Below are 56,446 nucleotides of genomic sequence, written 5' to 3'. Positions count from 1 at the left end.
GCGGTCGAGCCCGCCAGCATCAGCAGGCTCGCGAGCACGAGCGTGTAGGCGTCGAGGGTCCACTGCAGCTCGGACAGGCTCGCCTTGAGGTCACGGTGGATCGCCGGCAGGGCGACGTTGACGATCGAGGTGTCGAGGGCGACCAGCAGCAGGCTGAGACAGCAGATCGCGAGGATCGCCAGGCGCCGGCGCCGGCTCGGCGCACCCGTCGGATCCGGGATGCGTGAGTCCAGCACGGTCACATCTGTCAATGTACTCAGCAGCTTCGCCACGGCCCCGGCCGTCCGAGCTCCTCCCCAATGTCCGCCCTCGAGCGCAGATTCCGGCCCCGAGCGGGCAAGCACGCCGACGGCGGCCACGAGCTCGGGGTGATCGGCGGGCTGTCCGCCCTGTCCCTCGACGCGCTCTCCTCGGTCGCCTACGGCCCCGACGCGATGGTCGCCCAGCTGCTCGCCGGCGGGGTCGCCGCCCTCACGTGGACGCTGCCGATCGCGCTCGTGATCACCGGGATGCTCATCCTCCTGGTGATCTCCTACTCGCAGGTGATCGCCGCCTTCCCCGACGGCGGCGGGGCCTATGCGGTCTCCAAGGCGGAGATCGGCAGCTGGGCGTCCCTGCTCGCCGCCGCCTCCCTCGTCGTCGACTACACCCTGACGGTCGCGGTCTCCCTCGCGGCTGGGGCCGCCGCACTCGGGTCGGCGTTCCCCGCCCTGTCACACCACCTGCTGCTCATCTGCCTCGTCGCGCTCGTCACGTTGACGGCGCTCAACTGGTTCGGAATCGCCGAATCGGCGAAGGCGCTGATGCCCTTCACCGCCGTGTTCGTGCTGAGCACGCTCGCGATCGTCGTCGTCGGCCCGTTCCACAGCCATCCGGCGGCGGTGATCGGCACCCGCGAGCACTTCCCGGTCGTCGAGGCACTCGGGGTCGTGCTCATCCTCAAGGCGTTCGCCGCCGGCTGCTCGGCGCTCACCGGGGTCGAGGCGATCGCCAACGGGACGCCGGCATTCCGCGCGCCGAGGGTGCGGACCGCCCAGCGCACCGAGCTCCTGCTCGGCCTCCTGCTCGGGGTGATGCTCGTCGGGCTGTGCGCCCTGATCAAGCTCCATCACGTCAGTGAGCGCTCCGGGGTGACGATCCTCGCCCAACTCGCCGCCGGTGCGTTCGGCAAGGGCATCCTCTTCTACGTCTCGAACCTGTCGGTCGCCGCCGTGCTCGGGCTGGCCGCCAACACGTCCTTCGGCGGCCTGCCGGTCGTGATGTCGCTGCTCGCCCGCGACCACCGCCTCCCACACATGTTCTACCTGCGCGGTGAGCGACCGGTGTTCCGACACGGGATCGCCGCCCTCGCGATCGCCGCCGCGCTGCTGCTGACGCTGACGGGTGCGAACGTCAACGCGCTCATTCCGATGTATGCGATCGGGGTGTTCATCGGCTTCACCCTCTCCCAGTTCGGGCTCGTCCGCCGCTGGCGCGCCCAACGGCCCGCCCGCTGGCGGCTGCGGATCGCCCTCAACGGGACCGGGATGATGATGAGCGGACTCGCCGCCGTGATCTTCGTCTTCTCCAAGTTCACCGAGGGCGCCTGGGTGCTCGTGATCGTGATCCCCGGTCTCATCTTCACCTTCCACCGGATCGAGCGCTACTACGCCGAGGTCGGACGGGAGCTGCGCCTCGGTTTCACCCCGCCTCGCCCCGTGCGCCGGGAGTCGGTGGTGATCGTTCCGACCACGACGGTGAGCCTGCTCACCGAGCGGGCACTCAGCGCCGCGCTGTCACTCGGCGAGACGGTCATCGCCGTCGCCGTCGCCGGGAATGAGGAGGAGCGCCGCCACCTGCTGAGTGCCTGGGACGAGTGGGATTCCGCTGTGCCTCTCGAGGTGCTCATCGACAAGCACCGCTCGCTGCTGCGCCCGGTCTATCGCTACGTCCGTCAAACCGAGCAGGACAGTCCGGACACGACGATCACCGTGCTGATTCCGGAGATCCTGCCGCGCAAGCGCCGGCACGAGATCCTCCACAACCAGCGGGGACGCCTGCTCGCGGCGGTGCTGCGCGCGCGGACGGATGTTGTCATCGCCACCCTCGGGCTGCACCTGCACGACTGAAGGTGGCGATCCCGACTCCCCGGGACCACTCCGGCCGACTCAGAGCCCGGGCGGGAAGGTGAAGCGGACGTGCGGGGGGACGTAGGGGCCGACCTCGATGACGATCTCCGCGTGCTCACGCAACGCCGGCGGGTGGCTGACCCGCCGGCCGTCGAGGTAGTAGCGGACCGGGCCGCGGAAGGAGGCCATCCGGGTGGCGGTGAGCGGCTCACCCCAGGCCCGGAACAGATCAGCGAGGGTCGCTCCGGGGCGGAAGTGGACGACCCCGGTCGGGTCGGTCGTCACCGCGTTGCCGACACAGCGGCCGCGGATACCGACGCCGGCGGCGATCAGCACGACCCGGTTGGCGCCGAACAGCTCGAGATGGGCCTCCTCACGTCCGGGCCGGGGCGCGCAGACGCCGGTCGGACGGCCCCGCACCGGCGGGTGAAAGCGCACCCCGGCGCCGATCGGTCGCATCTCGGCGAGCAGACGCGCGGGAATGTGGATCGCCGCGGGAGCGCTCAGTGACGCCCGGCGTGGTGCGGGCGGGTCCGTCCCGCCACACCCGGTGAGCAGCAGGCCGGCGGCCAACCCGAGTGCGGCGACCCGACCAGGCCGGCGCCGGACACCGGGGCCGGTCATTCCACCAACGGCCGGCGCATCGCGAGAAGCACGAGGCCGAGGCTGCCGCCGAGCAGCAGGACGGTGGCGGCCCGGTCGATCCAGGCGGGGAGGATCAGCTGGGCGTCCCAGTGGGTGAGCACGGGGAGGAAGGTGAGCCCGGCCCACAGCGCGATGAACCCGACGATGAACGGGATCGCCGCGGGGAACCGGCCGCGGATGGACCACGCCACGCCGGTGCCGATCCCGGCGAGGGCGGCGACGAACTCGATGATCTGGACGACGCTGACGTTCGGGCGGCCGTGCAGGAGCCGGGCGACGGCGACGATCGCGAGCGCCCCGAGCAGACCGTGGGTGAGCCAGCGGACGACCCGGCGGTCGAGCCCGTCGGACCGCACCCGCCAGGCGGCGATCACGCAGAGGAGGATCACCGCCACCGGCCAGAACCAGACGACCGTCGGGGCGGGTCGCACGTACAGGCCGCCGGAGATGGCGGTGTGGACCCCGTCGGCGATCACGCCGATGCTCCAGGGACCCGCATAGCGGGTGCCTGGAGGGAGGCTCTGGTGCGCGAAGGCCTGCAGGCGACCGTCGCGCCACATCCAGCTGTGCCCCCCGCTCACCTTGAACCAGTGGGGCGGCGTAGCGGCGGTGATGTCCTTGGGCGGGATCGCCTCGACGGGGACCTGGGAGATGTAGTAGAGCAGCGAGTTGTGGTTCTCGAACACGCCGTCGGGACCGAAGCGCAGCCACGGCGCACCGAGCTGATCGAGGATCGTCACCCGGTGCCCGGGGGCGACGGACACCCACAGCTGCAGGTAGCCGTCGACGACCTTGGCGACGACACCGGGCGGGGTGTGGAGCACCCGGGCGGCGAAGTTCGTCGCGATCGGGTCGACCGGGCCGTCGGCGAGGGCGGCGGCCGGCGCGCCCAGGCCGAGGACAAGGCTCACCGCCATAATGAGAAGCGCCGTGCGTCGGATCATCGCCGTCATTCTTGCGCTCCTCGCGCTGACAGGGCTGGCCGCCGGGTTTGCCCCGGCCGCCCTCGCCGACGGTGACCCGGCCAGTGACGTGCTCGTCTTCGACCCCGTCTTCAACCCGCCCGACTCCGGGGCGAGCCCCCAGCAGGCCGCCCAGCTCGCCGCGACGACGCAGGCGATCACGCGGGCGGGACTGCCGATTCGGGTCGCGCTGATCGCCTCCGCGGCGGACCTCGGCACGGTCACCGAGCTGTGGAAGCAGCCGGCGCAGTACGCCTACTACCTCGGTCGGGAGCTGTCGCTGCAGTTCCACGGCGCCGTCCTCGTCGTGATGCCGCAGGGATACGGTCTCTACGTCCCCGCCACGACCCCCTCCGCGGCGGATCAGAAGGCCCTCGGCGGCCTCAACGCCCCCGGTGGGGACCTTGCCGGTGGCGCCCAGTACGTGCTCGGCCGTCTCGCAGCTGACAACGGCCTGCACGTCAACGTCGGGGCCGTCCGTGTCCACGCCGCCGCGGGCGGCTCCGGGAGCCCGCTGCCGCTGATCGGCCTGCTCGTCGGGGCGGTGATCCTCGCGGGCGTCTGGACGGCGAGTCTGCGCGCCCGACCGCTGCGGGCGCGGGTGGCCGCATGAGACGCCTCGGGCTCACCGTCGTCTGTCTGCTCGTGCTGCTCGCCGGTGCCCTGCCGTCCCTCGCCCGGGCCGACGGCGACCCCGGCTCGGACGTGCTCGTCTACCAGAACCTGTTCGCGGGCGCCGACGACAACCTCTCCACCGCCCAGGAGCTCGCCCTCGGCCGGCTGCTCAACGCGACGACAGCCCTGCACGCCCCGGTCCGCGTGGCGATCATCGGCCACGCCGCCGACCTCGGCACCGTCACCGCGCTGTGGGGCCAGCCGGCCGCCTATGCCCGCTACCTCGGGACCGAGCTCGAGCTCGCCTACAGCGGCCGGCTTGTCGTCGTGATGCCCCAGGGGATCGGCTTCTTCTGGTACCGGCACGTCACCGGCGCGAGCATCACCCACATCACCACCGGACCCGGTCCGGCCGCGCTCACCGCCGCCGCGCAGACGGCGGTCCGCGAGGTCGAGGTGAGCGCCGGCGTCGCCCCGGCCGCACTCGCCCGCGCCGCTCGCTCGGCGACGCTCACCCAGCGCGCGACCGCAGCCGCCGCGACCGCTCCGAGCGGCCTTCTCGCCCGCAGCTCGGCGGCGTCCGCCGCGGGCAGCGAGCCCACAGCCGCTGCCCGCGCCCGCACGGTCAGCCCGTGGGTGATCGCCGTCGGCCTGCTCGTGATCCTCGGGGCGGTGTTCTGGGCGCCGGCCCTGTGGCGACGCCGTCGCGGCCTCGCCCGCGGACGGGCGCTGCTGTCTCGCGGCGGGATCGCCGTTCCCGGGCTCGCGCTCGGGCTCGGTGCTCTTGGCGCCCTCGTGGTGCTCGCCGTCGTCGTGCACTCCAGCGGCGCCCAGGCTGACGGCCCGAGCGCGCTGGCGACCAACCCGTTCCTGACGACCGGAACCTCTCTCGGCGACCGTCCGGCCCCCAACTTCAGGCTCACCGACGAGACCGGGCAGAGCGTCAGCCTCCGCCAGTACCGGGGCAAGGTCGTCCTGCTCTCCTTCACCGACGACGAGTGCCAGACGATCTGTCCGCTCACCACCCAGGCGATGGTCGACGCGAAGCGCTCGCTCGGGCCGGCGGGCAAGGACGTGCAACTGCTCGGCGTCAACGCGAACTGGCGCTCGACCCAGATCCAGGACGTCGCCGCCTACACCCAGCTGCACGGGCTGATCGGCCAGTGGCACTTCCTCACCGGCCGCCTCGCCCAGCTTCAACGGGTGTGGGACGCCTACGGGGTCGGCGGGGACATCAACGCGAGGTCGAACCTGATCGACCACACCCCCGCGCTGTTCGTGATCGACCCCCAGGGCCGGCTCCGCCAGGCCTACCTCACCTACTCCTCCTACGCGGCGATCGGCCAGTTCGGCCAGGAGCTCGCCCAGGAGGCCTCGCGGCTGCTGCCCGGCCACCCGCCCGTCAGCACCCACTTCTCCTACGCCCCGATCCGCGGGATCGCCCCGAACACCCCGGCGACCCTGCCCCGTTACGGCGGCGGCACGGTCCGGGTCGGAACCGGCGGGCCGCACCTGTACCTGTTCTTTGCCAGCTGGGATCAGCAGTCGACCCCGATCCGGGCGGAGATGGAGTCCCTCAACGCCTACGCGCGCCTCGCCCGCCGCCGCGGGCTGCCGCCGATCACCGCCGTCGACGAGGCGAGCGTCGAACCTGGCCCCCAGGCGCTGAGGAGCTTCCTCGCCGGGATGCACCTCGATTATCCGGTGGCGATCGACACGACCGGACGGCTCGCCGACGGGTACGGGGTGACCGGAGAACCGTGGTTCGTGCTCGCCGTCCCCGGCGCCCACGACACGACCACGGACCCGACGGCGACGACGCCGTGGACCCAGGAGATCTACACACAGGGCTGGCCGACGCTGAAGACGCTCGCGAGCACGATCCCCGCGGCGCTGAAGCCGGCGGCGGGGGCGCCGACCGCCACCGGGGTCGCCCGCGCTCTCACGGGATCCCCGCCCGCCCTCGCCGCACTGCACCGCCAGGCGAGCGACATCCTCACCGGCGGCGGCGCGGCGCTCGTCGCCCGGCTGCGGGCGCTGCGCGGACACCCCGTCGTCGTCAACGTGTGGGCCTCCACCTGCGCCCCCTGCCAGCAGGAGTTCCCTTGGTTTGCCACCGAATCGGCGCGGTACGGGAAGCACGTCGCCTTCCTCGGGGTCGACTACGACGACGCGAGCCAGGCCGCCGCGCTGGGCTTCCTCGCCCGCCACCACGTCTCCTACCCGAGCTATGCGATCTCCTCCGGGTCGGTTCCGGCGGCGCTGCTCCCCGGCGGCGTCGAGGGAACCCCGACGACGATCTTCTTCAACGCGGCCGGCCAGCGGACCTACATCCAGATCGGCGAGTACTCCTCCGAGCAGCAGCTCGCCGCCCAGATCTCCGGGTACGCGACCGGCTGAGCGGCTCGGCGCGGTGACGGCCATCCATGGCCGGCGGGCGGTCGCGCCGGCCGGCCGTGGTGGGCTCAGAGCAGCTTGACGATCGCCACGACGCCGACGATCACGATCAGCCAGCGCAGCACCGTGGGGGAGAGACGCTGGCCAAAGCGGGCGCCGAACATGCCGCCGAGCAGGGAGCCGGCGGCGATCAGGCCCGCGACGGCCCAGTTGACATGGGCGACGAAGACGAAGATGACCCCGGCGACACAGTTGACCGTGCCGGCGAGGACGACCTTGGCGGCGTTGAGGCGCTGGAGCTCGTCGTCGACGGTGAGGCCGAGGATCGCCAGCAGCAGGATCCCCTGGGCGGCGCCGAAGTAGCCGCCGTAGACGCCCGAGCAGGCGACGCCGAGGCGCGCCGACGCGCTGGCGCCGGTACGCGGCGCCCCCCGGTCGGTGGCGAGCCAGCGGCTGATCGGCCGCTGGGCGACGATGAGCAGAAGCGCGACGGCGATGAAGACGGGCACGATCGCCGCAAAGGCGCTCGGCGGAAGGCTGAGGAGGAGGACGGCGCCAATGATCCCGCCGAGCGTGGAGGCGACCGCGAGGGGCAGCACCCGGGCGCGCTGGCCGGCGAGCAGCCGTCGGTAGCCCCAGGCGCCCGACACGGTCCCGGGCACGAGCCCGATGTTGTTGGAGACGTTCGCCACGAGCGGGGCGTAGCCGAAGGCGAGCAGGGTCGGAAAGGTCAGCAGGGTGCCCGAGCCGACGACCGTGTTCACCGTCCCGGCGGCGATGCCGACGGCGAAGATCGCCGCCGCGTGAAGGACGGTCATGGGCCCTCACGCTAGAACATGCCGCCCAGGCCGCGTGCGCTCCATGCGGCCCCGGCCGAGGTGCGCTAGCGTCGCGCCCATGCCCGACCTCAGCTACGCCCCGGCGCCCGGACGGGAGCTCGGCGCCTACCTCGCCCAACCGCGGGGAGCGGGCCCGTTTCCCGGCGTCGTCGTGATCATGGACGCCCTCGGGCTCAGCGACGACATTCGCGTCCAGGCGGACCGGCTCGCCGCCGCCGGCTACCTCGCCTTCGCCCCCGACCTGTACTCGGGTCGCGGGCTGCGCTGCGTGATGGCGACCCTGTCGGCGTCCCGGTCGGGGACCGGGGAGGCCTACGCCGACATCGAGGCCGCCCGCGTCTGGCTCGCTGACCGCGCCGACTGCACGGGGAAGATCGGGATCATCGGCTTCTGCATGGGCGGCGGCTTTGCCCTGCTGTGTGCCCCGCGCTTCCCCTTTCAGGCCGCGTCGGTCAACTATGGTGAGGTGCCCGCCGATGCGGCCCAGCGGCTCGCCGGGGCCTGCCCGGTCGTCGCCAGCTACGGGGCGCGGGACCGGAGCCTGCCCGGCCGGGCGGCGCGGCTCGAGACGGCCCTGCAGGCCGTCGGAGTTCCCCACGACGTCAAGGAGTACCCCGAGGCGGGGCACAGCTTCATGAACCGGATCAGCACCGGCCCGTTCGGGCCGCTGATGCGGATGGTCGGGTTCAACTACGAGCACGCCGCCGCCGAGGACGCCTGGCGGCGGATCGACGACTTCTTCGAGGCGCACCTGCGCTGAGACGAACCGAGTGCCGCGGGCTCGCGGCTCCGGGGCGGAGCCCCACCGTCAGTCGGCGCCGCGGAGGACGACGATCTCGCCCGGCGCGGTCCGCAGCAGCCAGGCGATGTCATCGGCGTCAAAGCCGCCGGTCTCGTTGCGGTGGGCGGCGGCGACGACGATCCGGTCAAAGCGCTCGTGGGCGATCGTCTCACGCAGGGCGTGACGGACCGAGCGGCCCCGGTGAACGCGTGAGTCGACCGGAACTCCGGTGCTCGCCGCCCGGGCCTCGATCCGCTCCTGGAGGGTGAGGACCGTCTGGGACTGACGGGGCAGCGGCGCGTCGAGGCTGAGATGGAGCGGCACCCGCGCGAGGTAGACGGGAACGAGGGTGCCCGCTTCTGAACGGGTGAGCCGGAGCGCGACGTCCAAGGCGGCGGGAGCGCCGGGACCGGCGACGTAGGGGAACAGAACGCGTTCCGGACCGCGGGCGAGGGGCGCGGTCGTCTTGGCCCCGCGGGCCCGCCGGAGCCCGAACGTCAACAGCAGGGCGGCGGCGAGGATCGCCACGGCGACGATCACCATCTAGGACCTCTCCTCTCGGTCGGCGTGGCGCGCCGGGGCGGCCCGGGCGGCGACGATCTGGACGTCGACCCCGGGAAGCCGGGCGAGCAGTTGGAGTGCGAGCTCAGGAGCGAGCAGCCGCGCGAGCGAGCCGCGAGGCCGGGGAGCGCCGACGACGACGAACGTGCTCGCCCGCTCACCCACGACCCGTGCGATCACCTCGGCAACCGGTTCGCCGTACTCGACGAGCAGGTGGGCGCCGAGGACGGAGGTGAGGCTGCGCAGGGCGGCGAGCTGCTCCTCCTCGGCGGCGGTCGGCTCACGGCCGGCCACCCACAGCACGTCGAGCTCGGCTCCGATCCGCTGGGCGGTCCGCCAGGCCCGGCGGACGATCCGCTGGGCACCCGGCTGGGGGGTGATGAGGGCAAGCAGCCGGTCGGCGTGATCGGTCCGGACCCGCTTGGCCTCGACCTCCTCGGCGACCTGGCGCAGGGCGGTCTCGCGCAGCGCGGCGAGGTTCTCGATCCGGAAGAACCCGTCGAGGGCGGCCCCGATCGCGTCGGGCGGGTAGATCTTGCCGGCACGGAGGCGTTCGATCAGCGCCTCCGGGGTGAGGTCGACGAGCACGACCTCATCGGCCTCGGACAGCAGCCGGTCGGGGATCGTCTCGCGGACCCGGATGCCGGTGAGCTCGCTCACCCGGTCGTTGAGCCCCTCCAGGTGCTGGACGTTGACGGTCGAATAGACATCGACGCCCGCGGCGAGAACCTCCTCGACGTCCTCGTAGCGCTTGGCGTGCTCGACGCCGGGGGCGTTGGTGTGGGCGAGCTCGTCGATCAGGCACAGCTCCGGATCGCGCGTGAGGATGCCGACCAGGTCAAGCTCCTCGATCCGGTTGTTGCGGTAGCTGACCCCGCGGCGAGGCAGCACCTCCAACCCGACCGCCTGGGCGGCCGTGTCCGGCCGGTCGTGGGGCTCGAGGTAGCCGATCACCACGTCCCGGCCGGCCTCGGCCTCGGCCCGTCCCTCCTGGAGCATCCGGTAGGTCTTGCCGACCCCGGCGGCCATGCCGAGGAAGATCTTGTGGCGCCCGCGCCCCACGGGGGGGGCGAGTTGAGCGACCGTTGCCGTGAGATCCCGTGCCATGCCGACCTATCGCCGCGGCGGCGGCCTCAGGCACCGAGCAGGTTGTGGACGATCAGGTCGATCAGCTTGATCCCGATGAACGGGGCGATCAGGCCGCCGAGACCGTAGATGAGCAGGTTACGGCGCAGCAGGGCGGAGGCACCGATCGGTCGGAACTGGACGCCCTTCAGCGAGATCGGGATCAGCAGGGGGATCACGATGGCGTTGAAGACGATCGCTGAGATCACCGCCGAGCGCGGGTCCCCGAGCCCCATCACGTTGAGCACCGACAGCGGCCCCTTCCCGTGGCTGCCCGCGTATGCCCAGGTGGCGGCGAAGATCGCCGGCAGGATCGCGAAGTACTTGGCGACGTCATTGGCGATGCTGAAGGTCGTCAGCGCTCCGCGGGTGATCAGCAGCTGCTTGCCGACCTCGACGATCTCAATCAGCTTCGTCGGGTTGGAGTCGAGGTCGACCATGTTGCCGGCCTCCCGGGCCGCCTGGGTGCCGGTGTTCATCGCCACGCCGACGTCAGCTTGGGCGAGGGCGGGGGCGTCGTTGGTGCCATCCCCGGTCATCGCGACCATCCGGCCCTGGTTCTGCTGCTCCCGGATCAGCTCGAGCTTCTTCTCCGGGGTCGCCTCGGCGAGGAAGTCGTCGACACCCGCCTCCTCCGCGATCTTCGCGGCGGTGAGCCGGTTGTCCCCGGTGATCATGATCGTCCGGATCCCCATCGCGCGGAGCTGGTCAAAGCGCTGGCGCATCCCCTCCTTGACCGTGTCCTTGAGATAGATCACCCCCATCACCTGGGAGTCGCGGGCGACCGCCAGCGGAGTGCCGCCCTCGCGGGCGATCCGGTCCAGGGCGGGCTGGAGCTCGGCCGGCGGACGGCCGCCAGCCGCGTTGACGAAGCCGATCACCGCGTCCCCGGCGCCCTTGCGGAGCTGTTGGCCGCCGATGTCGACGCCGCTCATCCGCGTCTGGGCGGTGAACGGGACGAACGTTGCCCCGAGCGCGCTCATGTCATGCTCGCGCAGGCCGTATTGCTTGGCGAGGACCACGATCGAGCGCCCCTCCGGGGTCTCATCCGCGAGGGAGGCGAGCTGGGCGACCTCGGCGAGCTCGGCCTCGGCGACCCCCGGCATCGGGATGAACTCAGACGCGAGCCGGTTGCCGATGGTGATCGTGCCGGTCTTGTCGAGCAGCAGCACGTCGACATCACCGGAGGCCTCGACCGCCCGGCCCGACAGGGCGAGCACGTTGCGGCGCACGAGACGGTCCATGCCGGCGATGCCGATCGCCGACAGCAGCGCGCCGATCGTCGTCGGGATGAGGGCGACGAGCAGCGAGATGAGCGTCGTGTCCGAGATCGCGGTGCCGGCGAACAGCCCGAAGGGCCGCAGGGTCACGACGACGATCATGAACACGAGCGTGAGCCCGGCGAGCAGGATGCCGAGGGCGATCTCATTCGGGGTCTTGCGCCGGGCCGCACCCTCGACGAGGGCGATCATCCGGTCGAGGAAGGACTGCCCCGGCTCCTGGGTGATCTCGACGACGATCCGGTCCGACAGGACCCGGGTGCCGCCGGTGACCGCCGAGCGGTCCCCGCCGGACTCGCGGATCACCGGGGCGGACTCACCGGTGATCGCCGACTCGTCGACGGAGGCGATGCCCTCCACGACGGTGCCGTCGCCGGGGATCAGCTCCCCGGCGAGGACGACGACCCGGTCCCCGCGGGTGAGCGCATCGGCCCGCTTGGTCGTTCCGTCGAGCATCGTCGCGACGGTGTCCTGGCGCATCGACCGCAGCGTGTCGGCCTGGGCGCGGCCGCGACCCTCCGCGAACGCCTCCGCGAGGTTGGCAAAGACGACGGTCAGCCACAGCCAGACGGCGATCGTGAACGTGTACCAGGCGGGGTCGTGGCCGGCGAGGGCGTGGCCTCCGGCGAGCTGGATCACCCATGTGACGGTGGTGATCGCCGCGCCGAGCTCGACGACGAACATCACCGGGTTGCGGACCTGGACGCGCGGATCGAGCTTGAGCAGCGAGTCGATCAGGGCCCGTCGGGCGATGTCGCCTCTGAACACGGAGATGGCCTGGCGGGAGCCGCCCGTGGTCGTCGGGCCGGGTGGGGGAGGGGGTGCGGTGACGGTGCCCATCTACTTGATCATCCGATCGATCGCGAGGTTGAGTTCGAGGACGTTGACGGTCGGTTCACCGAGAATCCCGAGGCCACGCGCGCCCGTGTTGGCGGCGATCAGCGCCCGGACGCGGGCGAGCGGGAGATGGTCGACGGCGGCGACGCGGTATGCCTGGAGGGCCGCGTTGGCCGGTGAGATGTCGGGGTCGACGCCGGAGGCGGACGTGTCGGCGGCGTCGACGGGGACCTTCGCGGCGGTGAGACCGCCGGGAACGTAGCGCCCGTTGAGCGCGATGTAGGCAGCGATGTTCGCGCGGATTGCCTGCAGCGTAATCGTCGAGTTCGGCCCGTAGTTGGCAAAGGTCGTCGCCGCATCGTTGTCGGCCGGCGTCGTTCCGGACGGGCGGGTCTGGAAGAACCGCGGGTCCGGGGTGGTCTCCGGAACGCCGGCGGCGAGCACGGGGCGGCCGTGGCGCAGGACCGGGTCGGCGAAGTTCTGGCCGATCAGGTTCGAGCCGACAAGATGGCCGCGGTAGTGGACAAGCTGGCCGTTCGCGTTGGCGGAGAAGGCAGCCTGGCCGACGCCGAACACGACGAGTGGGACGAGGATGCCGCAGAGCACCGTGAAGACGAGCATCGCCCGCAGCGCGGTGAGGAGGTCATGGGGGACGGTTCGCATCTCTGAGCAACGCTCCTAGGGGTAGAGGTGGCCGGTGAGGCCCTGGACGACGGGGCCGAGCAGGAGGGCCGGGAAGAAGGTGAGGGCCCCGACCACGGTGATCACGCCGATCAGCAGCACGACGAACGTGCCGTTGTCGGTTCGCATCGTGCCCAGGCCGGTAGGGGCGACCCGCTTGGCGGCGAGCGATCCCGCGATCGCGAGGACGAACAGGATCGGGATGTAGCGGGCGGCGAGCATCGTGAAGCCCCCGAGGTAGTCGGCCAGGCCGATCCCGTGGGCTCCGAGATTGCCGGCGCGCGGCTGCACGAGCCCGCTGTAGCCGGCGAACGCCGAACCGTTGTTGTTGGCCTGGGACAGGTAGGCGTAGAAGGTCTCGGAGAAGCCCTGCGGTCCGTGGCCGGTGACGGCGGTGTCAATCGACACTCGTCCAGCCCGGGAGGAGACGGCCAGCGCTGTGGAGACGAGGGCGGCCAGCGGTGTGACGAGCAGGCCGATCACCACGAGCTTGATCTCCCGCGCCTCGATCTTCTTGCCGATGTACTCGGGCGTGCGTCCGACCATCAGGCCGCCGATGAACACGGCGAGGAGGACGTAGAGGAGGATCGAGTACAGACCGGTGCCCACGCCGCCGAAGATCACCTCCGACACCGACAGGTCCGCGAACGGGATCGCCCCCCCGAGCCCGGTGAAGGACTCCAGCGCCGAGTTGACTGCCCCGCAGGAGGTGACCGTCGTGACGACGTTGAACAGCGCCGAGGAGGCGATACCGAAGCGCTGCTCCTTGCCCTCGAGGTTGCCGCCGGCCCCGTTCACATAGGCGGTGTGCAGACCGGCGGCGTGCTGGGCGGGGGAGCCGTGCGCCTCGGCGATGTACACGACGACGACGGCGCCGAGGAACATCATCATCATCGCCGAATAGATCGACAGGCCCTGGCGGCGGGAGCCGACCATCTTCCCGTAGGTGAACACGAGGCCGGCCGGGATCACGAGGACGGCGAGCATCTCGACGAAGTTGGAGAAGGCCGTCGGGTTCTCGAACGGATGGGCGGAGTTCGTGTTGAAGAAGCCGCCGCCGTTGGTGCCCAGCAGCTTGATCGCCTCCTGCAGGGCGACGGGGCCCATCGCGATCGTCTGGCTGACGCCGGTGATTCCCTTGAAGGAGACGTAGGCGCGGAAGTTGTCGATCACCCCCTGGGAGAGGAGGAGGATCGCCACGATCAGCGCCAGGGGGATGAAGACGTAGAGGAGCGTGCGGGTGACGTCGACGTAGAAGTTGCCAAGGCTCCGGCCCGAACGGCCGGCGATCCCGCGGATGAGGGCGACCGCGACGCTGATCCCGACCGCGGCCGAGACGAAGTTCTCCACTGCGAGGCCGACCATCTGGCTGAAGTAGCTCAGCGTCGTCTCCCCGCCGTAGTACTGCCAGTTCGTGTTGGTGAGGAACGAGGATGTCGTGTTGAAGGCGACGTTGGCGGGCATCGAATGAAAGCCCTCCGGGTTGAGCCCGCTGAAGCCCCACACCGTCTGGGTCCGCAGGATCAGGTAGAGCAGGAGCCAGCCGACGAGCGAGAAGATGATCAGGCTCTTGGCGTAGCTCTTCCAGTCCTGACCCCGTTCGCGGTCGACGCCGAGCGCGCGATAGATCAACCGCTCGGGGCCGCCCAGCAGCGGATCGAGCCAGGTGCGCTCGTCCGAGTACACGGCGGCCATGTAACCGCCGAGCGGCACCGCCAGGGCGGTGAGGACGACGATGAACAGGACGATGGTGAGCCAACCGTCGACGGTCATCGCCTAGAACCGTTCCCCGCGCAGCAGCGCGTAGAGGAGGTACGCGCAGACGGCTGCCGAGACGACAAGCCCGAAGAGGTCTGATCCGTTCATCGACGATCAGATCCGGTCGATCGCCCAGACCATGCCGAGCAGCACGGCGAAGCTGAGCAGTCCAAGGAGTACGGCGACGATGTCCATGGCCGACAGGCTCGCTTGCCGGTCGTGAAGGTGCCGTGCAGAAACGCCGGAGGGGCATCAAGGTTTTGTGAAGGCGCCCCGGTCGGCCGCCCCCAATGCGTCGCGGTCGGCTACGGCGCGGCGATCACGAGATCGACGCTCGCCGGTGCGAGCGTGACCGAGAAGCGGCCGCTGCCACCGAGGACCGAGACGGTCGGGTGACCGCTCAGCTGCCCGGTCGTCGGGGAGATCGACATCCCGGCGAAGCTCATCGACCCGGCCCGGTCCAGACCGGCGCCGCGGAGCGCCTCGACGGTCGCCTGACCCGATCCGGGCACGGCCAGGGTGACGGTCGCCGCGTGCGTCGCGCTCGTGTTGATCAGGATCACGTTCGTCTGTCCGCCCGCCGACGTCGCGTCGGCGCTGACGGTTGGGTCGCCGCTCACCGAGGTGGCGAGGAGGTGAGCCCCCGGAGGGGTTGCCCGGGCGAACACCATCCAGCCGTAGTACTCGTCCGAGACGCTGACCCGACCGTGCCTGAAGGCGAACAGGTGCGTCTTGGCGGGCGGGTTGGTCTGCACGTTGAGTCCGCTCACGCCGCTGCGCGCGAGGGCGAACCCAGCCTGTAGGGGCCAGATCGCCGAGGCGAAGCCGGGGATCGACTCGGCCCCCGCGCAGGTGACCGTGTTGATCTCCTCGATCCGGAAGGCGTCGTGGTGGGCGCGGGCGTAGGCGAGCTCGGGTCCGTAGTCACCGACGAGGTCCGTGGAGGCCGTCGGGGAGAGCAGGTGGGCGACCGTCGGCGTGTGACGCGAGGTCGGAGCGACGTAGCAACTCGTCCCGTATACGTGGTCGGTGATCGTGGTGAGGTGCGGCTCAGCTGCCGCCAGGGCGGGGAGGGATTGCCACCAGCGTGACTTGTCATCGAGGGACGGGCCCCACAGCGGCGTGTCACCGAGGGCGGGGATCACCCGGTGAAGCTCGGCGACGTAGGCCTCCGGTGACCAACTCGGCCGACGGGCGAAGAACGTGCGGCCTCCGGCGGCGTACCACGGAAAGACCGTGTAGAGGTCAGGTTCGTTGCCGGGCTCGAGGGCGCCGAGGGACGATCCGAGCGCGGCCCGGAACGCCTTCGCCTCGGCGATCGGGATCGCCTGGTTGCCGACCTCCATGTTGAGCCCCATCGTGAACATGCCGTGGCTCGTGGCGGCGATCGTCTTGAGCGCGGAAAACCAGCGGGGGCCGAGGCGGTTCCACAGGCCGCCGTTCTGCTCACCGGGAACCGGGATCCAGGAGTGGTCGGTCGAGTCGCCGCCGATCCGGATCACCGGACGGGCGCCCGGGCTGAGGTTGGCGACCGTCTGGCCGAACAGTCTCGCTGCGGCCCCGTAGCCGGGGATCGCCGGGAACTCGGTCGAGATCCCCAGGAAGCCGGGGGGGATGGCGGAGGCGGACGGGGGCCTGCCGACGGTCACCGTCGCGGCCTGGGAGCCCGCCTGCTGGGCGGCGGCCGTGACGGTCCCCGGGGTCTGTTCGATGACTCTCTCGGGGACCGATGCGCTCGCCGCCGGTCCGCCGCCGAGCGGGATCGTCACGACGGTACGGTCGGCGCCGACGTGGAGCCGATGGATGATCAGCGCGAGGGCGGGTGCGGCCAGGCAGAGGACGACGACCACGCCGAGCGGCGCTACGCGGAGGGACTTCACCGAGCTGACAGCGGGGTGAAGGTCCGGGGGCCGGGACCGACGTAGAGTTGGCGGGGACGGAGGGTGACCTGCTCGGGATCCTTGACCATCTCGAGCCACTGGGCGAGGAACCCGGCTGAGCGGGCGACGGCGAAGATGACGCCGATGATCTCATCCGGGATCCCGATCGCCTGGTAGAGCAGGCCGGTGTAGAGCCCGGCGTTGATGTGGATGCCGCGGGAGACGAAGTACTCGTCCTCGGCGGTCCGTTCGGCGAGGGCGTCGGCGACCGCCAGCAGGGGGCTCGCGGGAGCGTGCTCGCTGAGGATGTCGAGGTGGTGGCGGACGATCTGGGCACGTGGATCAGCGGCTCGGTAGATCGGGTGGCCAAAGCCCATCAACCGTCCCTCACCCGTCTTGACCGTCTCCAAATAGGCGTCGACGGCTGACACCGAGCCGATCGTGCGCAACATCTGCAGGGCCTGGAGGTCGGCGGCGCCGCGCATCGGGCCCGACAGGGCGTAGAGGCCGGCGGCGACCGCCGCGTAGGGGTCCGAGTGGTTGGACCCGACGGCGCGCACGGCGGTCGTCGCCGCGGACTGCTCGTGGTCTGCGTGCACGATCAGCAGTACCTCGAGGGCGCGCTCGACCTCGGGATCGACGCTGTAGCGCAGCTCTGACATCTTGAAGATCATCGACAGCAGGTTGCCGGTGTAGCTGAGATCGTCGGAGGGGTTGACGTAGGGACGACCGCTGCCATGTCGGTAGGCGTAGGCGGCCAGCGTCGGCATCTTCGCGAGCAGGCGGAGGATCTGCGCCTCCCGGGCCTGTTCGCCGAAGATGTCGCCGGCGTCCGGGTAGAAGCTGCCGAGAGCGCCGACGGCGGCGGCGACGATCCCCATCGGCGCGGCGTCGTAGCGGAATCCGGCGATGAACGACTTCACGTTCTCATGCACGAACTTCCGCGTGGCGATCTCCGACTCCCAGCGGGCGAGCTGGGCGGGTGTCGGCAGGTCGCCGTGGAGGAGCAGATAGGCGACCTCGGTGAAGCTCGCGTGCTCGGCGAGGTCCTCGATCCGATACCCGCGGTGTTCGAGTACGCCCTGCTGGAGGTGGATGTTCGTCACCCCCGACGCGCAGGCGGCCGTATTGGCCAGGCCAGGGTCATAGATGACGAGCTCGGGACCGACAGCGGTGCTGTAGCGGCCGACGAGATCGGACGCCCGGATCGCGCCGCGGTTGATCGGCACCTCATAACTCTCGCCGGTCCGGTTGTCCGTGACCGTCAGGGTCTCTTTCGGCATCTGGGCTCCTGAAATGGCATGGGCTGAGCGGCCAGGGGGGCGGGCCTTGCGGAACTCATGGTGGCAGGCCGCCCCGTCAGAGGCGATCCCGCCCGCCCGCCGGCCGGTTCGGCGGTTCGCGCATCCGCTGTCCCGTGGCCCTAACCTTGCCCGCACATGTCTGATCCTCGCGCCCGTTTCACCGCGGTGTTCTCGGTCCTGATGGCGCTCGTCGGAGTCGCGATGATCGTGCGTACCCTCGCCGCCGGCGGCGGTGCGCTCGCCGTCGGCCTCATCCTCGGCGTGCTGTTCCTCGCCGCCGGGATCGGCCGCCTGTATCTGCTCCGGGGAGCTCGGTGAGCGGGCTCCGGCGTCCGGCCGAGGCCGGCCCCCGAGGTGAGCGGCCGCCGATGAGCGCCCGCTCGCTGTTCGGGCTCGTCTACGCCGCCTCCGTCAGCTCCGTGTATTTCGCCCTCGGCGTGATCGCCCATCACGCCGACGGGCTCACCCCCGAGGTGTTCATCCTCGCCGCCGTCTTCTTCCAGCTCACCGCGATGACCTACGCGGAGGGCGCGTCGCTGCATCCCGAAGGCCGCGGCGGCGCCGCCGCCTTCGGTCGCTACGCCTTCAACGAACTCGTCAGCTTCGTCGCCGCCTGGTCCCTCGTGCTCGACTACACGATCCTGATCGCGGTGACCGCGCTCGCGGTCCCCGCCTATCTGTCCGTCTTCTGGCACCCGCTCGCGCACGGGGCGCCACGGCTGATCGCATCGCTCGTGGTGATCGCCGCCGTCAGCGCCGATTCGATCACCGGCGTCAGCGGGCAACGGCTGCGCCGCCGGCTCTCGATCATCACCGTCGACCTCGTCGTTCAGCTCGGGGTGATCGTGCTCGGGGTGCTGCTCGTCTTCAGCCCCTCCCACCTCGTCCACGCCGTCCACCTCGGGGCCGGCCGTCCCTCCCTGTCGGGGCTCGGATTCGCGCTTCCGGCTGGAGTGATCGCCTTCGCCGGCCTGGAGACCGCCGCGAGCTACGCGAGCGAGCTCCGGGCGCGCCCGGGGGACATGCGCCGGCTGATGGGATTCGGCTCGGCGGCGATCATCGTCATCTACGTCGGGATCGCGATCGTCGGCGTCGCCGCCCTCCCGGTCCAGGACGGCTACACCGCCCTCGGACAGGGACATCTCTCCGCGCCCGTGCTCGGAATCGTCGAGTCCCTGCGCCCGCACGGGATCGCCGACGTGCTCAAGTTCGTCGTCGGGGTCACCGGAGCGGTCGTGCTGGCCTCCGCTGCCGGAGTCGCCCAGATGGGCGTCTCCCGCGTCGGTTACGCCCTCGCCACCAACCGGCAGATCCCATCGGCACTGGGGCGTCTCTCGGCCCGCTGGAGCACCCCCTGGATCGTCATCGTCACCGCCGCATTCGCCGCCGCGGCGCTCGTGATCCCCCAGAACCTCGAGTTCCTCATCGGCATCTACGCCTTCGGGGCGCTCGTCGCCTTCACCGTCGCGCACGTCTCGATCATCGCCCTGCGCTTCCGTGAGCCGAACGCCGAGCGGGCCTACCGGGTGCCGTGGTCTGTCCCCTTCCGGGGTGGTTCGCTCCCGCTGCCGACCGTCATCGGCGTGCTCGCGTCGGTGGCGGGCTGGCTCGCGCTGATGATCTTCCACGGCGGCGCCCGTTACGTCGGGACCGGGTGGCTGCTCTCCGGTCTCGCCCTCTACGTCGGATATCGCAAGAGCCAGGGCAAGCCGATCCTCCGTCGGGTGACGATCGCCGAACAGGCCCTCCGCCGTGACACCACCGCCCGCACCGAGTTCGGCTCGATCCTCGTGCCGGTGTTCGGCGAGGCGATCGACGACGACATCATCCAGACGGCCGGCCGACTCGCCGGGGAGACCCGTGAGGATGACCCTGACGGAGGCGCGGTGATCGAGGCGATCTGGGTGATCGAGGTGCCGATGTCCCTGCCGCTCGAGGCGCCGCTGCCCGAGCCCCAGGTGGCTCGCGCCCGGGCTGCGCTGCAGCGCGCCAAGCAGGTCGGGGAGGAGTATGAGGGAGTCCAGGTCGCGACCGCGATCGTCCGGGCCCGCCGGGCCGGGCAGGGGATCGTCCGGGAAGCCCAACGCCGCGGCGTCGAGCTGATCGTCCTCGCGGCCGAGGAGCCGGCGCCGGTGCGCGGCGGGGCGCGGCTGGGTGGCCGCCGCGGGCCCCTCGACGCTCTTGTCGGCGACGTCTCACGGTACGTGATCGCCAAGGCGCCGTGTCGGGTCATCCTCACCGCCGCCCCCGATCGATCGCTCCCGCCCGCCTCGCCACCGGTCACCGCGCCCACGCCGACCGATCCGGCGGCGGTCGTCGGAGCCGACCCCGGTCCTGTCTTCCCCGAGCCCCGAGGCTGATCGATGGCTCGCATCGAAAGCCACGGGCTGCGCCGCAGCGTCGGCCTCGGCGGCCTGTTCGCCACCGCCTACGGGAACGTCGGCTCGAGCATCTACTACGCCCTCGGGCTCGTCGCCGCCTACGCGCTCGGGCTCACGCCGGTCATCTTCATGCTCGCGGGCGCGCTGTTCGCGCTCACCGCGAAGACGTATGCGGAGGGCGCGTCGATGTTTCCCGAGGCGGGAGGGTCCTCGAGCTTCGCTCGCCACGCCTTCAACGAGTTCATCTCCTTCTTCGCCGGCTGGGCCCTCAGCCTCGACTACATCCTGACGATCGCCATCTCAGCGTTCTTCGTCCCCAACTATCTCGGCGCCTTCTGGCCGTTCCTCGACCATCCGCCCGGGGACATCATCGGCGGCATCGTCGTCGTGATCATCCTCGCCGTCCTCAACGTGCGCGGAATCGGCGAGTCAGCCAAGCTCAATTTCTTCCTCGCGATCGCCGACCTCCTCACCCAGGTCCTGATCATCGTCGTCGGCGGCTTTCTCATCCTCGACCCGAAGCGGCTCGTCGATCAGGTGAGCCTCGGGAGCACCCCGACCTGGGGTCACACGATCTTCGCGCTCTCGCTCGCGATGCTCGCCTACACGGGGATCGAGACGGTCTCGAACATGGCCGAGGAGGCTTCTGACCCCGACCACGATCTTCCCAAGGCCGTCAACCTCATCCTCCTCGCCGTCCTCGGCGTCTACGCCGGGATCACCGTCGTCGCGCTCTCGGCGCTTCCGGTCCACGGCCACGGGCCTCACGCCTACACGAACCTCGGTGGCAAGTACCAGGCCGATCCGGTGCTTGGGATCATCGCGCACCTCGGGCTGCCCGGCGGCGTCCAGCACGTCCTGCGCTACTACGTCGGCCTGCTCGCGGCGACGATCCTGTTCATCGCCACGAACGCCGGCCTGATCGGGATCAGCCGCCTCTCCTGGTCCCTGGCCGAACACCGTCAGCTGCCGATGCTGTTCGCGCGCCTGCACCCCCGCTATCACACCCCGTGGTTCACGATCCTCTTCTTCTCCGGTTTTGCGGCGGCGCTGCTGCTGCCCGGGATCGTCCTCGGTACCGGGGAGATCAACTTCCTCGGAGATCTCTACTCCTACGGGGCGATGCTCAGCTTCACGACCGCGCACGCGGCGATCATCGCCCTGCGCCTCAAACAGCCCGACGCGCGCCGGCCGTTCATGATCAAGGTGAACGTCCGGATCCGGGGCAAACCGGTGCCGGTGTCCGCTCTCGTCGGGCTGGTCGGCACGACCGCGGCGTGGATCTCGGTGATGGTCCTCCACGTCGACGCGCGCTACGTCGGCACCGGCTGGATGATCGTCGGGGTCACCGGCTATGTCCTCTATCGACGCCGCGAGGGGATGGACCTCACCTCCCACTACCGCATGCCCCACCGGGAGCGCCCGCCATGGTTCGTCGAGCTCGAATACCGCTCCGCGCTCGTGCCGATCTTCGGCACCGATGTCGACGCCTCCGCTCTCCGCACGGCCGCCAAGCTCGTCGGGGAGGACGCCTCGGTCGAGGCGGTCTACATCCTCGCGGTACCCAACCAGCTCTCCCTCGACGCCGGACTCGAGGCTGAGGAGACCCGCGGCTATGAGGTGCTCGAGGCGGCGCGGCTGACCGGCCGCCGGGCGGGTCTGCGGGTCCAGACCCGCCTCATCCGCACCCGCTCGCCTGGCGCGGCGATCGTCGAGGAGGCCCAGCGCACCGGTGCCGAGGTGATCTACCTCGGCACCCAGCACGCACCGCCGTCGGAACGAGCCCTCGGCCCGACCGCGTCCTACCTGCTCGGACACCGCCCCTGCCGGGTGGTGATCGAGACCCCCGCCGTCTCCAGCCGCTGAGCCCGTCCCCCGGTCCACCGGGACCGGGGGCGGCACCGAGGTCTCAGGCTGCCGCCCCGGCTTCTGTGCTCGCCCGGTTGGGCTCCGGACGACGGCCGGTCAGGATATGAAGCGGTAGCCGACCCCGGACTCGGTGCGGATCAGCCGCCCGCCCGCCTCGGCGTCCGGCGTCTCGATCTTGCGGCGCAGGTTGGCGATGTGGGCACGCAGCACCTGGGTGTCCTCGGCGTAGGCCTGGCCCCATACGGTGGCGAGCAGCTCACGGTGGGTGAGCAGCCGCCCGCGGTTGGTGGCCAGCGTCTGCAGGAGGGTGAACTCGGTCGGGGTGAGGTGGACCTCGGTCCCGGCGATGGTGACGATCCGCCGGGCGAGGTCAACGCTGAGTGCGCCCGCAGAGATGACCGCCTCCGCGGCGGTCGCGGTCCGGCGCAGGTTCGCCTCGAGCCGGGCGACGAGCTCTCGCGGCCCGAACGGCTTGGTCACGTAGTCGTCGGCGCCGGCGGCGAGCGCACGGACCTTCGCCTCCTCCTCACCGACGGCAGACAGCAGCAGGACGGGTATCGCTGTCCACTCGCGCAGCCGTCGGCACAGTTCGATGCCGTCCCCGTCGGGCAACAGCAGGTCGATGATCGCCGCCGCCGGCGAGTGGACGGCGGCGAGGTCGAGGGCCTCCTCGACCCCACCCGCCGGCAGCGCCTCAAAGCCGGCATCCCGCAGGATCACCCGCAGGGCCCGAAGGATCTGGTGCTCGTCATCGACGACGAGGATCTGCGGGCGGTCGCTCACCGCGCGGGCCCTCGGCCGGGAACGGCGCCCTCGACGGCGTCGAGGGCAGTCGGGTCGGGCTCAGCCGCCGGGTCCGTGAGCGGGAGGGAGATCTGAAAGCTCGCGCCCTGGCCGGGGTGGGAGTCGAGCCCCAAGCTGCCGCCGCCGGCCTCGATGAAGCCGCGGGCGATCGCCAAACCGAGGCCCGACCCGGTTCCCCGGTCGCTGCCGCCCTGCAGCCAGGTCTCAGCCCGGTAGAACGGCTCGAAGATCCGGTCCCGCTCAGCGGCGGCGATCCCGGGACCCCGATCGACGACGGTGATGATCACCGTGTCGTTGCCCGTGCGCGCGTTGACGGTCACCGTCGAGGAGACGCGAGCGGCGTTCTCGAGCAGGTTGGCGATCGCCCGCTCGAGCTGGGCGGCGTCACCGCGGATCTCCGGCAGGTCCGGGGCGACGAGCACGCGCACCCGGGCGGCGGCCTCGGGGTCAAGGCCGTCCCGGGCCGACTCGATCACCTCCGGCACCGACACCCAGTCCCTGCGCGAGCCCGCCTGGCCGGCTTGCAGGCGCGAGAGGTCGAGCAGCTTCTCCACGAGCGCGGCCATCCGCTGCCCCTGTTCGCGGACGGCGTCGGCGAGTTCGCCCCGGTCGGTGTCGGTGAGCGAAGGGGAGCCGAGAGCATGACCGGCGGCGACGATCGCGGTGAGCGGTGTCCGCAGGTCATGGGAGACGGCGCGCAGAAGCGCGGTCTTGACGTCGTCGGAGCGGCGCAGCGCCTCGGTCTGGACGGCCTCGGCCTGGATCGCGTCGCGGCGCAGGGCGACCCCGAGCAGTGCCGACAGGGTCGGCAGCACCCGGGTATGCAGCCGCTGATCGAGTTCCGGAGCGAGGCCGGCGGGGACGGTGAGCCGCCCGATCACCGCCGCGTCAGCGTCCCGGAGCATCAGCGTCTGGCGGCGTCCGTCCGCCGGTGGGCCGGGGCCGAGCTCGATCGCCACCGACGGCAGGCCGAGGGCGGCCGCGAGTCGGCGGGCGGTCCCGGCGAGCGCGGTCGCCGTGTCCGCTCCGCCGAGCAGTTCACGGGCGAGGTCGGCAGCGAGATCCGCCTCGCTACGTCCCCGCTCGGCCTCCCGTGCCCGGGCACGCGCGAGCTCGGCGATCGCGCTCGCGCTGAGGGCAACGACCATGAACGCGGCGAGCGCGACCCAGTTGCGCGGGTCGGCGATGGTGAAACGGCCGACGGGCGGGATGTGAAAGAAATTGAACGCCGCCGCGGACAGGACGGAGCTGGCGAGCCCGAGCATCCAGCCCCACAGCGCCGCGACGGAGAGCACGACGGGCAGGTACACGACGCTGAGGGAGACGACTGGGGCGAGCTGCTTGAGCGGGTAGATCGCCACCGTCGCCACGGCCACCCCGATCAGGGCGAAGATCAGCCCCCAGAACCGGGGCGGGCGGGTCTGGCCGAGCACAGTCCTCAGAGTAGGGGAGGGCAGGAGACCGGCCCGCCGACGCGAACTCCCCACCATGCTGCTGCGCAACCGCCCCCCCGTGATCGAACTCCACAGCGCCCCCACCCCGAAGCGGATCGAGGCCCTCCCTGATCCGGCTATCGCCGTCATCCGCTGGCTCAACGCCAACCGGGTCGACTACGTCGTCGTCGGTGCGGTCGCCCGTGTCGTGCGCGGTGAGAGCGCCGCCCGCGGTCCGGTGGCGATCGTCCCGGCCCCCTACGGCCGCAACCTCGACCGGCTCGCCCGTGCGCTCGGCGCCGCCCGGGCCCGGCTGCGACTCGAGCACGAACTCGGGCCGGGCGTTGTCGCCGAGCCCGGATCCGCCTCCGCGGCAGTCCGCCTCAGCGCCGAGCAGCTCGTCCGTGCCGAGGGGTGGACGCTGCGCTGCGGCGACGTCGACCTGGACGTCGAAGGTCGCCCCGGCGGGGTTCCCCGCTACCAGGAGCTGCTCTATGAGGCCCAGCGCAGCGAGCTCGCGGACGGGGTCAGCGCCGAGATCGCCGCGCCCGAGGACATCGAGCTCTACGCCCAGTTGCGTCGTGGCGTCCGCGCCCCGGAGATCCGGGTGCGTCGCGGCAGCCCGAGCCCGGCTGCCTGACCGCGGGCTCAGCGGTAGCGGCCCGGCTGCCAGAGCGGCTCTTCGCCGTCGTTGGCAGCCCGGCTGAGGATGAACAGCAGGTCCGAGAGGCGGTTGAGGTAGCGGACCGTCTCGGCGTTGACGTCGCCGCCGCAGGCGACCGCCGCCCGCTCGGCCCGCCGGCAGACGGTCCGAGCGACGTGGAGCTGGGCGGCGGCGGGGGTGCCGCCGGGCAGCACGAAGGACTTCAACGGGGCGAGTGTCGCGTTGACCTCATCACAGCGCTGCTCGAGCCACTCGGTCTGGGCGGGCAGCACGCGCAGACGCTCACGCTCGGCGTCCTCGGGGGCGGCGAGGTCGGCCCCGACGTCGAACAGGTCGTTCTGGATCCGCTCGAGCCAGCCGCGGAACCCCTCAGGCAGCGCGCCGGCGGCGAGCAGCACCCCAAGCTGGGCGTTGAGTTCGTCCACCGTTCCGTAGGCCTCGATCCGAGGGTGGGTCTTGGCAACCCGGCTCATATCCCCGAGATGGGTCTCTCCACCGTCACCGAGGCGCGTGTAGATGCGGGTGAGATTGACCGTCACGACCGGGAGCACTCTACAGCGCTAGGATCGGGACGTCCCGAGCGGTCCCGTCCGCACAGCCGGTGCGAGGCCGGCATGGACCCGCCGCCGAGATGTCGATGTCCGCGCAGAACCGCTTCCCGGGTCGCGCAGTAGACGCGCAGACGGTTCAGCTCTCCGATTTTCAGGACATCAGCATCGTTCACCACGCCGACAAGCCCTCGCCGCACAGCTCGCGCGTGAGCGGGCGCTCCCGACGGGGCTGCGGGGCCGGTGCCCCGCAGCCCCGAGCCTGGCTTCCCGGGCTCGCCGCGCTCGCCGCGCTCGCGCTCGCCGGCTGCGGGTTCGGCGGTCGTCCGCTGTCGCAGACCGTTGCGGTGCGGGTGACGACCGGCTTTGGCAGCACGGTCGTCGGCGACGACAGCCTGTCCCGATTCCCGGCAGCCTGGTCGGTGCTCGCCCTCACCCGGCACTTCTTCGCCGTTCAGACCGCCTCGGGGGGGCGCTCGGTCACGTCGATCAAGCGCATCGCGGGCCAGTCCACCCGTCAGTGGTCTCTCTACATCAACGGGATCGCGGCGGCCAAGGGCGCGGGGGCGACCCGGCTGTACCCGGGGGATCAGGTGTGGTGGGACCTCCATGACCGGCGTGTGACCGCGAACGTCCCGGCGGTCGTGGGGGCCTTCCCCGAGCCGTTCACCAGCGGCAGCGGCGGCCAGCGCATTCCGACCGCGCTCATCTGCGCCAATCAGGACGAGGCCTGCGCTGCGGTCACCCGCTCGCTCGACCGCGCGGGGGTGAAGGTTGCCTTCCAGGGGCTTGGAACCGGGTCTGGGGCCGAGTCGCTGTCGGTCGTCGTCGGCACGTACCGGCAACTGCGCGGGGTGATCGCCACCGAACTGCTCTCCGCCGGCCCGAGCCAGTCGGGGGTCTACGCGACCTTCGTCGGCTCCAGCGGCCAGGCCCTTGAGCTCGAGGATCCGACCGGAAACGTCGTCGACACCGTGCACGGATCGGTCGGGCTGATCGCCGCCGTCGAGGAGAGCGGCATCAATGAGCCGGTGTGGCTGGTGACCGGCAACGACCGTGCCGGCGTCGCCGCGGCCGCTCAGGCGCTCACGCCGGCCGCGCTCGCCGATCACTTCGCAGTCGCCGTCCTCCCCGACCACCGGGTGATCGGACTTCCCCTCGATCCGAACCGCTGACCGTCTCGGGAGAGGCTCCGTCACGCGCTGGTGGCCATCGCCGTCGGTGAGTGAGTTAGAGTCGCCCCCGGAGGCAACCCGACCGAGGAGTACGCGCGCAGATGAGCATGGATCCGACCCGCCTGACGGCGATTCCGCTGTTCTCGACCCTCATCCCGGAGGAGGCTCGGCGCCTGGCCGCCTTCGCCACCGAGACGAGTGTCGCCGAGGGCCAGATTCTCATGAAGGAAGGGGATTTCTCGACCGAGCTGATCGCGATCGAGGAGGGGACCGCCGACGTTCTCAAGGGCGGGGCGACGGTCGCCACGCTCGGCCGTGGTGACCTCATCGGGGAGATGGGCCTGCTCTCCCGCGAGCCCCGCAACGCGGACGTCATCGCCACGAGCCCGATGCTCGTGATCCGGCTCACCCACTGGGAGGTGCGGCGGATGTCGACGGAGACGATCGACAAGATCGAAGCCGTGATTCGCGAGCGGCAGGCCGCCGGGGCCGCCCACCCGTACCAGTAGCGCGGGGTGGTGTCGATCCGAGCCGGGCGCAGCCGAGCATGAGACGTGAGGATGCCGTCGCCTCCCTCGCCGGGGAGGCCTTTGACGTCGCGGTGATCGGCGGCGGGATCACCGGTGCCGGGGTCGCCCTTGATGCGGCGAGCCGCGGCTACAGCGTCGCCCTGATCGAACGGTCCGACTTCGGCTCGGGCACGAGCTCGAAGTCCTCCAAGCTCGTCCACGGCGGCCTGCGCTACCTGCAGAACTTCGACCTCGGGCTCGTCCGCGAGGCGCTTCTGGAGCGCCAGCTGATGGTCCGCCTCAGCCCGCACCTCGTCCGGCCGCTGCCGATCGTGATCCCCGCGTTCGACGGGGCGCGCCCGGACCGCGTCACCGGCATCGGCCTCAACATGTACGACGTGATGTCGACCCGCAGCTTCCGCCCCCGGCGGCCGCGGCGCCCGGCCGGGGGGGAGGGGGACCTTGACGCTCCGGCGGAGGAGGTCGACTGGAGTCCGGACCGCCACCGGGTGATCTCCGCCGAGGAGGTCCTCGAGCGGCTCCCGGCGCTTTCGACGCGCAACCCGTCAGGAGGGTACCTCTTCTACGACTGCCAGACCGATGACGTGAGGCTGGTCCTCACCGTGCTCGCCGAGGCCGGGCGGTTTGGGACCGTCGCCGCCAACCGGGTGGAGGCGCTCGCCCTCGATCGCGAGGGGATCCTCGCCCGGGACGTCGAGTCGGGCGACGAGTTCGTGTTGCGGGCCGCCAACGTGATCAACGCGACCGGGGTGTGGGCGGACCGGATCCGGCCCGGGGAGCTCGCCTCCGAGGCCGAGGTGCCCCAGATCCGGCCGAGCCGGGGCACCCACATCCTCCTCGACCACGCGGACCTGCCGCTCGTGTCCGGGGCGATCGTCCCGGCGGGGGAGGGGCGGACGATCTTCGCCCTCCCGTGGTACGGGATGAGCCTGATCGGGACGACCGACAACAACTACGCGAGCGAGCTCGACCACATCCAGCCCGCGCCGGAGGACGTCAGCTACCTGCTCGACGCGGTCAACACGTTCTTCGCTCGCACGCTGACACCCGCGGACGTGGCCGGCGCGTTCGCCGGCGTGCGGCCGCTGATCGCCTCCGGCGACAGTCGCAAGTCCGTCGACATCAGTCGCAAGGCCGAGTTGTATGAGACCTCGAGCGGGATGATCACGATCACCGGCGGCAAGCTCACGACCTGGCGGCGGATGGCCAAGCTCGCCGTCGACGCCGTCGTCGAGCGGGACGGCCGCTACGCGCCGTGCCGGACCGACCGGATCCCCCTCGGTCAGCCGGTGCCGGCTGAACGGCTCGAGCGGGTGCCGGGCGTCGCCGAGGCCGCCTACGCGCACCTCGCGGCCCGCTACGGAGAGCGCGCCACCCGCGTGCTCCGCCTCGCCGCCGAGCGCCGTGAGCTGGCCAAGCCGATCCTCGCGGGCTATCCGGACCTGCTTGCCGAGGTCGCCTATGCCGCGAGTGAGGAGCAGGCCCGCAGCGTCGGGGACGTGCTCCTGCGCCGCACCCGGCTCGGGCTGCTCGCCGGTCGGGTTCTCGCCCGCACCGCCGCGCCCGAGCCCGCCCGGGTCGCCGATGTGCTCGGGGCGGCGCTGGGCTGGGATCGCCTGGCGATCGCCACCGCGATCCAGGCCTTCGCCGCCGAGGCCACCGCGGAGGGGATCGCCCTCCCGGGGGGTACCCCGGGATGACGGGTCGGCCCTGGCGGCCGCTGGGCCCGGTAGCCTGCGCCGCGTGGTGAGCGCCGAGGAGACCGAGGAGGGGACAGAGATCGGTGCCGAGGCGGGCCCGCCCCGCGGTGGTCCGGGCGAGCCGCCGCCGCGGGCGGACCTGCTCGATACCCCGCTCGGCCACGAGCTCGGGCAGCTCGCCCGTTGCCTGCTCGGAGCTCACGGCGCGACGGGCGAGGCGGTGCTCGACACGATCGCTGCCACCCCCCGGGACCGGCTCGAGGCGATCGCCGCGACCGTGGCCGCCTGCCGGCGCCGGGAGCCCGTCGTCCCGGACAGACCCGCGGCCGGGGGCACGCTCGGCAGTCGCACGGCGGCTGAGGTCGCCGTCGCCAACCACCAGCTTCCCCAGCGCCAGCGGGAGGCGCTCGCACTGCGCGAACTGATGCGCCTCCGCCACCGCCAGATCGGTGTGGTGATCGCGCTTGAGCCGAGCGCGGTCGCGGCACTGCTCGCCCGCGCTCGGATCGCTCTGCACGCCCACCTGCGAGGGTTCAGCGTCGTGTCGGGCGCCGGCTGCGCGGGGGCGGACCGGGCGCTCGGGCTGCTCGCCCGCCGCCAGGACGCCGAGGCGCTCGTCCAGACGGAGGTCGAGTGGCTGATGGCCCACCTCGCCGACTGCCGGGTCTGCGAGCGCGCCCACGGGGCGATGCTCGAGGCATCGATCCGCTACCGGATCGCGCTGCGCCCGTGACCGTGCCGGACCGCGCCGCGCCCGGGATCGCACCACAGCGAGAGCTCGCCGCCTGCGGGGCGAGGCTGCGGTTCGGCGGGGCCCCTGCGCTGATGGGGATCGTCAACGCGACCCCGGACAGCTTCTCCGATCAGGGCCTCGAGCGGACCCTCGAGGCGCGCGTCCAGCGGGCACGGGATCTCGTCGCGGCGGGAGCGAGCGTGATCGACATCGGCGGGGAGAGCGGAAGCACCGACACCGCCGCGGTGGGGGTCGAGGAGGAGATCGAGCGGGTCGTTCCGGTCATCGCCGCCGTGAGTGCGCTTGGGGTGACCGTCTCAGTCGACACCTACAAACCGGCTGTCGCCGCCGCCGCCGTCACTGCCGGCGCGCGGATCGTCAACGATGTGAGCGCCCTCGCGGACCCGGAACTCGCCGATGTCTGCGCGCAGACCGGCGCCGCCCTCATCCTCATGCACACCCGGGCGGCCCCCAAGCACAAGCTGCTGGACCGCGGCTACGACGGACGGATGGCCGCGGACGTGCGCGCCCTGCTGGGCAGCCTGATCGAAACCGCGATCGCCCGCGGGGTCCAACCCGAGCAGCTGATGCTCGATCCCGGCCCGGACTTCGGCAAGACTCCCGCCCAGACGGTCGAGGCGCTCCGGGACGTGCGCGCCCTCCACGACTTCGGACGGCCGCTGCTGGCGGCGATCTCCCGCAAGGACTTCATCGGCGCGATCACCGGCCGGCCGCCGACCGAGCGCCTGGCCGGCACGCTCGCCGCCCTCGCCTTCGCCGCCGACACCGGGATGCACCTCGTTCGCGTCCACGACGTCAGCGCCGCCGCCGACTTCCTCAAGGTCCGGGCCGTCCTGGAGGGGACGGCGGACCTCGCCGCCGACGCGCACCTGCCCGATCATCTGCGCCGCCAGCGCTGAGCCGTCCCGACCGTCTAAGCTCACCCCAGCGAATCGCCGGCCGCTGCCCCCACGCGGCCGGAGCCAACCGAATCATCCACACACCCAGGAGGACCCATGACCGTACTTGACCGTGCCGCCCTTGAGGCGAGCCCCCTCGCCGATCTCCACGCGATCGCCGCCGATATCTCCCTTGACGGGTACCGACGCCTCCGTAAGGCGGCCCTGATCGACGCGATCATCGCCCGCCAGACCGGGGTGGAGCCCGGCGAGCCCGCCGAGCCGGCGGAGACCGCAGAGACGGGCACGGGCGGTGTCGATGCCGTCGACGCGGCCGCTGCGGACGCCGATGAGGATGACGGTGAGAGCACCGCCGCGAGCCGGCGGCGCCGTGGGCGCCGCGGCGGGCGGGGCCGGGCCGGGGGCCGGGAGACGGAGGAGACCGCACCTGACGCCGAGGTCGTACCCGAGGCCGACGCCGAGGCCGAGGCGCGGACTCCGCGTGGCGGCCCGGCGACGATCGTCGAGGGTGTCGTCGAGTTGCTCGCCAACGGCTCGGGCTTCCTCCGCGTCGCCCCGCCGGACCCCTCGGACGACGACGTTTACATCTCCGCCGCTCAGGTCAAGCGCTGCGAGCTCGTCTCCGGGGACACCGTCAGCGGGCCCCGGCGCGCCCCCCAGCGCTCGGAGCGGTTCGCCTCCCTCGTCCGGGTCGACACGATCAACGGCCGCCCCGCCTCCGAGGTCGCCGACCGCGCCCGCTATGACGAGCTGGCTGCCCGCTTTCCCGACGAGCGCTTCAAGCTCGCCTCCGAGGACGCGACGCTCAAGGCCGTCGAGTTCCTCACCCCGCTCGGGCGTGGCTCGCGGGTGAGCCTCGTTGGCCCGGCGTGGGCGGGGAAGTCCCACACGCTCAAGGATCTCGCCCGGGCGCTCGCCGGCGAGGAATCCCTCACCGTGTTCGTCGCGCTCGCCGGCGTCCGGCCCGAGGAGCTCGCCGACTGGGGCGCTGAGGCGGCCGGCCTGCCCGCGACCGCCGTGTCGCTCAGCTTCGCCGCCTCCGCCGACGCGCAGGATCACGCGGTGGAGATGGTGATCGAGCAGGCAAAGCGCGTCGCGACCCGCGGCGGTGACGCCGTCGTGCTGGTCGACACCCTCGACGGTCTCAACCCGGGCACCGCCCGCAAGGTACTCGCGGCCGCTCGCAACCTGAGCGACGCCGGCAGCCTCACCGTGATCGCCACCGCGAGGACTCCGATCGGCGGGGAGACGACGGTCATCGCCCTCGATCCGGCACTCACCTCGACGGGCCGCTTCCCGGCCCTTGACCTCGTCAACAGCGGCACCCTGCGGCCCGAGCTGCTCGTCGGCGAAGCCGGCGCCCGCGCGATCGCCGAGGCCCGCTCCGAGGCCTACGGGCTCGAGTAGGGGGCCCGTGCAACTGTGGCGGCGGGGGTGCAGAGGTTTGTCCTCCCCGCCCGGCCCGGCCGTCCGTTCGTTTTGTCGCCGGGGTGAGGCCCGTGCCGCCAGCCCCAGACCGGGGTAGGGTCGCCGCCCGCCGGCTGGGCCGCGTAGTTTCCCGGCGCGAGGAGGCGTAACGGGCCGCACGGGTCTGCCAACAGCGCCGGATGTCAGGGCCGTGGGCGGAGATTACGGTGAGTGCATGTCCTCTCTCAGCTCCCCACATCGAATCGAGACCGAGAATGTCAAGCCGTCGGCGGTCGTCCAGAAGTGGACGGTGGCGGTGCTCACCGGACTCGGCGTCATCCTCACCCTGATCATCGTCGCAACGGTCGCCATCCACGGCGCCCAGAACCCGCCGCTCCGTCCGGTCGTGCAGGTGCTGCGGGTTTCCGAGAGCGTGCCGGTCCAACCGGTCGTCTACCTGTCCGTCGCCCCTGGGGTCAAACCCGGACCGGACGGACAGTTGCATGACGCCTTCAGTCAGACGACGTTCGCGGCGTATGTCGGCCGACCGGTTCGGTTGGTGATCAACAACACCGATACCGTGCCCCACTCGATCGTCTCAGCGGCGGCCGGAGTGGATATCACCGTCCGACCCGGCACCCACACCTACACGCTGCTCGTCAAGAAGTCGGGCATCTTCCAGTGGCACTGCTCTTTCCCCTGTGATCCCTACTCGATGTCCCACGTCGGCTACATGATGGGGACGATCGTCGCCCAAGCCCCGCCGCCGCGGGTGTGAGCGCGCTTGGAGGGCCCGCCTGTGCTGAGGCTGGGGCGAGCCGCAGCCGGGCCCGACCGAGTGCACAGATTCGTCTCAGTGACGAAAAATCGACCTCGCTCCCTCGATTCAACGCGCGTTGAGCCGCACGACCGGGGCGAGGCGCGCCACGACGGGGCCGCGCCACGACGGGGCCCGCGCCACGACCCCAACGGACTCGCCTGCCGCGCGGCCTCAGAGCGCCTTGAGGATGTCCTCGACGCGCTCCTTCGCGTCGCCGAACAGCATCGCGGAGTTGTCGCGGAAAAACAGCGGGTTCTGGACCCCGGCATAGCCGGAGGCCATCGAGCGCTTGAAGACGATCACGTTCGCCGCCTCCCACACGTGCAGGACGGGCATGCCGGCGATCGGGCTGCCAGGCTCCTCAGAGGCCGCCGGGTTGACCGTGTCGTTGGCGCCGATCACCAGCACGACGTCGGTGTCGGAGAAGTCGTCGTTGATCTCGTCCATCTCGAGCACGATGTCGTAGGGAACCTTCGCCTCCGCGAGCAGCACGTTCATGTGCCCGGGCAGGCGTCCGGCGACCGGATGGATGCCGAAGCGCACCTCGACCCCCTTGGCCCGCAGCTTGCGGGTCAGTTCGGCGACCCCGTGCTGGGCCTGGGCGACCGCCATCCCGTAGCCGGGCGTGATGATCACCGACTTGGCCTCCGCGAGCATCTCCGCGGCCGTCTCGGCGTTGACCTCACGGTGCTCCCCGTAGTCCTTGGCCTCCCCGGAGGACGCCTCGATCCCGAACCCGCCGGCGATCACCGAGATGAAGCTGCGGTTCATCGCCTTGCACATGATGTAGGAGAGGTAGGCACCGGAGGAGCCGACGAGCGCGCCGGTGATGATCAGCGCGTCATTGTTGAGCAGGAACCCGGAGGCGGCCGCCGCCCAGCCCGAGTAGCTGTTGAGCATCGACACGACGACGGGCATGTCGCCTCCGCCGATGCTCGCCACGAGGTGCAGCCCGAGGGCGAGCGCGAGCAGGGTGACGAGGATGAGGGCGAGCAGGTTCGGGCTGGCGACGAACCACGCGGTGAGCCCGACGAACACGGCGAGGCTGCCGAGGTTGAGCAGGTTCTTGCCCGGCAGCACGAGCGGGTTCGATTTGATCCGCGCCGACAGCTTGAGGAACGCGATGATCGACCCGGTGAAGGTGACCGCGCCGATGAACACGCCGATGAACACCTCGGCATGGTGGATCCCGAACGTGCCCTGGAGCTTGAACACCTGCGCTTCCGTCGCGTGTGGCCGCCGTTCGATCGACAGGTACCCGTCCCAGCCGACGAGCACCGCGGCGAGACCGACGAAGGAGTGAAACAGCGCGATCAGCTCCGGCATCTGGGTCATCGCGACGACCCGAGCGCGGTAGAGGCCGATCGCCGCGCCCGCGATGACGGCGAGGAGGAGCAGGATCACCCCGAGGGTGCTCATCGCGTGCAGGCCGGGGGCGTGCACGCCACCGGGGAGGTTCTGGGGGAAGATGCTCGTGACGCTGCCGCTCTCGTTTCCGAGCGCGTACACGAGCGTCGCGGCGAGCGCGACGACCATCCCGGCGATCCCGAACATGTTTCCGACCCGTGAGCTCTCGTGCCGGGAGAGCCCGGCGAGCGCGCGGATGAACAGAAGCGCGGCGACGATGTAGGCGGCGTTCGCCGCGGAGGTGACGGACATGGGCCTAGCTCCTCACGAACATGGCGAGCATCCGTCGGGTCACCGCGAAGCCGCCGAAGATGTTGATGGACGCCAACAGCACCGCGAAGGCGGAGACGATCGTCACGAGCGTGGTGTAGTGACCGATCTCGAGGATGCCGCCGACGACGATGATGCCGGAGATCGCGTTGGTCACCGACATCAGCGGCGTGTGCAGCGCGTGGTGGACGTTGCCGATCACGTAGTAGCCGACGACGATCCCAAGCGCGAGGACGGTGAGCTCAGGCAGGATTGCCGTCGGGGCGAAGGCGGCGATGAGGAAGAGAACGAGGAACCCGGCGGCGATGATCCCGTAGCGCCGGGTCGCGGTCATCGGCTCTCGTTCGGGGGTGGTGCCGGCACCGGCTGCCGGGCCGGTGCCGGCGGCGGGCGCCGCCGGCGCTGCGCTCACCTGCACCGGCGGCGGCGGCCATGTCAGCTCGCCGTGGCGGACGACACAGATCGAGCGCTGGATGACGTCCTCGAAGTCGAGGACGAGCTGGCCGTCCTTCTCCGGGGTGAGCAGTTTCATCAGGTTGACGAGGTTCTGGCCGAACAGCTGGGAGGCCTGGGTCGGGAGCCGCCCGGCGAGGTCGGTGTAGCCGAGGATCGTCACCCCGTTGGCCGTCAGCGTCTTCTCCCCGGCGACGGTCCCCTCGACGTTGCCGCCGGTCCCGGCGGCCATGTCGACGATCACCGAGCCTGGCTTCATCGTCGCGACCATCTCCGCGGAGATCAGCTTCGGGGCGGGGCGGCCGGGGATGTTCGCCGTCGTGATCAGGATGTCGATGTCCGGCACCGTCTTGGCGTACAGCTGGGCGGCCAGCTCGTTGTAGTTCTGGCCCATCTCCTTGGCGTATCCGGTCGCCGACACCTCGGCCTCCTCGCCGGTGTCGACGTAGAGGAACTCCCCACCGAGGGACTTGACCTGGTCGGCGACCTCGGGGCGGGGGTCGGTCGCGTAGACGATCGCCCCGAGGCTGCCGGCGGCACCGATCGCCGCGAGGCCGGCGACCCCGGCCCCGGCGACGAGCACCTTGGCGGGCGGGACCTTGCCCGCGGCCGTCACTTGGCCGGTGAAGAAGCGACCGAACTCGTGGGCGGCCTCGACGACGGCCCGGTAGCCGGCGATGTTGGCGGTCGAGGAGAGGACGTCCATGCTCTGGGCGCGGCTGATCCGCGGCACGGCGTCCAGGGCGAGTGCGGTGATCGGGCGGCGGGCGAGATCCTCCACCAGCTCGGGGTCGAGCATCGGTGACAGCCAGCTGATCAGCGTCGCGCCGTCGCGGAGCCGGTCGAGCTCCTCGGAGGCGGGGGCGTTGACGCCGAAGACGACGTCGGCTCCGAGCGGGTCGCCGATCTGGGCTCCCGCCTCAACATAGGCGGCGTCGGGGAAGCTCGCCAGCTCGCCCGCGCCGGGCGCGACGAGCACCTCATACCCGAGCTTGATCAGCTGGGCGACGGTGTTGGGGGTCGCCGACACCCGGGTCTCCCCGGGTCGTGACTCCTTCAGGACTCCGATGATCATCCAATAAGCTCCTCAGCAGCGCGCACACCAGGGGATGGCGGCGGGCACGGCCATCTCAGCCGTCGCCCATCCGGCTCCCGGGGTCGGGTTTGTAGCACCTCTCGCCTGGATCTGGGCGCAGACCGGCTCCGACGCGGTGACGGTCCGCGCGCCGGCGGCGCTCCGCTGACCGTGACGCCGGTCAGGTCAGTAGGCCCGGCAGCGGCTGCGGTGGCGCGGCGAGCGCTTGTACAGCGGGCTCTGGCCGCGCTGCCAGAGGAGCTGGTCGATCTCCGCGGCGGTGACGGGGGAGTGCTCGGAGCCGCCGAGGGCGGCGACCATCAGCTCGACCGCGCAGAGCGCGGCCGCACGGATTTCGATCTCCTCGGTGCTGTCGTGGGCGATCAGCGTCTCGGCGTCGATCCGGGCGACGAGTTCGGGGGTGAAGGTGAGGATCCCGTCGAGGCGGAGTACGTGGGGGACGAGGTTGTCAGCGAACATCGTCAGCGCCGCCAGGTCGTCCCAGTGCACGACGCCGGCCCGGTGCAGGTCGGCGGCGGCGATCTGGGCGCGCTTGAGGAACGGCACCGGGCGCCCCGCGTAGGTGGAGACGTCGGCGAAGCTCCACCACGGGGCGAGCAGCTCGACGAGGGTGACCGCCGAGCCGGCGCAATGCTCGAGAAGGGCGAGCGGGTCACCGGCCCAGTCCCCGTCGAGGTGGGCGCCGAGGTCGTTGAGGGAGGCACAGAACAGCGCCATCAGCTCGTGGCCGGGGTCCTGGCCGAACGTGGCGGCGACCTCGGCGACCCTGAGGCTGGCGAGCGCCTCCACGCTCCAGGGCCCCCGTTCGTCCCAGCGGCGGGCGAGGCCGCCGGCGACCGTCCCGTAGCCGGTGGCGCCCGGCAGCTTGCGCAGCGTCGGAAACCAGCCCGAGCCGAAGTTGATCGCGTCGAGGGTGAGCCAGTACAGGGCGACCTCGCGGCGGCGTGCAGGGTCGCCGAGCGCGACCGGGAGGGCTGTGGGGAGGGTCGGCAGAGTGGCCGCGTACAGGGGCACCTGCTCGCGCTGGAGGTGGACGTGGCGGGCCTGGGCGGTGACCCAGGCGGCCGCCTCTCTCAGGTCGTTGACGACCACGACGGTCGCTACCGTAGCGAGCGTGGCGTCGTCCCGTAGCGAGCACTCCCCGACGCCGGCTGCGGCAGCGCTCGAACCGTTGCTGTCGGGGCTCAACGGCCCCCAGCGGGAGGCGGTCACCCACGGCGGCGGGCCGCTGCTGATCCTCGCCGGTGCCGGGTCGGGCAAGACGCGCGTGCTCACCCACCGGATCGCCCACCTCGTCGCGACCGGTGCGGCGGCACCGTCGGAGATCCTTGCGATCACCTTCACGAACAAGGCGGCGGCCGAGATGCGCGAGCGCGCCGAGCTGCTCGTCGGCCGCCAGGTCCGGGTGATGTGGGTGATGACCTTCCATGCCGCCTGTGCCCGGATGCTGCGCGCCCACGCGGACAAGCTCGGCTACACGCGCCAGTTCACGATCTACGACCAGGCGGACGCGCGCCGGCTCGTCAAACGGGTGCTCGAGGAGCACGGGGTCGATCTCAAGCGGTGGACCCCGGCGGCGATTCACTCTCAGATCTCGGACGCCAAGAACCGGCTGATCGACCCGGACGCCTACGCCCAGGCGCAGGGGTCGGTGTTCGAGTCGATCGTCGCGGACGCCTACCAGGCGTACCAGAGCGGGCTGATGGCAGCCAACGCGATGGACTTCGACGACCTGCTCGTCCGCGCCGTCGACCTGATGACCCTCTTTGGGGAGGTCCGCCATGGCTACCAGCGCCAGTTTCGGCACCTGCTCGTCGACGAGTACCAGGACACCAACCCGGTCCAGTACCGCTGGCTGTCGCTGCTGGCCGCCGGCGCCGACGGGGACGCCGACGCCCAGCGCAACCTCACCGTCGTCGGGGATCCGTCCCAGGCGATCTACGGCTTCCGCGGGGCGGACATCCGCAACATCCTCGAGTTCGAGGACGACTTTCCCGACGCCCACGTCGTCGCGCTCGAGCAGAACTATCGGTCGACCCAGACGATCCTCGACGCCGCCAACGCCGTGATCGCCGGCAACCAGCCCGCCGGCGTGGGCGGCCGCACCGCACCGGTGACCCGCCTCTGGTCAGAGCTCGGTGAGGGTGACCCGATCAAGGTCCGGGAGCTCGAGGACGAGCACGCCGAGGCCCGCTTTGTCTGCGGGGAGATCCAGGCGCTCACCGACGGTGGCGCCGCCCGCGCGGAGATCGCCGTCTTCTACCGCACCAACGCCCAGTCGCGGGTGCTTCAGGAGCAGCTCGGCCGGGCCGAGATCCCCTACCAGGTGATCGGCGGCACGAAGTTCTATGACCGGATGGAGGTCAAGGACGCGCTCGCCTATCTCACCCTGCTCGTCAACCCGCTCGACACGGGCGCATTCACCCGGATCGTCAACCAGCCCAAGCGGGGGATCGGGGCGACATCCCTCGCTCGCGTCGTCTCCTTCGCCAACACGGTCGGGCTGTCGATCTGGGACGCCGCCCTCGCCGCCGCGGATGGGCGCCTCCCCGGTCTCGGGGCCGCCGCGGTGAAGGCGTTCGCCCGGTTCATGGACACGATGAGCGGACTACGGGCCCGCGTCGAGTCCGGAGCGACCGTACAGGCGGTGCTCGCCGAGACGCTCGCGGCGACCGGCTATCTCGAATGGCTCGAGGCGGAGCGGACGATCGAGGCCCAGGGCCGGATCGAGAACCTCGAGGAGCTGATCAACGGCGCCGGTGAGGCGGGGGAGGAGGGTCTGCCCGAGTATCTCCAGCGGGTCGCCCTGATCGCCGACGCGGATGGCCGCAGCGATGACGACGGGCTCGTGACGCTGATGACCCTGCACAACGCGAAGGGGCTTGAGTATCCGATCGTGTTCATCCTCGGGATGGAGGACGGCGTCTTCCCCCACTCGCGGGCGATGGAGGAGGGCAACGTGGAGGAGGAGCGCCGGCTCTGCTATGTCGGCATCACCCGCGCCCAGCGAGACCTGTACCTCACCTACGCCCGCCAGCGGACGATCTTCGGTGCCCACAGCTACGCGATCCCGTCCCGGTTCCTTGCCGAGATCCCCGCTGCCCTCACCGACCGGGAGGAGCAGCGGTCCCGGCGCACCGGTACCGCCCCCGGCAGCTTTCGTGACCGGCTCACCCGCTGGGACGGCGGTGGGTCGAGTCGCGGCTGGGACGGCGGGGTGGGGCAGGGCTGGGGCGCTCCGGCGGGTCGCGGGGCCGGCGGAGCGGGCGACTGGCCGGGCGGCGGGGAGGCCGGCTGGGACGCCGGGGCGGAGGAGCCCGTCGCCTACCGGCTCGGGGAGGACGTCAGCCACCCCTCGTTCGGGGAGGGGGTCGTCACCGCCCTCGAGCCGGGCGGCATCATCGTCATCCGTTTTGCCCGGGACGCCTCTGAGCGAAAGCTCGTCGCCGACCTGGCCCCGATCACCCGGAGGTCCTCATGAGCGCTGAGATCATCGACGGAAAGGCGATCGCCGCCGGCCTGCGGGCGACGGTCGCCGCCGAGGTGGAGACCCGCCGCGTGGCCGGCGCGCCCACGCCCGGGCTGGCGACGATCCTCGTCGGGGAGGACCCCGCCTCCGAGGTGTACATCGGGATGAAGCGCCGCCAGTGCGTGGAGGTCGGGATCGCCGACCTCCACCGTCACCTGCCGGCGGATACGCCCCAGGCGGAGGTCGCGGCGGTCATCGCCGAGCTCAACGCGGACCCGTCCGTCAGCGGCATCCTCCTCCAGTTGCCGGTGCCCAAGCCGCTCGACGGCGGGGCGCTCACCGAGCTCATCCACCCCGACAAGGACGTCGACGGCCTCACGGCGATCAGCGTCGGCCGGCTGTGGCGCGGCGATCCCGGCCTGCGCCCATGCACCCCGAGCGGGGTGATGGCGATGCTCGCCCACCACGCGGTCCCGGCCGCAGGGGCCCGTGCGGTCGTCGTCGGCCGCTCCGACCTCGTCGGCAAGCCGCTGGCCGCCCTGCTCCAGCAGGCGAACGCGACGGTGACGATGGCCCACTCGCGCACCCGGGACCTCGCCGCGGTGACCCGGGAGGCCGACATCCTCGTCGCCGCCGTCGGTGTCCCCGGCCTGATCGGCGCCGGACACGTCAAGCCGGGCGCGGTCGTCATCGACGTCGGCATGAACCGACTGGCGAGCGGGCTCGTCGGTGACGTCGACTTCCCCGCCGTCGCCAAGGTCGCCGGTCTGCTGACGCCGGTCCCCGGTGGGGTTGGGCCGCTGACCATCGCGATGCTGTTGTCCAACACGCTCGCGGCCGCGACACTTCAGGCCGGTGCCGACGCCTCCCCGCATTGACCTGAGGCTGCGGATCGGCGGCGCGGTGGCGCTGGCGATCCTGCTCCTGTTCACCCGCTGGTATGGGGTGAGCACACCGGCGCACGGCAGTTTCGGGGCGGCCGGGTCAAGCGCGGTCGGGGGCTGGAAGGCGCTCGGCATCCTCCGCTGGCTGATCCCGCTCGCGCTGCTCGGCGTCACCGCGAGCCTGCTCAGCCCGCGCGCGGCCGTCGCGGACGTTGCCGTGCTGGGAGGCCTGCTCTGCACCGCCGCGCTGCTCTATCGGCTCGTGTTCGTCCTCCCGGACCCGCACGCCGTGCTCGACGTCAAGGTCGGTGGCTACCTTGCCCTCGTCGCCAGCGCCGCGCTCACCCTCGGTGCCTGGGAGGCCCCGGCGGGCCCGTGGCTCGACCCGGCGGGGCAGGGTGCGGACGCCTCCGCGGCGGCGACCGCGCCCCCTCAGCGCTCCCTGCCCGCTCCCGCCGGGCCACGGCGGTGAGCTCCGACCCGGGCCCGCCGGCGGGACCCCGGCCCCAGCCGACGGCACCGATCAGCCCGGACCGGCCGGCGCCGGTGCGCCCGGACCGGGCCGGGATCGCGCTCGATCGGCTGCGCGCCCCCGAGTGGCTGATCGGCGCGCTCGCGCTCGCCCTGCTGGTCGACGTGCTCGCGCTGCCCTGGTACCACCTCGCCGCCGTGCTCGCACCGACGGCGGCCGGCCTCGGCGCGGCGACGAGTGCGACGGGGGTCGCCGCGCACGCCCTGATCGGCCCCTACGCGCTGCTCGTCGGCCTGCTCGGCCTCACCGTCGGGCTCGCCCAAGCCGCCCGGCCCGCACCGGCCGTTCCCGTCTGCCTCACCGTCATCCTCCTGCTCGCCGCGCTTGTGCTCACCGCGGCGCTGCTCATCCGGGTCGTCTTACTTCCCCCGCACCTGTTCCTCTCCACCGCCGCAAGCCCGGACAGCACCCGCACCGGGGTGCCCGCCGTCGCCGGCCTGTTCATCGCCGCCGCGCTGTGTGGCGCCGCCGGGTGGTCGCTGCGCGTCGACGGGATCGCCGCAGCGGATGCGCCGGCGGCGATCGAGACGCTGGCGCTCACCCGCCGTCCCGGCTGAGGTGCCCGCCGCGCCACCACCCGTTGACGTGCCCGCCTAATATCGGCGCCGATGCTCTCCCGCCATGAGGTCGATCACGTCGCCGCGCTCGCCCGGCTTGCCCTCACCGACGCCGAGGCCGAGCGGATGGCCGTCGAACTGTCCTCGATCCTCGAGCACATCGACCGGATCCGCGCGCTTGACCTTGACGGGGTCGCCCCGACCGCCCATGTGAGCGACGCGACCGCCCCGCTGCGCCCCGACGTGCCCGTCCCGTCACTGCCCCGTGAGGCCCTGCTCGCCGCCGCCCCCGAGGTCGCCGACGGCGGCTTTGGCGTGCCGAGCCCGGGAGCGTCGGCTCAGTGAGCGACACCATCCTCGAGCTCAGCGCCGCCGCGGCGGCGGCGGCGATCGCCGCTGGGGACCTCGACCCCGCCGAGCTGTTCGCCTGCTACCGCGAGCGCGCGGCCGCCGACCCGCTCAACGCGTTCCTGTGGGTCGCGCCGCCTGGCCCGCCCGCCGGCCTCACCGAGCCCACAGCCGGTGAGGCCGCCACGCCGCTCGCCCCCGTCCCGCTTGCGGTCAAGGACCTGTTCTGCACCCAGGGGGTACCGAGCCAGTCGGCCTCGAAGATCCTCGAGGGGTACCGGCCGCCCTACAGCGCGACCGTCGTGGCGCGGCTCGGCCTGCCGCTCCTGGGCAAGACCAACCAGGACGAGTTCGCGATGGGCTCCTCGAACGAGAACAGCGCGTTCGGTCCGGTCGCCAACCCGTGGGATCGCGGGCGGGTGCCGGGCGGCTCCTCGGGCGGGTCGGCGGCAGCGGTCGCCGGCGGTCTCGCCCCGTGGGCGCTGGGGACCGACACGGGCGGCTCGATCCGCCAGCCCGCCGCCTTCTGCGGGATCGTCGGGCTCAAACCGACCTACGGCGCGGTCAGCCGCTACGGGATGATCGCGTTTGCCTCGAGCCTCGACCAGGCCGGCCCGCTGACCCGCGACGTCACCGACGCCGCGCTCCTGTTCTCACAGATGGTCGGAGCCGACCCCCGCGACGCGACCTGCGTCGCCTTCCCCGACCGGATCGGGCGGCCGACCGCGACCGACCTTGCCGGCGTTCGGCTCGGGATCCCGAGTGACCTGCTCGAGGCCGTCGACGGGCTCGACCCGGCCGTGAAGGCGAACTTCGACGCGACCGTCGCGCTCGCGGGCTCGCTCGGGGCCGAGATCGTCGAGGTCAGCCTCCCGCACGCCGAGCACGCCCTGTCGGCCTACTACATCATCGCCCCGGCGGAGGCGTCGGCGAACCTCGCCCGCTTTGACGGGGTCCGCTACGGCCTCCGGCTCGGCGGCGAGCAGGACCTCCTGTCGATGTATACCCGCACGCGCGGGGAGGGGTTCGGGCCTGAGGTCAAGCGCCGGATCATGCTCGGGACCTATGCGCTGGCGAGCGGCTATTACGACGCCTACTACGGCACCGCCCAGAAGGTCCGCACCCGGATCAGCGAGGATTTCACCGCCGCCTTCGGCCAGGTCGACCTGATCGTCACGCCGACCGCACCGACCGTCGCCTTCGGTCTCGGTGCGGTTGCCGACCCGCTCGCGATGTACCTCAACGATTTCTACACGGTGCCGATGTCTCTCGCCGGGATCCCGGCGATCAGCATTCCCTCCGGTCTCTGTGACGGCCTGCCGGTCGGCTTTCAGCTCGCCGGGCCGGCCTTCAGCGAAGCGCGCCTGCTCGAGGCCGCCCACGCGCTCGAGCAGGCGATCGGCTTCGATGGCGCCCCCGCCCGGGCCGGAGGGACGGCCTGACCGGCCCGGCCGACCCAGGAGAGAGCATGCCCGACTACGTCCCCACCATCGGCCTGGAGATCCACGTTCAGCTCGCCACGGCCACGAAGATGTTCTGCGGCTGTGCCCTCAGCTTCGGGGACCCCGCCAACGTGCACTGCTGCCCGACCTGCCTGGGCCTCCCCGGCGCGCTGCCGGTCACCAACGCCCAGGCGATCGAGTACGCGATCGCGATCGGCCTCGCGCTCGGCTGTGAGATCGCGCCGGTCAGCCAGTTCCACCGCAAGAACTACTTCTATCCCGACAACCCGAAGGCCTACCAGATCAGCCAGTACGACGTGCCGATCGCCGCCCACGGCCGGCTCGGGGATGTCCGCATCCACCGCGCCCACGTGGAGGAGGACGCGGCCAAGCTGATCCACGCCGGCGCCGGTTCGGGTCGCATCCACGATGCCCGGCGCAGCATCGTCGACTTCAACCGGGCCGGCACGCCGCTCGTGGAGATCGTCACCGAGCCGGACGTGCACTCGCCCGAGCAGGCCCGCGAGTGGCTCACGCTGCTGCGTGAGACGATCCGCGCCCTCGGCGTCTCGGACGTCGACATGAGCCAGGGGTCGCTGCGCTGTGACGCGAACGTGTCGGTCGCCCCCACCGGGGCGACCGCGCTCGGAACGAAGACCGAGCTGAAGAACATGAACTCCTTCGCCTTCCTCGAACGGGGGGTGCGGGCCGAGATCGCCCGCCAGATCGCGCGCCTGGAGGCGGGGGAGACGATCACGCAGGAGACGCTGCACTATGACGTCGCCACCGGGGAGCTGCGCTCGCTGCGCTCCAAGGAGGAGGCCCATGACTACCGCTACTTCCCCGAGCCGGACCTGCCGCTGCTGCGGGTCTCCGCCGACCAGGTGGCGGCGGTCCGGGCAGCTCTGCCGGAGCTGCCCGCCGACAAGGCGCTGCGGCTGTCGGCCACCTACGGGCTGGCGCCCGAGCGCGCCCACGAGCTCGCCTTCAACGGGCCGCTCGGCACCTTCTTCGAGGCGGCGGTCGCCGCCGCCGACGGCGTCGACCCGGTCGCGATCGCCAACTGGCTGCCGGCGCTGATCGAGCGGGTCGGTTCGGACATCGATCCGGCCGCCACCCCGGTCACCCCGGCCGCGTTCGCCGCCCTCGTCGGGCTCGTGGGGACGAAGACGATCAGCCGGGACGCGGGCCGCACGGTGCTCGACCGGCTCGTCAGCGACGGCGGGGAGCCGGCGGCGATCGTCGCTGCCGAGGGGCTCGGGGCGATCGCCGCCGCGGACGGGGAGCTCGACGCGGTCGTCGCCGCGGCGATCGCCGCGGACCCGGACGCCGCCGCCAAGGTCGCGGCCGGGAACGCCAAGGCGATGGGACCGCTCGTCGGCTACGTGATGCGTGAGACGCGCGGGCGCGCCGACGGGGCGGAGGTCGGACGGCTCATCCGCGCCCAGCTCGGGCTCTGAGCGCCGGTGCCGTCGGCGGGCCGGTTGCTCTTCACAAACTCTGTCCATTCGGCTAATGCGGGCCTGAACGCGGACGGGCAGCATCCCAGCCATGTCCACACCACGCTCCTCCGCCTCCCCGGTGCCCGTTCCGGCGCTGACGAGGACCGGCTCGGCTCCGATCCGCCGCTTCCGCATCGCCCGGCTGCCGCTGCCGGGTCGGGTCGTCCTCACCGTCGTCTCGAAGTCTTCCTGAAGGAAGAGTCCGGGGCGGTACGATTAACGCGTGCCCCTCGACATTGAACGTACCCGGACCGGCAAGCCGTCGCTCGTGCGCCGCGGGATCGCCCTCGTGGTGATCGTGGCCGCCGGGCTGCTCGCCTTGCACTTCATCGTCGGGATCCTCACGCTCGTCCTCACCGTCGTCGTCGTCCTCGCGGCGCTCGGGGCGGTGTTGTGGGCGGCCAACCAGCTGCTCTGATGCCCGGGCAGGGTTCCTGATGGGTGGTGCCTTCTCCGCCTACGGGGCGGGCCTCGTCTTCATCCTGCTCTGCTTCGGGGCCGCCGGCGGCATCGTCGCCAAGATCAAGGGCGACACGGTCTGGGTGTGGTTCCTCGTCAGCTTCTGCGTCCCGTTCATCGGCCTGCTCACCGCCGTGCTCTACCGCGTCGAACGTGAGGAGCTGCGCCAGCGCTGCCCGGGGTGTGGGCGCGTGCTCAAGCTCTATGACACCGTCTGCATGCGCTGCGGCTACGAGCTCGAGTTTCCCGAGGTCGCCTTGGCGCCCGAGCCGGTCGCCCGGCGGCGGCCCGCCCCTCCCGCGGGAGCCTGACCCGCCCGACACCCACGGCGCGCCCCCCGGATCGGGCTGATCGCTCTAGACTCCGTCGTTCTGTCGAACGCCGTCCCAGCCGACGGCCCCACTCTCTGTGAAGAGTTCAGAAAGGAGGAACGTGCAATGCGTGCAGTTGACGCACTGATGGAATGCCTGAAGGCGGAAGGTGTCGACGTCGTATTCGGACTGCCCGGCGGCGCGAACCTCCCGACCTACGACGCGTTCTATGACGCCGGGATCCGGCACATCCTCGTCCGCCACGAGGCCGGCGGCGGCCATGCCGCCGAGGGGTACGCCAAGGCGACCGGGAAGGTCGGGGTCGCCCTCGGCACGAGCGGGCCCGGGGCGACGAACCTCGTCACACCGATCTGCGACGCGATGATGGACTCCGTTCCCGTCGTCTTCCTCACCGGCCAGGTCCGCACTGAGCTGCTGGGGACCGACGGCTTCCAGGAGGCCGACACGATCGGGATCACGATGCCGATCGTCAAGCACTCGATCATGATCCAGGACCCGCGGGAGATCCCGCGGGCAATCCATGAGGCCTTTCACATCGCCCGGACGGGGCGGCCCGGACCGGTCGTTGTCGACATTCCCCAGGATCTCAGTCGCGCCGACATCCCCTATGAGCCGGTCACGGACGTTCGCCTGCCCGGGTACGCACCCACGACCGACGGCAACCAGAAGCAGATTCGCCTCGCCGCCAAGGCCCTCGCGAACGCCCGCCGGCCCGTCCTGTACGTCGGCGGGGGGGTCGTCTCAGCGGAGGCGTCCACCGAGCTGATCGAGCTCGCCGAAGCGGACCGGCTGCCGGTCACCTGCACGCTCAACGGCCTCGGCGCCTTCCCGGGCGTGCACGCCCAGTGGTTGGGCATGCTCGGCATGCACGGCACGCGAGCGGCGAACTACGCGATGGATGAGGCGGACCTGATCGTCGCGATCGGCGCCCGCTTCGACGATCGGATCACCGGCAAGCTGACCGAGTTCGCCCCACACGCCAAGTTCATCCACATCGACATCGATCCGGCCGAGATCTCCAAGAACATTCCGGCTCACATCCCGATCGTCGGGGACGCCAAGAACATCCTGCCGCGGCTCACGGCCGAATACCGGGCCCTCGGGCCCGACGCCGGCCGGCTCGAGGAGTGGTGGCGGCGCATCGATGGCTGGCGGGAACGTCATCCGCTCAGCTTCGCCGACTCCGACGGCCCCGAGATCAAGCCCCAATACGCGATCCAGGCGCTCTATGAGGCGACCGGGGGAGAGGCGATCGTCACCTCCGACGTCGGCCAGCACCAGATGTGGGGGGCCCAGCACTACCACTTCCCGCGCCCGCGGCGGTGGATCAACTCCGGCGGCCTTGGCACGATGGGGTTCGGCCTGCCGGCGGCGATGGGCGCCAAGGTCGGCTGCCCGGAGGAGACGGTCGTCTGCATCTCCGGGGACGGCTCGATCCAGATGAACATGCAGGAGCTCGCCACCTGCACCCAGAACGGGATCGACATCAAGGTGTTCATCCTCAACAACGGCTACCTCGGCATGGTCCGCCAGTGGCAGGAGCTGTTCTGGGACCGGCGCTATTCGGCCGTCGAGAAGGGCCAGTGGCCCGACTTCGTCAAGCTCGCCGAGGCGCACGGAGCGACCGGGCTGCGCCTGAGCGACAAGCACACCCTCGTCGAGGACATGCGTCGGGCGATCGCCACCCCCGGGCCGGTCCTCGTCGACGTTCAGGTGACCGCGGAGGAGAACGTCTATCCGATGATCGCGCCCGGCAGCGCGGCGCGGGACATGGTGGGCTAGGGCCATGGGAGAACCGGGAACCAAGGAGATTCTCTCCCTCGAGGACCTGGAGGCGGCGGGCAACCTCCGCACCGGGCGCCGTCACATCCTCGCGCTGACGGTCGAGAACAAGCCGGGTGTCCTCACCCGGATCACCGGCCTGTTCGCCCGCCGGGGCTTCAACATCGACACGCTCGCGGTCGGGCCGACCGACGATCCGGCCCTCAGCCGGATCACGATCACCCTCGACGGCGCCGTCCATCCGATCGACCAGGTCACCAAGCAGCTGCACAAGCTGATCAACGTGATCAAGATCCGTGACCTCGAACCGGCCGACACGCTCGCCCGCGAACTCGCCCTGTTCAAGGTCGCCGCCGACGGCCCGACCCGGGCCGAGGTGATGGGCATCGTCGACATCTTCCGCGCGAAGATCGTCGACCTGTCCAAGCGGGCGGTGGTGATCGAGGTGACGGGCACCCGTGCGAAGATCGAGGCCTTCGAGCAGCTCGTGCGGCCCTTCGGGCTGATCGAGATGGTCCGCACCGGCGAGATCGCGGTCGCCCGCGGCCGCAGCGAGACCTGACGCGGCCGAGCGGGCGCCTCCGCGGGCCCCACAGGTATCGTTCCGGCGGTGGGTGACGCCTCCGCATCACCCACCGCCGGCCGACGAGAAAGGACCGCAGCACAGTGAGCGAGACGACACGGGAACAGATCAGGGACGTGATCGGCGCCCACGCCAACCTTCCCGTGGACATCCGCGAGCTCGGGGACGCCGCCGACCTGTTCGCCGCCGGCATGACCTCGTTTGCGAGCGTCAACGTGATGCTCGGCCTCGAGGACACCTTCGACGTCGAGTTCCCCGACACGATGCTCAAGCGCAGCGTGTTCGCGAGCGTCGACGCGATCCTCGAGGCCCTCGAGGCGCTCGGCGTCGCGCTCGTATGAGCCGCCCGGACGGTGTTCCGGGATGCGCTGGCGGCCGGGTGAGACCACCCGGGGCGCCCGTCGCCGTCGCGATCCGACGCCGGCCTCAGGCTCAGGCGGACTGAGCGCCGTGGGTTCGGAGGTGCGTGCCGTCAGTGCCGAGCAGGTCGCCCTCCGCGACCGGCTGATCGACGCGGGGCATCTGATCCCCTCCGGTGTCGACGGGGTGTACGGCCACAGCGCCGCATTTGAGGACCTGCGGGAGGCGCTCGGCACGCGGATCTCCGCGGAGGCCCGGACCCGGGGCGCGACGCGGTTGACGTTCCCGCCGGTGCTGCCGGTCCGCCAACTCGAGGCGACCGGGTACCTCGCCAACATGCCTCACCTCGCCGGCACGGTGTTCAGCTTCGACGGGGATGACGCCGCGGCCGCCGTCCAGGGGACGCGAGCCTCTGCCCACGAGGACTGGAGCGAGTTCCAGGCGCCGACGGGGGTGGCGCTGATGCCGGCGGCCTGCTATCCGGTCTATCCGGCGCTCGCCCGTCGCGGGCCACTCCCGGCCGCCGGTGCCTTCATCGACGCCGGCGGCGCCTGGGTGTTCCGCCACGAGCCCTCCACTGACCCGGCCCGTCGCCAGATCTTCCACCAGCACGAGCTCGTCCGCGCCGGCACTCCGGAGACCGTGCTGCAGTGGCGGGCGCAGTGGGCCCAGCTCGGCCTCGACCTGTTGACCGGACTGGGCCTCGAGGCGCGCCTTGACCGGGCGAACGACCCGTTCTTCGGTCGCCGCGGGCGGCTGCTGGCCGCCAACCAGAGAGCCCAGGAGCTCAAGCTCGAGCTGCTCGTCCCGATCGCCGGCCCGGAGCCGACCGCGTGTGCCTCCTTCAACCACCACCTCGACCACTTCAGCTCCACCTTCGCGATCACCGGTGCCGGGGACGATCCCGTCCACACTGCCTGTCTTGGGTTCGGGCACGAGCGGATCGTTCTCGCCCTCCTCGCCCGGCACGGGCTCGATCCCGACCGCTGGCCCGCCGAGGTGCAGGACCGCCTCGGAGCGCCACGGTGAGCGCCACGTCGACCCGGGAGGCCCGGCCGTGGTTGAGCGCCGCCGCGCGGGAGCGGCTCGAACGGCGCATCCGGGCCGCCGCCCAGCGCCAACGGCGCGCCCGCACCCAGGAGCCTGTGCTCGTCTCCGTCAGCGAGCGGCTCAGCGGCCCGATCGACCCACTCGCACTCGTCACCGGCTCACGCCGCGCCGACGACGACTGGTTCGTGCTCGAGCAGCCCGCGCGCGACGGGCAGGTTCTCGCCACGCTCGGTCGAGCCGTCGCCTGTGAGGCGGAGGGGACGACCCGGTTCGCTGACGTGGCCGGCCGCTGGCGCCGACTGGTCGCCGGCGCGCTCGCCGACGACCTCTCCGGCGCCGGGGCGCCCGCCGCGGCCGGGCTCGTCGCCGCCGGCGGATTCGCCTTCGCCGACCGGGTCGAGGCGCCGGAGTGGTCGGGGTTCGCATCCGCGTCGATGATCGTCGGGGAGGTGGCGGTCGCCCGTGCCGGCAGGGAGGCGTGGCTGACCCTCACCGCCGCCGTCGGCCCGGGGGAGGCGGCCGAGTCCGTCCTCGGCCGGATCGACCGGCGCCTGGCCGAGCTCGCCGTCGGCCCTGTGCCGCTGCTCGACCCCGCCCCGACCGGCGTCTACCGGGTCCGCAGCGCGATGCCGCCCGCCCACCACGAGGAGGCGGTCGCCCGGGCGGTGCAGCGGATCCGCGCCGGTGAGCTGACCAAGGTCGTACTCGCCCGGGAGGTGCGGGTCACCGCTCCCGTGGCGCACGACCCGGCGGCGATCCTCGGGGTGCTGCGCGAGGGGTTCGGTGACTGCTTCATCTACGCGGCCGGCCGGGGTCCGGCGACCTTCCTCGGCGCCACCCCGGAACTGCTCGTGCGCCGGGAGGGGCAGCGCGCCGCCACCGTCGCCCTGGCAGGTTCGATGCGCCGCAGCGCGGACCCGGCCGTCGACGACCACCTCGCCGAGCAGCTGCGCTCGAGCGCGAAGAACCGGGAGGAGAACGCGATCGTCGCCCGGCGGATCGCCGCCGCGCTCGCCCCCCGCTCCGTGTGGGTCACCGTCGCCCCCGAACCGGTCGTGATCCGGGTCGCCAACATCCAGCATCTCGCGACCCCGATCCGGGCCCAGCTCGCCGCGCCCGTCGACGCGGTCACCCTCGCCGGCCTGCTGCACCCGACCCCCGCGGTCGGCGGGGAGCCACTGACGGTCGCCCGCCGGCTCATCCCCGCCCTCGAGGGCTTTGACCGCGGCTGGTACGCCGGTGCGCTCGGCTGGATCGACGCCGCCGACGACGGAGAGTTCTGTGTCGGGCTGCGCTGTGCGCTGCTCCGCGGCCGGGAGGCGTCCTGTTACGCGGGCGGCGGGATCGTCGCCGACTCGGACCCGGTCGCCGAGCTGGCTGAGACCGAGGTCAAGCTCCAGGCGTTGCTGCCGGTCCTCGCCGGCTGAGGGCGGCGGCAGCCGCTGCGGCGATCTCGGCGTGAAGGACACGGTTGGCCTCCCGCTCGGTGCGAACCTCGATCACGGTTGCGGATCCGCCCTGCCGGCTCTGGTGAATGCTGTCGGCGAGCACCGCACGGAGGCCGGCGAGATCGCCGGGGCGGTGGTGGTCGAGGCCATACAGGGCGGCGGCGTGGGCGAAGTCGAGACCGTGCGGGGTGGCGACATGCTCAGCGTAGGCCTCTGAGGCGCCGGCGATCGCCAGGAACGCGAAGATCCCGCCGCCGTCGTTGTTGAGCAGCACGACGGTGAGCGGGACGCCGGCGCGCCGGGCGGTGAGCAGCCCGCCGATGTCATGGGCGAGGGCGACGTCCCCGATCAGCAGCACGACCGGCCCGTCACTCACCGCCGCGGCGCCGAGCGCGCTGGAGACGGTGCCGTCGATTCCGTTCGCCCCCCGGTTGGCGAGCACCCGCGGGGGCCGCTCGCGGGCCGCGACGAACTCCTCGACGTCTCGGATCGGCATCGATGCGGCAACGAACAGCGTCGCCTCCGGCGGCAGGTCGGCGCCGAGGCAACGGGCGACGGCAGGCTCGCTCAGACCGGAGGCGTCGATGACCGGCGCGATGCCGGCCGCGACGGTGGCGTCCGCGGCCTGCCAGGCGGCCAGCCAACCCGGTGGGCCTGCCAGCCCGTTGAGGGCGAGGGCGGCGTCCCCGAGCACGCGCCGGGACATCTGAGAGGTCGGGTCCGGCCACTCGGGGCGCGGGTGGGCGACGATCTGCTCGACCGTCCCGAGGCCCGCCAGCCAGGCGCGCAGCGGCTTGGAGGTCGGCAGGTCGCCGCCACGGAGGATCAGCTCGGGTGCGAGCGCGGCCGCCGTGTCGGCGTGGCGGAGTATGAGGTCGTAGTGGGCGATCGCCGCCGGTCCGGTCCGGCCCCCCGACAGCGGGTCGGCGAGGACGGGCAGCCCGGCCCGGGCGGCCAGCCGCGCCCAGAGCCGTCCTGCGCTCGGGGACAGGCCGCCACCGAGGACGACGACGGCAGGAACCGTCTGCGGCGGGCGCGACACCGGGGGGGTGTGGATCGGGTCGGCCGGCTCGCGGCCACGGATGGCCGACACCCACGGGCGCCCGTCGGGGCGGCCCTGCCCTCCGGGTGGATCCTCCGGCAGCGGCCGGGCCACCACGAGCGGCTCACGCAGGGGCAGGTTGAGCTGGACCGGTCCCGGATGGGGACCGAGCGCGGTCAGATAGGCCCGGCAGGCGAGCGAACGGACCCACGCGAGCCGGTCCGGGGTTGCCTCGCTCAGGTCGAGCTCGGCAAAGAAGCGGCAGTAGACCCCGAACAGCTTCACCTGATCGATCGTCTGGCCCGCCCCGATCTGGCGCAGCTCGGGCGGACGGTCGGCGCTGAGCACGATCAGCGGAACGCCCGCCTCACTCGCCTCGACGACGGCCGGCATCAGGTTCGCGACCGCGCTGCCGGAGGTGACGGTGACCACCACGGGCCGCCCGGACGCGCGGGCGGCCCCCACGGCGAAGAACCCGCCACAGCGCTCGTCGATATGGGAGACGCTGCGGATCCGCTCGTCGGCGACGAGCGCCTCGATCACCGGGGTGTTGCGCGAACCGGCCGCGGTCACCGCAATCTCCGTCCCGCAGCGAGCGAGCTCGTCGACGAGAGCGCGCAAAAGCAGGTGTTGAGCGGTGGCGGTCATCATCTCGGCATGGGACAAACCCCGGCGATCCTACTGTTGCACGGCTTCTCCAACACCGCCGCCTGCTGGCGGCGTCTCCGGGCGACCGGCCTTGACGCGAGGGCGAGGGTGATCTCGCCCGACCTGCGCGGCCACGGATCCGCTGCGGCGCTGGCGCCGGTCACCCTCGCCGCCGTCCTCGGAGACCTCGACGCCCTCATCACGGAGGCGACGACGCTCATCGGCTACTCCCAGGGCGGGCGGATCGCCCTGCACGCCGCGCTCGATCCGCGCCTGGGGCCACGGATCAGCCGCCTCGTGCTGATCGGGGCGAGCCCGGGGATCGCCGACCCCGCCGAGCGTGCGACGCGTCGTGCCGCCGATGCGGCGCTCGCCGACCGCATCGAGTCGCTGACCATCGACGCGTTCGCTCGCGAGTGGGCGCAGACGCCCGTCCTCAGAGGCCTCGATCCTGAGACGGCCGCCGAGGCGCACGCCGACCGGCTCGCCAACACCCCGGCCGGGCTCGCCGCTGCCCTGCGCGGTCTCGGCACCGGCACGCTCACGCCGCTGTGGGACCGGCTCGGGGAGCTGACGATCCCCGTCCACCTCGTCTGCGGCGAGCGCGATGAGAAGTTCCGGGCGATCGCCGCCGAGATGGCCACCCGGCTGCCTGACGGTGAGGTGCTCACCGTCCCCGGGGCCGGACACCAGGTCCACCTCGAGGCGCCCGAGTCGATCGCCCGGCTCCTTCCGTGACGGCGCTCAGATCCCGTGCGCCCCGTACCAGGCGCTGAAGGCGCCGCCGAGGCCCGGCCCGCCGGGCAGGTTCAGCCGGCCGGCGCGGACGGGCAGGGGGTTCGTCGCAGCGAACCGATCGAGGGTGGCCAGGCCGCAGGCCCGCGCCGGTGCGACCGCCACAGCGGCGTGAAGGGCCGCGGCGATCCCGAGCGGACCGTCGAGGGTGGAGGCGATGAGGACGTCCCAGCCAGCCTCCCGGGCCCGGTGGGCTTGGGTGAGCAGACCGCTGATCCCGCCGGCGGCGGCGACCTTGAGACAGACGCCGGCGACCGCGGAGTGTGGGACGGCCGCGGGGTGCGGGCCGGAACCGGAGGGGGCCGATACGGCCGCCGGGGGTGCGCCGGAGCCGGTGAGCAGTTCCGGAGCGCTCTCATCCCCGAACACCGGCACCGTGACCCGCTGTGCGACCGCGGCGATGCCGGCGGCGCCATGGACCGGCTCCTCGACCAACTCGAGGTGCGCGCCCGCGAGCGCCTCGATCTCCGCGACCGCCACGGCGACGCCGGCCCAGCCGCCGTTGGCGTCGACGCGCAGCGCCGGCCCTGAGCCGATCGCCTCCCGGACTGCGGCGATCCGGGCGCCGTCGTCCCCGGCGGCGACCTTCACCTTGACCGTGTCGTAGCCGGCCTCCAGCGCGGCGGCCGCCTCGGCGGCGGCCGCCGCAGGCAGGACCGCTCCGATCACCGCGTTGACCGCCACCGGCGCCGCCACATCGGCCCCGAGCAGCCGCCAGACCGGCTGGCCCGCTCGCTGACCGGCCAGGTCCCAGAGGGCGAGGTCAACGGCGGCGAGCGCCTGGGCGACGGGGCGCGCGCGCCGGCAGGCCGCCAACAGGCCCGGATCGGCCTCAGTGGTGGCGGCGGCGAGGATCGGGGTGTAGGTGCGCAGTGCCCCAAGGACGGCCTCGAGTGTGACCCCGTCGTAGTGGGCCAGCGGCGCCGCCTCCCCGAAGCCGACGAGCCCGTCGGCGGTCTCGAGCCGGAGGAGGACCAGAGGTCGCGGCGGGGGCTCCCGAGCCTGGGCGGTGCGCAACGGTGCCCGCCAGGACATCCGGTGGACGCTGAGGCTCAACTGCACCGGAGAACGCGGGTCGGCCGCCCTAGCGGGCGATCAGCAGGCCGGCGGACAGCAGCAGGCAGTAGACGAGCTGGAGTTGGCCGGTGCCGGCGAGAACGCCGTTGAGGGTCGGGCCGTCGCTGTGGCGGCTGATCGTCGCGATCAGACGGGCGGCGAGCGGCACGGTGAGCAGAGCGAGCAGCAGCCACGCGGACAGGCCGGCCGCGAGCACGACGATCGCCAGGACGACGTCGGCGCCGACCAGCAGCCCGGCGTAGAAGCGGCGTGAGTTGGCCCGGCCCATCCGCACCGCCAGGGTCCGCTTGTTCGCCCGCCGATCCGTGTCGATGTCCCGGGTGTTGTTGACGACGAGGATCGCCGTCGGCAGCAGGCCGACCGGCACGGCGAGGGCGATCGCCTGCGCGTCGATGTGGCGGGTCTGGACGAAGAACGAACCGGCGACGGCGACGATCCCGAAGAACAGGAAGACGAACAGCTCCCCGAGCCCCTCATACCCGTAGGGTCTCGGTCCGCCGGTGTAGAGGACGCCGGCGGCGATCGAGGCGACCCCGATCAGCAGCAGCTGCCAGCCCGCCACGGCGATCAGATACACCCCGACGAGTACCGCCAGGCCGAAGGTGACGTAGGTGGCGATCAGCACCTGGCGGGGGGGCACGAGCCCGCCGGCGGTGACCCGGACCGGCCCGAGCCGCTCGTCGGTGTCCGCTCCGCGGTGGGCGTCCGAGTAGTCGTTGGACAGGTTGGCGCCGACCTGGATGAGCAGCGCCCCGACGAGCGCGGCCAGGAAGCGCAGGAGATGAAAGACACCGTGGTAGTCGGCGAGGGCGGTGCCGACGAGGACGGGGGAGAGGCCCGCGGGCAGCGTCCGCGGCCGTGAGGCCATCAGCCAGATGCGCAGCCCACTCGGGCCGGGGGTGGCGGCGGCTCCGGTCACGCGCGATGGGGGAACTGCGAGAAGTCGGGCCGCCGCTTCTCCAGGTAGGCCTGGCGGCCCTCGGCGGCCTCCTCACTCATGTAGAAGAGCAGGTTCGCGTCGTGGGCGAGCTGCTGGATTCCCGCCAGTCCGTCCTCGTCCGCGTTGAAGGCGAGCTTCTGCATCCGCAGGGCGAACGGGGAGAGGGCGAGCATCTCCTTGCACCACTTGACTGTCTCCTCCTCCAGGGAGGCGAGCGGCACGACCGTGTTGATCAGGCCCATGTCGAGCGCCTGCTGAGCGGTGTACTGGCGGCAGAGGAACCAGATCTCCTTCGCCTTCTTCGGGCCGACGAGCCGCGACAGCACCGAGGCGCCGAAGCCGCCGTCGAAGGAGCCGACCTTCGGTCCGGTCTGTCCGAAGATCGCGTTGTCGGCGGCGATCGTCAGGTCGCAGATGACCTGGATGACGTGGCCGCCGCCGACGGCGTAGCCGGCGACCATCGCCACCACCGGTTTGGGGAGACGGCGGATCTGGACGTGGAGGTCGGTGACGTGAAAGCGGCCAACCGCGGTCTGCTGGCCGGCTTCAGCGGGATCGGCGTCACTGGCGTACCCCCCGCGGGCGGTGCGGACCCGCTGGTCCCCGCCCGAGCAGAACGCCTTCTCACCCTCACCGGTGAGGATGATCACGCCGACCGACGGGTCCTCGCGCGCCCGGTTGAGGGCGTCCATCATCTCGATCACCGTCTCGGGTCGGAATGCGTTGCGGACCTCGGGACGGTTGATGGTGATCTTCGCGATGCCGGCGTCCTCGCCGGTGGAGAGCTCATAGCGGATGTCTTCGTAGGGATGCGTGTCTTGCCAGCTGGTCACGTCGGCGAGACTACCGTGTGGAGGATGATCGACTGGCTCACCCGGGCCGCCGCGGCCCGCCCCGACCGGGTCGCCCTGCAGCGGGGCGATGACCGCCTCACCTACACCCAATTGCTCGCCGAGGCCGAGCGCCGCCGCCCGGCCGTCGAGCCAGGCGCGCGGGTGCCCCTCGAGGACGCCGACCGGCTCGCCTTCGCCGCCGCCCTGCACGGGTGCCTGCTCGCCGGGGCGGCCGCCGTCCCGATCGACCCGCGTCTTCCCGCCGCCGACCAGGCCCGGCGCCGAATGCCCGGCCCGGCGGGCACGCCCGGGACGGTCGTGGTGATGCACACCTCCGGCACCACCTCGGAGCCCAAGCCCGTCGAGCTGACCGCCGCGAA

General features: G+C 71.9%; 54 protein-coding genes (2 of these 54 cut by a window edge). 32 read left to right on the top strand and 22 right to left on the bottom strand.

Annotated features, from left to right (window positions below):
• A protein-coding gene (locus M3M55_RS12365; protein WP_249009808.1) for an MFS transporter crosses the window boundary here: on the bottom strand, positions 1-242 show its 5' portion. It extends 1,210 nt beyond the left edge of the window; 242 of the gene's 1,452 nt are visible here — the first part of the coding sequence; it begins with the start codon at positions 240-242; its stop codon lies beyond the left edge, outside the window.
• A 57-nt stretch (positions 243-299) separates the two neighbouring features.
• Here M3M55_RS12365 and M3M55_RS12360 point away from each other — a divergent pair, with 57 nt between their 5' ends.
• Entirely contained in the window at positions 300-2,108 is a 1,809-nt protein-coding gene (locus tag M3M55_RS12360; RefSeq protein WP_249009807.1) for an APC family permease, read from the top strand.
• A gap of 39 nt (positions 2,109-2,147) precedes the next feature.
• Here M3M55_RS12360 and M3M55_RS12355 read toward each other — a convergent pair whose 3' ends face one another.
• Positions 2,148-2,732: a hypothetical protein gene (locus tag M3M55_RS12355; RefSeq protein WP_249009806.1), complete on the bottom strand. Its 585-nt coding sequence runs from the start codon at positions 2,730-2,732 to the stop codon at positions 2,148-2,150.
• Positions 2,729-3,664 (bottom strand): hypothetical protein, encoded by a 936-nt coding sequence (locus M3M55_RS12350; RefSeq protein WP_249009805.1) that lies wholly within the window; start codon positions 3,662-3,664, stop codon positions 2,729-2,731. The genes M3M55_RS12355 and M3M55_RS12350 overlap by 4 nt, the downstream gene beginning before the upstream one ends.
• Positions 3,665-3,671: 7 nt before the next feature.
• Between M3M55_RS12350 and M3M55_RS12345 the strand changes: the two genes are divergently transcribed.
• Both M3M55_RS12345 and M3M55_RS12340 read left to right on the top strand, forming a co-directional pair.
• Positions 3,672-4,328, top strand: coding sequence for a hypothetical protein (locus tag M3M55_RS12345; protein ID WP_249009804.1), 657 nt, complete (start codon positions 3,672-3,674; stop codon positions 4,326-4,328).
• A complete protein-coding gene (locus M3M55_RS12340; protein WP_249009803.1) occupies positions 4,325-6,730 on the top strand; it encodes a redoxin domain-containing protein in 2,406 nt (801 codons plus the stop codon). The genes M3M55_RS12345 and M3M55_RS12340 overlap by 4 nt, the downstream gene beginning before the upstream one ends.
• A 65-nt stretch (positions 6,731-6,795) precedes the next feature.
• On the opposite strand, the gene M3M55_RS12335 is transcribed toward M3M55_RS12340, so the two are convergent.
• Positions 6,796-7,545, bottom strand: coding sequence for a sulfite exporter TauE/SafE family protein (locus M3M55_RS12335; RefSeq protein WP_249009802.1), 750 nt, complete (start codon positions 7,543-7,545; stop codon positions 6,796-6,798).
• 79 nt (positions 7,546-7,624) lie between these two features.
• Between M3M55_RS12335 and M3M55_RS12330 the strand changes: the two genes are divergently transcribed.
• The gene (locus M3M55_RS12330) at positions 7,625-8,326 is read left to right on the top strand and encodes a dienelactone hydrolase family protein (protein ID WP_249009801.1); all 702 of its coding nucleotides are present in this window, start codon (positions 7,625-7,627) and stop codon (positions 8,324-8,326) included.
• A 48-nt stretch (positions 8,327-8,374) separates the two neighbouring features.
• Here the strand turns inward: M3M55_RS12330 and M3M55_RS12325 are convergent, their stop codons facing one another.
• The 8 genes from M3M55_RS12325 to M3M55_RS12290 all read right to left on the bottom strand — a co-directional run bounded on the left by M3M55_RS12325 (position 8,375) and on the right by M3M55_RS12290 (position 17,752).
• Complete coding sequence (locus M3M55_RS12325) at positions 8,375-8,890, bottom strand: universal stress protein (RefSeq protein WP_249009800.1); 516 nt, start codon at positions 8,888-8,890, stop codon at positions 8,375-8,377.
• Positions 8,891-10,015: a histidine kinase gene (locus M3M55_RS12320; protein ID WP_249009799.1), complete on the bottom strand. Its 1,125-nt coding sequence runs from the start codon at positions 10,013-10,015 to the stop codon at positions 8,891-8,893.
• A 26-nt stretch (positions 10,016-10,041) separates the two neighbouring features.
• Positions 10,042-12,153, bottom strand: coding sequence for a potassium-transporting ATPase subunit KdpB (gene kdpB, locus M3M55_RS12315; RefSeq protein WP_249009798.1), 2,112 nt, complete (start codon positions 12,151-12,153; stop codon positions 10,042-10,044).
• Positions 12,154-12,813 (bottom strand): potassium-transporting ATPase subunit C, encoded by a 660-nt coding sequence (locus tag M3M55_RS12310; RefSeq protein WP_249009797.1) that lies wholly within the window; start codon positions 12,811-12,813, stop codon positions 12,154-12,156. It lies immediately after the preceding gene.
• 15 nt (positions 12,814-12,828) lie between these two features.
• Positions 12,829-14,604, bottom strand: a complete 1,776-nt coding sequence (kdpA, locus tag M3M55_RS12305) for a potassium-transporting ATPase subunit KdpA (RefSeq protein WP_249009796.1) — start codon at positions 14,602-14,604, stop codon at positions 12,829-12,831.
• Positions 14,605-14,607: 3 nt separating this feature from the next.
• Entirely contained in the window at positions 14,608-14,697 is a 90-nt protein-coding gene (locus tag M3M55_RS12300; protein ID WP_249009795.1) for a potassium-transporting ATPase subunit F, read from the bottom strand.
• 197 nt (positions 14,698-14,894) lie between these two features.
• Positions 14,895-16,469, bottom strand: a complete 1,575-nt coding sequence (locus tag M3M55_RS12295; protein WP_249009794.1) for a hypothetical protein — start codon at positions 16,467-16,469, stop codon at positions 14,895-14,897.
• Entirely contained in the window at positions 16,466-17,752 is a 1,287-nt protein-coding gene (locus tag M3M55_RS12290) for a citrate/2-methylcitrate synthase (protein WP_249009793.1), read from the bottom strand. The genes M3M55_RS12295 and M3M55_RS12290 overlap by 4 nt, the downstream gene beginning before the upstream one ends.
• Positions 17,753-17,908: 156 nt before the next feature.
• On the opposite strand from M3M55_RS12290, the gene M3M55_RS12285 reads away from it, so the two are divergent.
• From M3M55_RS12285 to M3M55_RS12275, 3 genes are read left to right on the top strand one after another with little or no spacing between them, the layout of a single operon-like run.
• Positions 17,909-18,091: a hypothetical protein gene (locus M3M55_RS12285; protein ID WP_249009792.1), complete on the top strand. Its 183-nt coding sequence runs from the start codon at positions 17,909-17,911 to the stop codon at positions 18,089-18,091.
• 50 nt (positions 18,092-18,141) lie between these two features.
• Entirely contained in the window at positions 18,142-20,133 is a 1,992-nt protein-coding gene (locus tag M3M55_RS12280) for an amino acid permease (protein WP_249009791.1), read from the top strand.
• A 3-nt stretch (positions 20,134-20,136) separates the two neighbouring features.
• The gene (locus tag M3M55_RS12275) at positions 20,137-22,020 is read left to right on the top strand and encodes an amino acid permease (protein WP_249009790.1); all 1,884 of its coding nucleotides are present in this window, start codon (positions 20,137-20,139) and stop codon (positions 22,018-22,020) included.
• Between the two features lie 99 nt (positions 22,021-22,119).
• Here the strand turns inward: M3M55_RS12275 and M3M55_RS12270 are convergent, their stop codons facing one another.
• On the bottom strand, positions 22,120-22,806 hold the full coding sequence (locus M3M55_RS12270; protein WP_249009789.1) for a response regulator transcription factor: 687 nt from the start codon (positions 22,804-22,806) through the stop codon (positions 22,120-22,122).
• Positions 22,803-24,260: an ATP-binding protein gene (locus tag M3M55_RS12265; protein WP_249009788.1), complete on the bottom strand. Its 1,458-nt coding sequence runs from the start codon at positions 24,258-24,260 to the stop codon at positions 22,803-22,805. The genes M3M55_RS12270 and M3M55_RS12265 overlap by 4 nt, the downstream gene beginning before the upstream one ends.
• A 55-nt stretch (positions 24,261-24,315) precedes the next feature.
• Here M3M55_RS12265 and M3M55_RS12260 point away from each other — a divergent pair, with 55 nt between their 5' ends.
• Positions 24,316-24,900 (top strand): hypothetical protein, encoded by a 585-nt coding sequence (locus tag M3M55_RS12260; RefSeq protein WP_249009787.1) that lies wholly within the window; start codon positions 24,316-24,318, stop codon positions 24,898-24,900.
• Between the two features lie 8 nt (positions 24,901-24,908).
• Here the strand turns inward: M3M55_RS12260 and M3M55_RS12255 are convergent, their stop codons facing one another.
• Positions 24,909-25,463 (bottom strand): cob(I)yrinic acid a,c-diamide adenosyltransferase, encoded by a 555-nt coding sequence (locus M3M55_RS12255; protein WP_249009786.1) that lies wholly within the window; start codon positions 25,461-25,463, stop codon positions 24,909-24,911.
• Positions 25,464-25,561: 98 nt separating this feature from the next.
• Here M3M55_RS12255 and M3M55_RS12250 point away from each other — a divergent pair, with 98 nt between their 5' ends.
• The 7 genes from M3M55_RS12250 (at position 25,562) to M3M55_RS12220 (ending at position 32,715) form a co-directional block, all read left to right on the top strand.
• Positions 25,562-26,647, top strand: a complete 1,086-nt coding sequence (locus tag M3M55_RS12250; protein WP_249009785.1) for a DUF4430 domain-containing protein — start codon at positions 25,562-25,564, stop codon at positions 26,645-26,647.
• 101 nt (positions 26,648-26,748) lie between these two features.
• Positions 26,749-27,156: a cyclic nucleotide-binding domain-containing protein gene (locus M3M55_RS12245; RefSeq protein WP_249009784.1), complete on the top strand. Its 408-nt coding sequence runs from the start codon at positions 26,749-26,751 to the stop codon at positions 27,154-27,156.
• 38 nt (positions 27,157-27,194) lie between these two features.
• Positions 27,195-28,877: a glycerol-3-phosphate dehydrogenase/oxidase gene (locus M3M55_RS12240; RefSeq protein ID WP_249009783.1), complete on the top strand. Its 1,683-nt coding sequence runs from the start codon at positions 27,195-27,197 to the stop codon at positions 28,875-28,877.
• A 46-nt stretch (positions 28,878-28,923) separates the two neighbouring features.
• Complete coding sequence (locus tag M3M55_RS12235) at positions 28,924-29,610, top strand: sigma factor-like helix-turn-helix DNA-binding protein (RefSeq protein ID WP_249009782.1); 687 nt, start codon at positions 28,924-28,926, stop codon at positions 29,608-29,610.
• Positions 29,607-30,530 carry a dihydropteroate synthase gene (gene folP, locus M3M55_RS12230; protein ID WP_249009781.1) on the top strand — a complete coding sequence of 308 codons (924 nt, stop codon included), beginning with the start codon at positions 29,607-29,609 and terminating at the stop codon, positions 30,528-30,530. Before M3M55_RS12235 ends, folP begins: the two co-directional genes overlap by 4 nt.
• 96 nt (positions 30,531-30,626) lie before the next feature.
• The gene (locus M3M55_RS12225; RefSeq protein WP_249009780.1) at positions 30,627-31,937 is read left to right on the top strand and encodes a Rho termination factor N-terminal domain-containing protein; all 1,311 of its coding nucleotides are present in this window, start codon (positions 30,627-30,629) and stop codon (positions 31,935-31,937) included.
• Between the two features lie 235 nt (positions 31,938-32,172).
• Positions 32,173-32,715 carry a hypothetical protein gene (locus tag M3M55_RS12220; RefSeq protein ID WP_249009779.1) on the top strand — a complete coding sequence of 181 codons (543 nt, stop codon included), beginning with the start codon at positions 32,173-32,175 and terminating at the stop codon, positions 32,713-32,715.
• Between the two features lie 213 nt (positions 32,716-32,928).
• Here M3M55_RS12220 and M3M55_RS12215 read toward each other — a convergent pair whose 3' ends face one another.
• The 3 genes from M3M55_RS12215 to M3M55_RS12205 form a co-directional block, all read right to left on the bottom strand.
• Complete coding sequence (locus tag M3M55_RS12215) at positions 32,929-34,416, bottom strand: NAD(P)(+) transhydrogenase (Re/Si-specific) subunit beta (protein WP_249009778.1); 1,488 nt, start codon at positions 34,414-34,416, stop codon at positions 32,929-32,931.
• Positions 34,417-34,420: 4 nt separating this feature from the next.
• On the bottom strand, positions 34,421-35,962 hold the full coding sequence (locus tag M3M55_RS12210) for a Re/Si-specific NAD(P)(+) transhydrogenase subunit alpha (RefSeq protein ID WP_249009777.1): 1,542 nt from the start codon (positions 35,960-35,962) through the stop codon (positions 34,421-34,423).
• Between the two features lie 186 nt (positions 35,963-36,148).
• Positions 36,149-37,075 (bottom strand): queuosine salvage family protein, encoded by a 927-nt coding sequence (locus M3M55_RS12205; protein WP_249009776.1) that lies wholly within the window; start codon positions 37,073-37,075, stop codon positions 36,149-36,151.
• A 22-nt stretch (positions 37,076-37,097) separates the two neighbouring features.
• On the opposite strand from M3M55_RS12205, the gene M3M55_RS12200 reads away from it, so the two are divergent.
• From M3M55_RS12200 to M3M55_RS12130, 15 genes are all read left to right on the top strand, one after another.
• Positions 37,098-39,464, top strand: a complete 2,367-nt coding sequence (locus M3M55_RS12200) for an ATP-dependent helicase (RefSeq protein ID WP_249009775.1) — start codon at positions 37,098-37,100, stop codon at positions 39,462-39,464.
• A complete protein-coding gene (gene folD, locus M3M55_RS12195; protein WP_249009774.1) occupies positions 39,461-40,330 on the top strand; it encodes a bifunctional methylenetetrahydrofolate dehydrogenase/methenyltetrahydrofolate cyclohydrolase FolD in 870 nt (289 codons plus the stop codon). Before M3M55_RS12200 ends, folD begins: the two co-directional genes overlap by 4 nt.
• Entirely contained in the window at positions 40,308-40,808 is a 501-nt protein-coding gene (locus M3M55_RS12190; RefSeq protein ID WP_249009773.1) for a hypothetical protein, read from the top strand. Before folD ends, M3M55_RS12190 begins: the two co-directional genes overlap by 23 nt.
• Complete coding sequence (locus tag M3M55_RS12185) at positions 40,805-41,425, top strand: hypothetical protein (protein ID WP_249009772.1); 621 nt, start codon at positions 40,805-40,807, stop codon at positions 41,423-41,425. The genes M3M55_RS12190 and M3M55_RS12185 overlap by 4 nt, the downstream gene beginning before the upstream one ends.
• A 51-nt stretch (positions 41,426-41,476) precedes the next feature.
• A complete protein-coding gene (gatC, locus tag M3M55_RS12180) occupies positions 41,477-41,770 on the top strand; it encodes an Asp-tRNA(Asn)/Glu-tRNA(Gln) amidotransferase subunit GatC (protein ID WP_249009771.1) in 294 nt (97 codons plus the stop codon).
• On the top strand, positions 41,767-43,215 hold the full coding sequence (gene gatA, locus M3M55_RS12175) for an Asp-tRNA(Asn)/Glu-tRNA(Gln) amidotransferase subunit GatA (RefSeq protein WP_249009770.1): 1,449 nt from the start codon (positions 41,767-41,769) through the stop codon (positions 43,213-43,215). The genes gatC and gatA overlap by 4 nt, the downstream gene beginning before the upstream one ends.
• Positions 43,216-43,241: 26 nt before the next feature.
• Positions 43,242-44,675, top strand: coding sequence for an Asp-tRNA(Asn)/Glu-tRNA(Gln) amidotransferase subunit GatB (gatB, locus tag M3M55_RS12170; RefSeq protein WP_249009769.1), 1,434 nt, complete (start codon positions 43,242-43,244; stop codon positions 44,673-44,675).
• A gap of 91 nt (positions 44,676-44,766) precedes the next feature.
• Positions 44,767-44,910, top strand: coding sequence for a hypothetical protein (locus M3M55_RS12165; protein WP_249009768.1), 144 nt, complete (start codon positions 44,767-44,769; stop codon positions 44,908-44,910).
• A gap of 30 nt (positions 44,911-44,940) precedes the next feature.
• A complete protein-coding gene (locus tag M3M55_RS12160) occupies positions 44,941-45,135 on the top strand; it encodes a hypothetical protein (RefSeq protein ID WP_249009767.1) in 195 nt (64 codons plus the stop codon).
• 19 nt (positions 45,136-45,154) lie between these two features.
• Positions 45,155-45,487 (top strand): hypothetical protein, encoded by a 333-nt coding sequence (locus tag M3M55_RS12155; protein WP_249009766.1) that lies wholly within the window; start codon positions 45,155-45,157, stop codon positions 45,485-45,487.
• A gap of 126 nt (positions 45,488-45,613) precedes the next feature.
• Positions 45,614-47,290 carry a biosynthetic-type acetolactate synthase large subunit gene (ilvB, locus tag M3M55_RS12150; RefSeq protein ID WP_249009765.1) on the top strand — a complete coding sequence of 559 codons (1,677 nt, stop codon included), beginning with the start codon at positions 45,614-45,616 and terminating at the stop codon, positions 47,288-47,290.
• 4 nt (positions 47,291-47,294) lie between these two features.
• Positions 47,295-47,852, top strand: a complete 558-nt coding sequence (ilvN, locus tag M3M55_RS12145) for an acetolactate synthase small subunit (protein WP_249009764.1) — start codon at positions 47,295-47,297, stop codon at positions 47,850-47,852.
• Between the two features lie 104 nt (positions 47,853-47,956).
• Entirely contained in the window at positions 47,957-48,214 is a 258-nt protein-coding gene (locus M3M55_RS12140; RefSeq protein WP_249009763.1) for an acyl carrier protein, read from the top strand.
• Between the two features lie 121 nt (positions 48,215-48,335).
• Positions 48,336-49,262 (top strand): amino acid--[acyl-carrier-protein] ligase, encoded by a 927-nt coding sequence (locus M3M55_RS12135; RefSeq protein ID WP_249009762.1) that lies wholly within the window; start codon positions 48,336-48,338, stop codon positions 49,260-49,262.
• Entirely contained in the window at positions 49,259-50,710 is a 1,452-nt protein-coding gene (locus M3M55_RS12130) for an isochorismate synthase MenF (protein ID WP_249009761.1), read from the top strand. The genes M3M55_RS12135 and M3M55_RS12130 overlap by 4 nt, the downstream gene beginning before the upstream one ends.
• Here the strand turns inward: M3M55_RS12130 and menD are convergent.
• Entirely contained in the window at positions 50,673-52,421 is a 1,749-nt protein-coding gene (gene menD, locus M3M55_RS12125) for a 2-succinyl-5-enolpyruvyl-6-hydroxy-3-cyclohexene-1-carboxylic-acid synthase (RefSeq protein WP_249009760.1), read from the bottom strand. The genes M3M55_RS12130 and menD overlap by 38 nt on opposite strands.
• A gap of 9 nt (positions 52,422-52,430) precedes the next feature.
• On the opposite strand from menD, the gene M3M55_RS12120 reads away from it, so the two are divergent.
• Positions 52,431-53,159 carry an alpha/beta fold hydrolase gene (locus M3M55_RS12120; protein ID WP_249009759.1) on the top strand — a complete coding sequence of 243 codons (729 nt, stop codon included), beginning with the start codon at positions 52,431-52,433 and terminating at the stop codon, positions 53,157-53,159.
• Between the two features lie 6 nt (positions 53,160-53,165).
• On the opposite strand, the gene M3M55_RS12115 is transcribed toward M3M55_RS12120, so the two are convergent.
• Genes M3M55_RS12115 through menB form a run of 3 tightly spaced genes read right to left on the bottom strand, consistent with a single transcriptional unit; the run spans position 53,166 to position 56,066 of the window.
• Positions 53,166-54,278: a mandelate racemase/muconate lactonizing enzyme family protein gene (locus M3M55_RS12115; RefSeq protein ID WP_249009758.1), complete on the bottom strand. Its 1,113-nt coding sequence runs from the start codon at positions 54,276-54,278 to the stop codon at positions 53,166-53,168.
• A gap of 22 nt (positions 54,279-54,300) precedes the next feature.
• Positions 54,301-55,161, bottom strand: a complete 861-nt coding sequence (locus M3M55_RS12110; RefSeq protein WP_249009757.1) for a 1,4-dihydroxy-2-naphthoate polyprenyltransferase — start codon at positions 55,159-55,161, stop codon at positions 54,301-54,303.
• Positions 55,162-55,208: 47 nt separating this feature from the next.
• Positions 55,209-56,066, bottom strand: coding sequence for a 1,4-dihydroxy-2-naphthoyl-CoA synthase (menB, locus tag M3M55_RS12105; RefSeq protein WP_249009756.1), 858 nt, complete (start codon positions 56,064-56,066; stop codon positions 55,209-55,211).
• Positions 56,067-56,090: 24 nt separating this feature from the next.
• Between menB and M3M55_RS12100 the strand changes: the two genes are divergently transcribed.
• Positions 56,091-56,446 carry the 5' end (the start) of a class I adenylate-forming enzyme family protein gene (locus M3M55_RS12100; RefSeq protein WP_249009755.1) on the top strand. It continues 859 nt past the right edge of the window, so only the first 356 of its 1,215 coding nucleotides appear in the window; it begins with the start codon at positions 56,091-56,093; its stop codon lies off the right edge, out of view.

The sequence above is a fragment of the Conexibacter sp. DBS9H8 genome, from assembly GCF_023330685.1.
In the GTDB taxonomy this organism is placed as follows: domain Bacteria; phylum Actinomycetota; class Thermoleophilia; order Solirubrobacterales; family Solirubrobacteraceae; genus Palsa-465.
This window is presented reverse-complemented; position numbering and strand designations above follow the sequence as displayed.

Bases quoted from the DNA above. Each gene is read 5' to 3' on its own strand.
- M3M55_RS12360 (WP_249009807.1), top strand. From the start codon at position 300: ATGTCCGCCCTCGAGCGCAGATTCCGGCCCCGAGCGGGCAAGCACGCC.
- kdpA (WP_249009796.1), bottom strand. From the start codon at position 14,604: ATGACCGTCGACGGTTGGCTCACCATCGTCCTGTTCATCGTCGTCCTC.
- gatB (WP_249009769.1), top strand. From the start codon at position 43,242: ATGCCCGACTACGTCCCCACCATCGGCCTGGAGATCCACGTTCAGCTC.
- M3M55_RS12120 (WP_249009759.1), top strand. From the start codon at position 52,431: ATGGGACAAACCCCGGCGATCCTACTGTTGCACGGCTTCTCCAACACC.
- M3M55_RS12110 (WP_249009757.1), bottom strand. From the start codon at position 55,161: ATGGCCTCACGGCCGCGGACGCTGCCCGCGGGCCTCTCCCCCGTCCTC.
- ilvB (WP_249009765.1), top strand. From the start codon at position 45,614: ATGCGTGCAGTTGACGCACTGATGGAATGCCTGAAGGCGGAAGGTGTC.
- M3M55_RS12260 (WP_249009787.1), top strand. From the start codon at position 24,316: ATGCTGCTGCGCAACCGCCCCCCCGTGATCGAACTCCACAGCGCCCCC.
- M3M55_RS12320 (WP_249009799.1), bottom strand. From the start codon at position 10,015: ATGGCACGGGATCTCACGGCAACGGTCGCTCAACTCGCCCCCCCCGTG.
- M3M55_RS12355 (WP_249009806.1), bottom strand. From the start codon at position 2,732: ATGACCGGCCCCGGTGTCCGGCGCCGGCCTGGTCGGGTCGCCGCACTC.
- M3M55_RS12155 (WP_249009766.1), top strand. From the start codon at position 45,155: ATGGGTGGTGCCTTCTCCGCCTACGGGGCGGGCCTCGTCTTCATCCTG.
- M3M55_RS12245 (WP_249009784.1), top strand. From the start codon at position 26,749: ATGAGCATGGATCCGACCCGCCTGACGGCGATTCCGCTGTTCTCGACC.
- M3M55_RS12280 (WP_249009791.1), top strand. From the start codon at position 18,142: ATGAGCGCCCGCTCGCTGTTCGGGCTCGTCTACGCCGCCTCCGTCAGC.
- M3M55_RS12220 (WP_249009779.1), top strand. From the start codon at position 32,173: ATGTCCTCTCTCAGCTCCCCACATCGAATCGAGACCGAGAATGTCAAG.
- M3M55_RS12330 (WP_249009801.1), top strand. From the start codon at position 7,625: ATGCCCGACCTCAGCTACGCCCCGGCGCCCGGACGGGAGCTCGGCGCC.
- M3M55_RS12325 (WP_249009800.1), bottom strand. From the start codon at position 8,890: ATGGTGATCGTCGCCGTGGCGATCCTCGCCGCCGCCCTGCTGTTGACG.
- M3M55_RS12285 (WP_249009792.1), top strand. From the start codon at position 17,909: ATGTCTGATCCTCGCGCCCGTTTCACCGCGGTGTTCTCGGTCCTGATG.
- M3M55_RS12240 (WP_249009783.1), top strand. From the start codon at position 27,195: ATGAGACGTGAGGATGCCGTCGCCTCCCTCGCCGGGGAGGCCTTTGAC.
- M3M55_RS12340 (WP_249009803.1), top strand. From the start codon at position 4,325: ATGAGACGCCTCGGGCTCACCGTCGTCTGTCTGCTCGTGCTGCTCGCC.
- M3M55_RS12225 (WP_249009780.1), top strand. From the start codon at position 30,627: ATGACCGTACTTGACCGTGCCGCCCTTGAGGCGAGCCCCCTCGCCGAT.
- M3M55_RS12335 (WP_249009802.1), bottom strand. From the start codon at position 7,545: ATGACCGTCCTTCACGCGGCGGCGATCTTCGCCGTCGGCATCGCCGCC.
- kdpB (WP_249009798.1), bottom strand. From the start codon at position 12,153: ATGGGCACCGTCACCGCACCCCCTCCCCCACCCGGCCCGACGACCACG.
- M3M55_RS12300 (WP_249009795.1), bottom strand. From the start codon at position 14,697: ATGAACGGATCAGACCTCTTCGGGCTTGTCGTCTCGGCAGCCGTCTGC.
- M3M55_RS12210 (WP_249009777.1), bottom strand. From the start codon at position 35,962: ATGATCATCGGAGTCCTGAAGGAGTCACGACCCGGGGAGACCCGGGTG.
- M3M55_RS12310 (WP_249009797.1), bottom strand. From the start codon at position 12,813: ATGCGAACCGTCCCCCATGACCTCCTCACCGCGCTGCGGGCGATGCTC.
- M3M55_RS12215 (WP_249009778.1), bottom strand. From the start codon at position 34,416: ATGTCCGTCACCTCCGCGGCGAACGCCGCCTACATCGTCGCCGCGCTT.
- M3M55_RS12275 (WP_249009790.1), top strand. From the start codon at position 20,137: ATGGCTCGCATCGAAAGCCACGGGCTGCGCCGCAGCGTCGGCCTCGGC.
- gatC (WP_249009771.1), top strand. From the start codon at position 41,477: ATGCTCTCCCGCCATGAGGTCGATCACGTCGCCGCGCTCGCCCGGCTT.
- menD (WP_249009760.1), bottom strand. From the start codon at position 52,421: ATGACCGCCACCGCTCAACACCTGCTTTTGCGCGCTCTCGTCGACGAG.
- M3M55_RS12345 (WP_249009804.1), top strand. From the start codon at position 3,672: ATGAGAAGCGCCGTGCGTCGGATCATCGCCGTCATTCTTGCGCTCCTC.
- folD (WP_249009774.1), top strand. From the start codon at position 39,461: ATGAGCGCTGAGATCATCGACGGAAAGGCGATCGCCGCCGGCCTGCGG.
- M3M55_RS12250 (WP_249009785.1), top strand. From the start codon at position 25,562: ATGTCCGCGCAGAACCGCTTCCCGGGTCGCGCAGTAGACGCGCAGACG.
- M3M55_RS12290 (WP_249009793.1), bottom strand. From the start codon at position 17,752: ATGCCGAAAGAGACCCTGACGGTCACGGACAACCGGACCGGCGAGAGT.
- ilvN (WP_249009764.1), top strand. From the start codon at position 47,295: ATGGGAGAACCGGGAACCAAGGAGATTCTCTCCCTCGAGGACCTGGAG.
- M3M55_RS12165 (WP_249009768.1), top strand. From the start codon at position 44,767: ATGTCCACACCACGCTCCTCCGCCTCCCCGGTGCCCGTTCCGGCGCTG.